Source organism: Methylobacterium sp. 275MFSha3.1, assembly GCF_900108435.1.
In the GTDB taxonomy this organism is placed as follows: domain Bacteria; phylum Pseudomonadota; class Alphaproteobacteria; order Rhizobiales; family Beijerinckiaceae; genus Methylobacterium.
Genome location: NZ_FNWP01000010.1, coordinates 1 through 56343 on the forward strand (window position 1 = coordinate 1; position 56343 = coordinate 56343).

Here is a 56343-nt window from a genome sequence, read left to right on the forward strand (position 1 = left end):
CCCCGCCTCGTAGTGGGCGGGTCCGCAGGTCGCTCAGGGTCGGCCCAGAGGCGGGTCGGCGCGGGGGCATTTCCTCACCCCGCCGGGCACAGTGCCGCCCGGTCTCACGCCCGCGTCCGAGGCACGCCCCGCACCGGTCCGTCGCCCGGGGCGATGGCGGCTGAGAGCCACCGACGCGGGCGCCGCCCCGTCCCCGGACCCGCACGGTCAGCCACCGGGCGGGCCCCCGAAGGACGGCCCGGGATCGCTCCCGGGCCGCCGCGGACAGGTGCGGTCAGGAAGCACAAAATAGGAACATTGTCAAGGCAAACTGAGCCGCGCGCCGCTCTCGACGGCGCTTCTCCGTCATCGCGAGCGGAGCGAAGCGACCCAGGGTCGCGCAATATCGGCAGGCGTCGCGCTGCTGGCTCGCTTCGCTCCGCTCGCAAGGACGTCGGTGCCGAGAAGCCATCGGCCACAATTCCAGGGCCGGGTCTGGAAGACGGCCACGTCCGGCGACATGCTGGCGCGGCGCCTCCCCCGCACGGACAGGGGGCGCCCGGACACCCGGAACAGGGACACCCGCATGGCCGCGCGCCTCGCCCTCCTCGGCCTCGGCGCGATGGGGCACCCCATCGCCTGCAACCTCGCGGCCAAGCGGGGCTCCGACGCCGAGACGCTCGTCGCGATCGACACCGACCCGGCGCGCCTCGCCGGCCTCGCCGCGCCGGGCCTCGTCGCCACCACCGATCCCGGCCAGGCCGCCGGCGCCGACGTGCTGTTCCTGTGCCTGCCGAACGGCGACGCCGTCGAGGCGGCCCTCCTCGGGGACGGCGCCCTGGCGGAGCGCCTCGCCCCGGGGGCGGTCGTGGTCGACCTCAGCACCATCGCGCACGCCAAGGCCCTCACGGTCGGCCGCGCCGTGGCGGCGACCGGGCGCGCCTTCGTCGACGCGCCCGTCTCCGGCGCGCCGGCCGGCGCCGAGGCCGGGACGCTCACCGTGATGTGCGGCGGCGCGGCCGGGGCGGTCGCCCGGGTGCGCCCGCTCCTGGAGCGGATCGGCACGACAATCCTGCACATGGGCCCGGCCGGGTCCGGCCAGCTCACCAAGACGATCAACAACGTGCTCTACGACATCAACATCGCGGCGCTGGCCGAGGTGCTGCCGATGGCCGTCGCCATGGGGCTCGACCCGGATCAGGTCGCCCAGGTGGTCACGACGGGCACGAGCCGGAGCTACGCGGCGCAGTACTTCGTGCCGCGGATCCTCCGGGGCCAGTTCGACGAGGGCTACCCGATGGGGGCGGCCTACAAGGACCTCGTCGCCGCCGCGGCGGTCGCGGCGGAGAACGGCTTCCCGATGCCGGTCACGGCGGCCGCCACCGCCACCTACCAGACCGCCCTGCGCCAGGGCCACGGCGACCGGGACAAGGGCGCCATGGTGCTGCCGTTCGAGGACCTGCTCGGGGTCCGGGTGCGGTCGCGGCCGTAGGGGCCGGCCGTAGCGGCCATCGGGCGGTCGATCCCGACCGGCCCGCCCGCGCCCTGGATCTTACGGCAGCTCGAGCACGTCCCTCAGCGGCACGACCGCCAGGACCTGACCCGACGCGTCGGCGATCTCGAAGGCCTGCCCGGCCAGCACCGCGCCGTCGACCCGCTGGATCTCCAAGAGCGCCCGGGCGGAGCGCTCGGCCTCGGTGCGGGCGGCGTCGAGGTCGGGCAGGTCGGCGCCGTCGAGATCCTCGACCAGCCACTGACCGTCCCGGATGTGCAGGTAGAAGTGCGGCATAACCGCAGAACCGCGCTTACCGCCTCCGGTTGCGTCCCGGCCGCGTTGCGCGGACCGCGTGTGGCCTTTCGGTCACTCCGCGGCCTCGGTCTCCGGCACGGCGGCGTGGCCCGTCCGGGGCGGGAGCACCGGCGCGTCGGCGCGCTGGAGCACCTCCAGGGCGGCGTCGGCCTCCCGCTGGCGGTCCCAGAGCGCCGCGTAGACGCCCCCGGCCTCCAGCAACGCGGCGTGGGTGCCGCGCTCGACGATGCGGCCGTGGTCGAGGACCAGGATCGCGTCGGCGTTGACCACCGTCGACAGCCGGTGGGCGATCACCAGGGTGGTCCGGCCGCGGCTGACCCGGTCGAGCGCCGCCTGGATCTCGGCCTCCGTGAAGGAGTCGAGCGCCGAGGTCGCCTCGTCGAGGACCAGGATCGGCGGCGCCTTGAGGATCGTGCGGGCGATGGCGACCCGCTGCTTCTCGCCGCCCGAGAGCTTCAGGCCGCGCTCGCCCACCGGGGTGTCGTAGCCCTCCGGCAGCCCCGAGACGAAGCGGTCGATCTGGGCGAGGCGGGCCGCCTCCCGCAGCTCCGCGTCGGTGGCGTCGGCCCGGCCGTAGCGGATGTTGTAGCCGATCGTGTCGTTGAACAGCACCGTGTCCTGCGGGACCATGCCGATCGCCGCCCGGAGCGAGGCCTGCGTCACCGCGGCGATGTCCTGCCCGTCGACGCTGATCCGGCCCCCTTGCGGCTCGTAGAACCGGAACAGCAGGCGCGAGAGCGTCGACTTGCCGGCGCCCGAGGGTCCCACCACTGCCACGGTCTGGCCCGCCGGGATCTCGAAGGTGACGCCGCGCAGGATCGGCCGCTCGGGATTGTAGGCGAAGCGCACGTCCTCGAACCGCACCGTGCCGCCCGCGACCGCGAGCGGGGCGGCGCCCGGCCGGTCGGCGATCTCGGGGTTCTGCCCGAGGATGCGGAACATGTCGTCGATGTCGATCAGCGCCTGTTTGATCTCGCGGTAGATCATGCCCATGAAGTTGAGGGGCATCGCGAGCTGCACCAGCATGGTGTTGGCGAGCACGAAGCCGCCGATCGTCGTGCGCCCGGCCAGGATGTCGCGCGCCGCGAGCCACATCACCACGGTCATGCCGAGCGTGAAGATCACCGCCTGCCCGGCATTGAGCACCGCCAGCGACACGTAGGTCTGCGTCGAGGCCTTCTCGTACTTGGCCATCGACTCGTCGTAGCGGCCGGCCTCCCGGGCTTCCGCGCCGAAATACTTCACCGTCTCATAGTTGAGCAGCGAGTCGACCGCCTTGGTGTTGGCGTCGGTGTCGGAGGCGTTCATCCGGCGGCGGATCGCGATCCGCCACTCGGTCGCCTTGTAGGTGAAGGCTAGGTAGGCCGCGACCGTCAGGAACGCGGTCAGCGCGTAGGTCCAGTTGAACTCGTAGGCCAGCACGCCGAGCACCAGCACGAACTCGACGATGGTCGGCACCAGGGTCAGCACCATCAGGCGCGACAGCTCCTCGATGCCGGCGCGGCCGCGCTCCAGCACCCGGGTCAGGCCGCCGGTCTTGCGCTCCAGGTGGAAGCGCAGGGACAGGCGGTGCATGTGCTCGAAGGTCTGGAGCGCCAGCCGCCGCACCGCGTGCATCGCCACCTTGGCGAACAGCCCGTCGCGCACCTGCGTCAGCGCCGACATGGCGATCCGCGAGAGGCCGTAGAGGGCGATCAGCAGCATCGGCGCGGCGAGGAGGCCGGTGGGCACGGCCTCGTCCTTGCCGCCGACCGCCGCGACCAGCGCGTCGGTGATCCATTTGAAGGTGAACGGCGTCACCATGGTCACCAGCTTGGCGGCGAGCAGCAGGCCGAAGGCCAGGAAGACCCGGCGCTGCAGGTCGGGCCGGCCGTGGGGCCAGAGATGCGGCCAGAGCCGCCGGTAGGTGGCGATCAGGCCGGGGCGCTCGGCCGGGATCGGCGTCCCGGCCGCGGGCGCGGTGTTGTCGGTCATGAAGGGTTCTGCGGGGCGGGATGTCCTGGCCCCGCATATAGGCCCGCTGCCGCGCCGGAGCACCCGCGCTGCGTGCAGGCCCCCGCCTCACGCTCGCCAGAACGGCTTCGCGACCTCGGCGCGCAGGTCCCAGGGCTCGAGGCCGGCGTCCCGGGCCTGGTCGGGGTGGAGCGCCGCCAGGGCGCGGCGGGTGCGGATCCGCTGCAGCCACGTGCGGAGCAGGGACGGGCGCGCGGTCGGACGGGTGACGGCGGGCGAGGAGGACAGGGTGACGGCTTGCATCGCAGACGATCCGGTGGCGGGAAGGCAGTCCGGCCGGGATTGCTGGCGGAGCATTGATCCGATACAAAGCTCGGATCAATTGAAACATTGACCTCGGAGCAATTATGCGCCCCGCGGATTACCGCACCGTCGCCGACGCGATCGCGGCCGACATCGCGGCGGGCCGGCTGCGCCCCGGCGCGCGGCTGCCGCCGCAGCGCGACTTCGCCTACGCGCGGGGCATCGCGGTCTCGACGGCGAGCCGGGTCTACGCCGAGCTGGCCCGCCGGGGGCTGGTGACCGGCGAGGTCGGGCGCGGGACCTACGTCCGCAGCGAGCCGGGGCGCGCCGGATTGCTCCGCCCGGAGCCGCCCCCGGCCGCCCTCGACCTGCAGCGGACCCACTCGCGCCTGCCCGAGCAGGAGGTGGTCCTGGCCGAGACCCTGGCGGCGCTCGCCCGCGACGACGGCCAGATCGGCTTCACCCAGTACGGGCCCGCGGGCACGCCCTCGGCGCAGGCGATCGCCGCCGGGTTCCTGGCGCGGGCGGGCTACGCCCCCGATCCCGCCGACATCCTGTTCACCGGCAACGGCCGGCAGGCGCTGGCCGCCGCCCTGGCGGCCCTGGCTGCGCCCGGCGAGCGGATCGGCTGCGAGCCCCTGACCTATCCCGGGGTGAAGGGCATCGCGGCGCGGCTCGGGATCACGCTGATCCCGCTCGCCATGGACGCGGAGGGCGTCTGCCCCGAGGCGCTGCTCCAGGCCCACCGCGCGACCCCGCTGAGCGGCGTCTATCTCCAGCCGACCCTGCACAACCCCCTCGGCGCCACGATGGGGCCGGCGCGCCGGGCCGCCCTGGCGGAGGTGCTGGAGCGGACCGGGCTCACCGCCGTCGAGGACGCGGTCTACAGCTTCCTCGCCGAGGCGCCGCCGCTCGCCGGCCTCGCGCCGGACCGGGTGATCTTCGTGGACAGCCTGTCGAAGCGGGTGATGCCGGCGCTGACCGTCGGCCTGATCGCCGCGCCGCCTGCCCTCACCGACCGGCTCGCCGCCTCCGTCCGCCAGGGCGCCTGGACGGTGCTCGGCCTGTCGCTCGCGGCCGGCATGCACTGGATGGCGGGGGGCTCGGCGGCGGCGCTGGCCGAGGCCAAGCGCCGGGACGCCGCGGCCCGGCAGGCCCTCGCCCGGGCCGCGCTCGCCGACCTGCGGGTCGTGGGCGATCCGCAGGCCTACCACCTCTGGCTGGAACTGCCCGAGACGTGGCGGGCCGAGGCCTACGCGGCCGCAGCCCTGCGCCAGGGCATCGCCCTCCTGCCGGCCTCGTCCTTCGCGGTCCATCCCGGCCACGCGCCGAACGCGGTGCGCCTCGCCCTGGCCTCGCCGTCGCGGGAGGAACTCGACCGGGCGCTGCGCGGCCTGCGCCGGCTGGCTTTCGCGGGCGACGACCAGGTGGTGGAGTAGGCGGCGCCGCTCAGCCGCGCTTGTCGGTGGGCAGCACGAAGATCTGGCCCGGGTAGATCAGGTCCGGATCGCGGATCTGGTTCTGGTTGGCGTCGTAGATCACCGTGTAGCGCTCGCCGCGGCCGTAGGTGCGCTGGCTGATCCGCCAGAGGTTGTCGCCGCGGGTGATCCGGGCGGTGCTGATCTCCGGCACGAACACTGCGCCGACCCGGTCCGGCTCCGCCATGTCGGCCACCTGGGGGTTCGAGACGGCGGCCGGCGGCGAGGCCGCGGCCGGCCGGTCCCGGTCGGCACCGTCGCGCGCGGCCTGATCGGGGCCGGCGCGATCCCGCGCGCCGCTCTGGGCGGGCGACGGTCCGGACTCGGCGGTCTCCCGGGCGGCGACCTGCGTCGGCTCCGGCACCGACAGGGGGACCGCGGCGCGGCTGGCGACCTTGCCGGTGGCCGGATCGACCTGGTCGATTCGCACCTGGTACTGCCCGGGCTTGATCCCGCGCCCGATCGTGAAGGTCGCCCGGCCGTCCGGCCCGATGCCGCCCGGGGCGATCATCGTGTCGTTGAGGTAGAGCTGGATCCGCGCCCCCGGCGTGCCGGTGGCCGTCACGAACAGGCGGCCGTTCCCCTGCACGTCCACGCTGGCGATCCGGGTCGGCCCCGCCCCGGACGCCGCGGCCTCGCGGGTCTCCCCGCTCCCGGCCGGCCGGCCGGCCCGCGCCGCGTCGGCGTCCCGGGTACCCGGCTCGGAAGCCGGACCGGAGGATCTGGCGCCGCCCTTCGCGTCGGCCGTCGCGCCCGGCGCGCCGGGCTGCGACAGCACGACGGTCGCGGCGTCCGGGGCGGTCAGGGCCACGAGCGGCTGGCGGTCCCGGCCGGGGGCCACGTCCACCGCGACGCTCTGCTGCGACTCGGTCGCGCGCCCGTCCGCGCCGGTCATGCGCAGGCGGAGCGTGCTGGCGCCCGTCGGCAGGGCCGGCGGCACGATCGCGAACTGACCGTTGGAATCGGTCTTCGCCCGGGCCACGGGCTTGCCGTCGACCAGCATCTCGATCGCGGCGTCCGGCGCGCCGCGGCCGGCCACCACGGCGTCGCCGTTCGGCTCGACGCGGACGATGTCGAAGCGCGGCGCCTCGGCCGCATCCGGCAGGCGCGCGTCCTGGCCCGGACCGGCCTGCTGCGCCCCGGCTGTGCCGGCCTGCGGCGCCCCGGGGGTGCTGGCGCGGGGGGGCTGCGGGAGCGCCGCCACCGGGCCTTCCCCCGGCGCCGGACTCGCCCGCCCCGGCTTGTCGTCGCGGAAGTCGATCGTCGGGTCGGCGCGGCCGGCCAGGGCACCCGGATCGGCGAGGCTGCGCAGGCTGCCGCTCGGCGCCGACGACGCGGACGGCTCGGGACCACCGCGGCCGGTGAGCCGCCGCAGGGAGTCGCCGCCGAACAGCGCCAGCACGAGTCCTAGTCCGCCGAGAAGGCCGGCCAGCGCCAGGGCGAGACTGCGCCGCACCTGTCTCGACATCGCCACGAAGGCCTCCCCTCATCCTGCCGCCGCCCGGCGGGCGGCCGTCCGCCCGCGCGAAAAGCCGTCGACGGCGCCGCCCATAATACCGTACATGGTCCCCACACCAAGCCGTCCTGCCGCCCAGGCGGGTGAATCCCACGCGAATTCAGCAGTTTGGCACGTGGAGTGCTGGGCGCGGGGCGCGATCTGGACGGCTCGCAACGGACGCGCGAGGAGGACGCCGGATGGCTCCGGTGAGGACAGTCTGTGTCTATTGCGGCTCCGGCTTCGGCCGCGACCCGGCCTTCCGCGAGGCCGCCGAGACCCTCGGGACCGCGGTCGCGCAGGCCGGGATGGGCCTCGTCTACGGCGGCGGCGACGTCGGGCTGATGGGCACGGTCGCGCGGGCGGCGCTCGCCGCCGGCGGCCACGTCACCGGCATCATCCCGGACTTCCTCCAGGCGCGCGAGCACATGCTGGCGGACATCCAGGAGACCGTGGTGGTCTCCGACATGCACACCCGCAAGCGCCTGATGTTCGAGCGCTCGGACGCGTTCGTGACCCTGCCGGGCGGCATCGGCACCCTGGAGGAGCTGGTCGAGCAGCTGACCTGGGCGCAGCTCGGGCGCCACCGGAAGCCGGTGGTGCTGGTCTCGGTGGCGGAGTTCTGGGCGCCGCTGCTGGCCCTGTTCGAGCACATGCGCGGCCACGGCTTCATCCGCGAGGGCCTCGACCTGAGCTACCTCGTCGCGCGCGAGGCGGCCGAGGTGGTGCCGATGCTCCGCGCGGCCGGCCACGAGCCGGACCCCCAGGCCGAGAACATCGTCCAGCAGCGCATGTAGGTGCGCGCGCCGCGCGGCGATGAGGATCACGAGGATGCGTGCGTCGATGCGTGCTTCACTGCTCGCGGCCCTGCCGCTCGCCGGCCTCGCCTCCGCGGCGGCGGCCGGCCCGTCGCCGGTCCTGCAGACCCTGGACTACGCCAACACCCGCTACTCGGCCCTCGACCAGATCGACGCCGGCAATGTCGGGCGCCTGAAGGTCGCCTGGACCTTCTCCACCGGCGTCCTGCGCGGCCACGAGGGTGCGCCGATCGTGGTCGGACACCTGATGTTCGTGCACACGCCGTTCCCCAACGTGGTCTACGCCCTCGACCTCGACCGGGGCGGGAGGATCCTGTGGCGCTACGCACCGCGGCAGGACGCGAGCGTCATCGCCGTGATGTGCTGCGACACGGTCTCCCGGGGGCTCGCCTACGCGGACGGGCGGTTGTTCCTCCAGCAGGCCGACACCACCGTGGTGGCGCTCGACCCCGAGACCGGCCGGGTGCTGTGGTCGGTGAGGAACGGCGACCCGGGCCGGGGCGAGACCAACACCGCCACGGTCCTGCCGGTGCGCGGCAAGCTCATCGTCGGGCTCGCGGGCGGCGAGTACGGGGCGCGCTGCCACGTCACGGCCTACGATCAGGCGACGGGCCGGCGGCTCTGGCGCGCCTACGCCACCGGGCCGGACGCCGACATGCTGGTCGATCCGGAGACGACGACCGAGCTCGGGCGCCCGGTCGGCCGCGATTCCTCGCTCAAGAGCTGGGAGGGCGACCAGTGGCGGACCGGCGGCGCCTGCAGCTGGGGCTGGTTCTCCTACGATCCGGACCTGAACCTCGTCTATTACGGCACCGGTAATCCCTCGACCTGGAACCCGAACCAGCGCCCGGGCGACAACCGATGGGCGCAGGCGATCATCGCCCGCGACGCCGATACGGGCATCGCCCGCTGGGTCTACCAGATGACCCCCCACGACCAGTGGGACTACGACGGCGTCAACGAGATGATCCTCACCGAGCAGGTGATCGACGGCCGCGCCCGGAAGGTGCTGACTCATTTCGACCGCAACGGCTTCGGCTACACGCTGGACCGGGCCACCGGCGCGCTGCTGGTGGCGGAGAAGTTCGACCCCACGGTGAACTGGGCCAGCCGGATCAGCGTGGATCCCGCCGCGCCCGATTATGGAAAGCCGGTGGTCGACAAGCGCTACGCTCCCGGCGAGGCCGACGAGGACGAAGCAACCAAAAATATCTGTCCCGGGGCGCTCGGAGCCAAGAACCAGCAGCCGGCCGCCTACTCGGCCAAGACGCGGCTGTTCTACGTGCCGACCAACCACATGTGCATGGATTACGAGGCGTTCCGGGTCACCTACACGCCCGGCCAGCCCTATGTCGGCGCGACGCTCACCCTGCACCCGCCCGAGGGCTCGGACCGGACCGGGGCGTTCATCGCCTGGGACGGCGCGAAGGGCCGGATCGCCTGGACGATCCCGGAGCCGTTCTCGGTCTGGTCGGGGGCGCTCGCCACGGCGGGCAACGTGGTCTTCTACGGCACGCTCGAAGGCTACCTGAAGGCGGTCGACGCGCGGGACGGGCACGAGCTGTACCGGTTCAAGACCCCGTCCGGGATCGTCGGCAACGTCACCACCTACCTGCACGGCGGCAAGCAGTACGTCGCGGTGCTGTCCGGGGTCGGCGGCTGGGCCGGGATCGGCCTGGCGGCCGGGCTGACCGACCCCGCGGACGGTTCGGGGGCGGTGGGGGGCTACGCGGCCCTGTCGCAGTACACGGCGCCGGGCGGGCAGCTCACGGTGTTCGAACTGCCGCAGTGAGCCGCCCCGGCTGCGTCCGCACGCGCCGCTGGGCGATTCGCACGGCATCTCCCTGACCTTCCGAGGCGCTCCCGCGCCGGGTCTGGCTGGACGCATCCCGGGCCGCCTCTCCTGTCCCGCATGACCCCGCCACCGGCGCCGGTGGCCGGTCTCGGGCGGGCCTATCCAGATGCGGCCGCGCCGCTCACGGCGATCGATGACCGTTCAGAAGTGGTGGCCGGGCAAATTCAGAAGTAAAAATTCTAACTTATCAAGTATATTTATAAAAAATAAGCCGCCTCACAGAGTGTTGCTCAGAGGATACGAATCGAAAATGCGTCCGATTTTGAACGAACTATGACGATCTGCCCTCGATGATCTTGGATATGGGGCGCGCGACCGGCCGGATGGGGCGGTGTCGGGGAGCGCGTCATGACACGAGGATATGGGGTCTCACTCGCCGCGCTGGCGGTCGTGCTGCTCGGTCCGGGCGCCCAGGCGCAGACGGCCGGCAACGGCGTCGACATCCTGTCGGGTTTCCGGCGGATCTGGATCCCCGGACGGACCTACGACACCGGATCGCCCACGGCGCTCGGCGCGCCCCTCCTGCTGCGCAACATCCAGATCGTCGCCGAGCGGGCGCGGGAGCGGACCGGCGCGCAGGAGATCGCCGCCTATTACGACGACCGCCGCAACCAGAGCTACAGCGTCATCGACGGCCTCGGGCCGCTGACCCAGGCCTATCTGGCGGGATCGGGGGCGACCACCACGATCCCGGCCTTCGACGCGACCACGTCGCGCGTGCAGTACGTCGACCAGGGGACCGGTGCCGGCGTGACGACGTCGCCCCTCGGGAAGGTCGTGCAGCTGGTCAACGCGTTCCGGACCAACGCCTCCACCGGCCCGGCCAAGGACGCCTATAGCTATCCGCGCCCCTGGCGGCAGAGCCTGGACGGCCAGGGCCTCGGCCTCGTCGTGCCGCCCTCCCTTGGGCCGGAGAAGAGCCCGACCCCCGCGACGGATGGCGGCTTCCCGAGCGGCCACACCAACGCCGCCTACCTGTCGGCGCTGGCCCTGGCCTACGCGGTCCCGCAACGGTTCCAGGAACTGCTCACCCGCGCGAGCGAGCTCGGCGACAACCGGATCGAGGCGGGCATGCACTCGCCCACCGACGTGATCGGCGGACGCGTGCTGGCGACCTACTTCGCCATCCGGGCGCTCAACGACCCGGCGAATGCGGCCCTGCTGGGCGAGGCCTTCGCGCAGGCGCAGAGCTACCTGAGCCAGGCCTGCGGCGGCCCGCTGGAGCGGTGCGCCCACGCGCCCGTGGATCCGGCCACCGACCGGTTCTCCGATTACGCGCGCAACAAGGCCGCCTACACGGCGCGCCTGACCTACGGCCTGCCGCCGGTCGGGCCCACGGACCGTCCGCCGGTGGTCCCGGCGGGCGCCGAGGCGCTGCTCGCGACCCGCTTCCCCTACCTCACGGCGGCGCAGCGCCGCGACGTGATCGCGACCACGGAGCTGCCCTCCGGCGGCTTCCTCGACAACGGGCTGGGCTACGACCGCATCAACCTGTTCGCCGCCGCCGACGGCTACGGCGCCTTTAACGGCACGGTCACCGTCACGATGGACGCGGCCCGGGGCGGGTTCTCGGCCTACGACGTCTGGCGCAACGACATCGGCGGCGCGGGCGGCCTCGTGAAGCTCGGCAGCGGGACGCTGGTCCTGACCGGCGCCAACACCTACGCGGGCGGCACGACGATCGGCGGCGGGACGCTCGTCGGCCATGCCGGCGCCTTCGGCACGGGCGCCATCGTCGACGACGCGGCGCTCGTCGTGGATCAATCGACCGACGGGACGCTGGCCAACGCCGTCTCGGGCTCCGGGACCCTCACCAAGACCGGGGCGGGCACCCTCACGCTCACCGGGCTCAGCACGCTGACGGGCGCCACCGCGGTGCAGGCCGGTCGGCTCGTCGTGAATGGCGGCCTCGCCCACTCGGTCGTGTCGGTGCTGCCGGGGGCCGAGCTCGGCGGCTCGGGCACGCTGGGCGGGATCGTCGCGCTCGCGGGCGCCACGGTGGCGCCGGGCAATTCCATCGGCACGCTCACGGTCGCCGGCAACGTCGGCTTCGCGCCGGGCTCGACCTACCGGGTCGAGGCCGACGCCGCCGGCCGGGCCGACCGGATCGCCGCCACCGGCACCGCCACCCTGTCGGGCGGCACCGTCCAGGTGCGCGCCGCCTCCGGCGCCTACAACCCGCGCACCACCTACACGATCCTCTCCGCCGCCGGCGGCGTCTCCGGCCGGTTCGCCGGCGTGACCGCGAACCTCGCCTTCCTCACCCCGGGCCTGCGCTACCGGACCGACGCGGTCGACCTGACGCTCACCCGCAACGACGTGCCCTTCGCCGCCAGCGCTACCTCGCGCAACGGCGCGGCCGCCGCCAACGCGATCCAGGCGATCGGCGCCGGCCGGCTCTACGACGCGGCGGTCGCCTTCACGGCCAACGAGGCCGGCAGCGGCTTCCGGGCGCTGGCCGGCGACATCCACGCCGGCACCGTGTCCACCGCCTACGAGACCGCCTTCTTCGTGCGCGAGGCGGTGCTCGACCGCCTGCGCTGGGGCGATCCCGGTGCCGGGCTCGACGCCGGCGCCCTGCCGGCCGCCGACGCGGCCGACCTGCCCGGCCGGGCCCCGGTGGTGGCGACCGTGCCGGTGCGCACCCTCGACCCGCAGGTGTTCGGGCTCTGGGGCCAGGGCTTCGGCGCACTCGGCACGGCCGATGGCGGCGGCAACGCGTTCGACCTCGACCGGCAGATCGCCGGCTTCGCGGCCGGCGCGGACGTGCGGCTCCCCAGCGGGCTGCGCTTCGGCGCGGCCGGGGGCTACACGGAGGCCTTCCTCGACAGCGCCGGCCGGGCGGGCGGCGCGAGCCGGGCGGAGAGCGCGACGCTCAGGAGCGGGTTCGGCGGCCTGTACGGCGGCTACGAGCTCGGCCCGCTGTCGCTGCGGCTCGGCGCGCTCTACGCCGACACGGACGCGCGCACCCGCCGCGCGGTGCTATACGGCCTGTCCGACACGCTGAGCGGGCACGGCGGCGGCTCCACGGTGCAGGGCTTCGGCGAGATCGGCTGGAGGATCGCGCTGGGCACGCCGGCGGCGCGCTTCGTCGAGCCGTTCGCGGGCGGGGCCTATGTCGGCATCCGGCGCGGCGCCTTCGCGGAGGCCGGGGGCGCGGCGGCGCTGGCGAGCTTCGCGCGGGACTACGACCTCGGCGCGGCGACGGTGGGCGTGCGGGCGCAGGCGCGCCTGGACCTGGGCCTCGGCCTGCCGGTGACGCTGCGCGGTCTCGTCGGCTACCGGCGCGCGTTCGGCGACGTCGTGCCGACGGCTCTGCTGGCCTTCGGGGCGGGCGGCCCGGCCTTCCTGAGCGCGGGCGTGCCGATCGCCCGGGACGCGCTGGTGGCGCAGGTGGGCCTGGACCTGGCGGTGGCGCCGGACGCGAGCCTGGGCGTGGCCTACACGGGCCAGACCGGAGCCCGCGCCCAGGACCAGGCCGTGACGGGCCGCTTCACCCTGCGGTTCTAGCGCGCGACGCCTGCGCGCCGACGAAGTCCACGAAGGCGCGCAGCGGCGCCGGCAGGTGCCGCCGGCCGGGATAGTAGAGGAACGGGCCGGAGAAGACCTGCCACCAGGGCTCCAGCACCGGCTCCAGGGCCCGGCTCGCGAGCTGCGGCCGCAGCCAGTCCTCGAACAGGTGGACGATCCCGGTGCCGGCGACCGCCGCCTCGACCGCGAGGTCGCTGGCGGCGACCCGCACGATCAGCGGGCCGGACGGGTCCACCCGGACGATGTCGCCGTCGCGCTCGAACTCCCACGGCGCCGTCAGGGCGCCGCTGGGGAAGCGGCCGAGCAGGCAGACATGGTCGAGGAGGTCCCGCGGATGGTCCGGCCGGCCGCGCTTCTCGAGATAGGCCGGGGATGCCGCGGTGGCGAAGCGCTGCCGCCGCGGGCCGATCGGCACGGCGATCATGTCCTGCTCCAGCCGCTCGTCGTAGCGGATGCCGGCATCGCAGCCCGCCGCCAGCACGTCCACGAACCCGTCCTCGACCACCACTTCCAGGCGGATCTCCGGGTAGGCCGCCAGGAAGGGCGGCACGAGGGCCGGCAGCACCAGCCGGGCAGCGCTCAGCGGCACGTTGAGCCGGAGCGTGCCCGCGGGACGGTCGCGGAACCCGTTCACCACGTCGAGGGCGGATTCCACCTCGGCGAGGGCCGGCCCGAGCCGCTCCAGCAGGCGGGCCCCCGCCTCGGTCGGCGCGACGCTGCGGGTGGTGCGGTTCAGGAGGCGCACCCCCAGGCCCGCCTCCAGCCGGCGCACCGCCTCGCTGAGGCGCGACGCGCTGCCGCCGCCGGCGCGGGCGCCTTCGCGGAAACCGCCGGCCCGCGCCACGGTCACGAAGGCGGCGAGGTCCGTGAGATCCTGGGTCATCGTTCGAGAATCCGCACGGCCCGTGCCGATTGTCACGGCTTATCGGCGCAAAGCGTGGCGTCTACATCCGGAGCGCCAACAGGAGATTTGCCATGACCGATCTCGCGCAGGCCGAGACCTTCCAACTCGGCGACCGCACCGTGAAGCGCCTGGGCTACGGGGCCATGCAGCTCGCCGGGCCGGGCGTGTTCGGGCCGCCCAAGGACCGCGCGGCCGCGGTCGCGGTGCTGCGCGCGGCCGTGGCGGCGGGGGTCGACCACATCGACACGAGCGACTTCTACGGGCCGCACGTCACCAACCAGATCATCCGCGAGGCGCTGCACCCCTACCCGGACGGGCTCGTGATCGTCACCAAGGTCGGCGCCACGCGCGGGGCCGACGCCTCGTGGAACCCGGCCTTCTCGGCCGAGGACCTCGCCCGGGCGGTCCACGACAACCTGCGCAACCTCGGCGTCGACGTGCTCGACGTGGTCAACCTGCGCCTGATGTTCGACGTCCACGGCCCCGCGGAAGGCTCGATCGAGGCGCCGCTCACCGTGCTGGCGGATCTTCAGCGCCAGGGACTGATCCGCCGGATCGGCCTGAGCAACGCGACGCCCCGGCAGGTCGCGGATGGGCGGCGGATCACCGACATCGTCTGCGTGCAGAACCAGTACAATCTCGCCCATCGGGGCGACGACGCCTTCGTCGACGACCTCGCGGCGGCCGGGATCGCCTACGTGCCGTTCTTCCCCCTGGGCGGGTTCAGCCCGCTGCAGTCGGACACCCTGTCGGCGGTGGCGGCCGGGCTGGGCGCGACGCCCATGCAGGTGGCGCTGGCGTGGCTGCTGCGCCGGTCGCCCAACATCCTGCTGATCCCGGGGACGTCGTCCCTCGGCCACCTCCGCGAGAACCTCGCGGCGGCCACGCTCGCGCTCCCGGATGAGGCGATGGCGGCGCTGGATCGGATCGGGGCGGCGTGAACGGTTTCCGTCCGGACGCTTCGGTTGGGAGCTCCCTCACCGTCATCGCGAGCGCAGCGACGTGACCCAGGGCAGCGCGACGACGGTCGGCGTCGCGCCGTCTGGATCGCTTCGCTCCGCTCGCAAGGACGGCGGTGCGGAAAGGAGCGACCCGAGGCCTACTTCGCCGTCATGCCGGCCACCATCGGGCAGCCGCCCTCGCTCATCGGGCGGAAGGCCTGCTCGGCCGGGATCGTCTCCAGCACCTTGTAGAGATCCCACGCGCCCTTCGACTCGGACGGCGCCTTGGCCTCGAACAGGTACATCGGGTGGATCTTGCGCCCGTCCGGCCGGATCGTGCCCTTGCCGAACAGCGGGTCGTCGGTCGGCATCTCCTTCATCTTGGCGACCACGGCGGCGCCGTCCTTGGCCGAGTGCAGGGCCGCCACCGCCTTCAGGTAGTGCAGCGTGCTGGCGTAGACGCCCGCCTGGTACGAGGTCGGCTTCTTGCCGGGCATGCGCTTCTCGAACCGCTCCGCGAAGGCCCGGGTGCCGTCGTTGAGGTCCCAGTAGAACGAGGCGGTGAAGGCGAGGCCCTGCGCCACGTCCAGGCCCAGCGAGTGGATGTCGGTGATGGCGATCAGCAGGGCGGCGAGCGTCTGGCCGCCCTGGCGGATGCCGAACTCGTGCGCCTGCTTGATGGCGTTGGCGGCGTCGAGCCCGGCATCGGCGAGCCCGATCACCTGCGCGCCCGAGGCCTGGGCCTGGAGCAGGAACGAGGAGAAGTCCGGGTTCGGGAACGGCGTGCGCACGCCGCCGACGACCTTGCCGCCGTTCTTCTCCACCACCGCCTTGGTGTCGCGCTCCAGGGCGAGGCCGAAGGCGTAGTCGGCGGTGATGAAGTACCAGGACTTGCCGCCGCGCTTGAGGATGGCCTTGCCGGTGCCGTTGGCCAGCGCCGCGGTGTCGTAGGTCCAGTGCACGGTGTTGGGCGTGCAGGCCGGGCCGGTGAGGTCGGCGGTGCCGCCGCCCGAGTTGATGAACGCCTTGTTCTTCTCCTTGGTGATCTGCGCGATGGCGAGCGCCACCGAGGAGGTCGGCACGTCGAACACCGCGTCGACGCCGTCGCGGTCGTACCATTGCCGGGTGATCGAGGCGCCGACATCGGGCTTGTTCTGGTGGTCGGCGGCGACGACCTCGACCTTCAGCCCGTGTTCCTCCGGCTTGAAGTCCTCGACCGCCATGCGGGCGGCCACCACCGAGCCCTCGCCGGTGGAGTCGAAGTAGACGCCGGAGCGGTCGTTCAGCACGCCGATCTTCACCGGCACGAGGTCGGCCGCGAGCGCCGCGCCGGCGCCGAACGCGCACAAGCTCCCGAGCAGCGCCGCGGCGCGGTGGCGGAGCGTCATGTCTCTCTCCCTGTCGTGTCCACCCGGCGGCGTTGATCGCCGCTCGGAATGTTTCCGAAGGCAGAGTATCCGTGGCGGTCCGCGGCTGAAACGGGTGCGCGTGAGGATGCCGGCGATCCGTCAGGGGCAGCCCTCCCCGCCCGAGACGGCACCGCCGTCTTTGCGAGCGGAGCGAAGCAATCCAGCAGCACCACGCTCGCCGAGGTCGCGCTGCCCTGGGTCGCTTCGCTGAGCGCGCGATGACGGGTGAGCGGCGGCGATCGGCCTCTCAACCGCCCCGTGGCGCCAGACCGAAGATCGCCCGCGCCTGATCGGGCGTGGCCGGCTCGCGGTCGATGTGGGCCAGCAGGCTCACCGCCTTCTCCACCAGGGCGGCGTTGCTCGGCGCGAGCTGCCCGCGGGACAGGTACAGGTTGTCCTCCAGGCCGACCCGGACATTGCCGCCCATGCCGGCGGCGACCGCGAGGATCGGGAACTCCTCCCGGCCGATGCCGAAGGCCGACCAGACCGCGTCCTCCGGCAGTCGGGCGCGCATCGCCACGAGGGCCTCCGGCGTCGCGGGCGCCCCCCAGGGGATGCCGAGGCAGATCTGGAACAGCGGCGGGCGCGCCAGATGCCCCTCGGCGATCAGGTGCCGGGCCAGCTCGATCTGGCCGAGATCGAACACCTCGATCTCGGGCTTCACGCCCGCGTCGCGGATGTGCCCCGCCATCGCCCGCAGGTGGCCGGGGGTGTTGAGGAACAGGTGCTCGCCGAAATTCATCGTGGCGATGTCGAGGGTGCAGATCTCCGGCCGCAGCGCGCCGACATGCCGGGTGCGGGCCTCCGGTCCCACGAAGGTCGTGCCCGGGCCGGCGACCGACGGGTCGGGGTCGCCCGGCACGAACCGGCCCCCCGCCCCCGTGGTCAGGTTGAGGATCACGGCGTCGTTCTTCTCGCGGATCCGCTCCACCACCTCGCGGTAATGGGCGAGCTCCATGCTCGGCGCGGCCGTCTCGGGGTCGCGGACGTGGATGTGGACCACGGCCGCCCCGGCGGCGGCGGCCTCGAGGGCTGACTGCGCGATGGCCTCCGGGCTCACCGGCACGGCCGGGTTCTTCCGCGGCGTGTCGAAGGAGCCCGTGAGGGCGCAGGTGATGACGGTGGTGCTCGCCATGTGTGTGCTCCCCGCGCGTCAGATCGCTCCGCCGTCGACCGTGATGGTCTCGCCCGTGATGTAGGCCGCGCCCGCGCCCAGGAAGAAGATCGTCTCGGCGATGTCCTCCGGGCGGGCCATGCGGCCGAGCATGGTGCGCCCCACGGTCGAGGCCTTGCGCTCCTCCGACCAGGGCTCGGTCCAGGGCGTGGCGACGAGGCCGGGCGCCACCGCGTTGACGCGCACGTCCGGCGCCAGCGCCCGGGCGAGGCTCCGGGTCAGGTTGATCAGTCCGGCCTTGCTCGCCGAGTAGGCGACCGACGAGCCGCGCCGCCCGAGGCCGGCCACCGACGCGGTGTTGACGATGGCGCCGCGGCTCGCCTTGAGGTTCGCGGCCGCGGCCTTCGCGCAGCGGAACGGCCCGAGCAGGTTGGTCGCCAGGATCGTGGCCCAGAAATCCTCGGTCATCGCGTCGAGGTCCTCGAAGGCGATGGGCGTGGTCGTGCCCGACGTGCCGGCATTGTTGACGAGCACGTCGAGGCCACCGAGCCGGTCGATGCCGGCCGCAACCATCGCCTCGGCCTCGCCCGCCCGCGACACGTCGCCGGGCAGCGCGATCACCGAGAATCCGGCTCCGGCGAGTCGGGCGGCCTCTTCGGGGCCGCGGGGATCGTCCGGCAGGTGGTTCAGCGCCACGGTGGCGCCGTTGCGGGCGAAGATCGCGACGGTCGCGAGCCCGATCCCCGACGAGGCTCCGGTGACGAGGACGCGCCGTCCGGACAGGTCCGCTCCGATCATGATCCCTCCATCCGGCCGATCCCGGCCATCGCCGCCTTGAGCGCCAGGAGCTTGCGGTCGCGCTCGCGGAACAGCTCTTCCGGCGGCCGCCCGCCCCAGTCGAAATAGCCCTTGCCGGCCATCACCCCGGTCCGGCCGGCGGCGCAGAGGGCGTCGAGGGTCTCGGAGCGGGTGCGCGGCGGCGGCGGCGCGTAGCTGCCGTTGGCCAGCGCCCGCTGCGTCAGCTCCAGCCCGGTGAAGTCGGCCTTGGCGAGGTGGCCGAGGATCGGGATGCGCAAGGCGAGCCCGTGGACGATCGCGTCGTCGATGTCCCGCGGCGCGGCGACGTCCTCGTCGAGGAGCCGGAACACCTCGGCGCTGATCGCCTGCTGGATGCGGTTGGCGACGTAGCCGGGGATGAAGCGCTTCAGCACGATCGGGACCTGGCCCAGGCCGCGCACGAGGTCGGCCATGGCGGCGACGACTGCCGGGTCCGTGCCGGGCCCCGGCACCACGTCGACGAGGTCGACGATGTAGGGCGGCGTGTACCAGTGCAGGATCAGCGCCCGCGCCTGCCGGGCTTCCGGGATCAGCGGGAAGACGTCGAGGTAGCTGGTGTTGCTGGCGAGGATCGCGTCGGCCGGGCAGAGCCGGTCCAGCTCGGAGAAGAGCGCACGCTTGGCCTCCGGGTTCTCGGTGATCGCCTCGATCACGAGGCCGGCGCCCGAGACCGCCGCGTCGAGCGCCGCCTCGACCCGGACGGCCAGGGCCAGCCGCGCGGCATCCCAGCCCTCCGGGACGGCGCCGGCCTCCCGCAGGGTCGCGAGGGCGGATTCCATCAGGCCGGGGATCCGCGCCCGGGTCTCGGGCCGCGTGTCGGTGATCCGCACGCCGTGGCCGGCGAGCGCCAGCACCAGGGCGATGCCGTGCCCCATCACGCCGCCGCCGACGATCGCGATCTCGCCCATGCCGCACGCTCCTGTCCCTGCCCCGGGCTCCTCTCGCGGGAATCCTCGGGTCGTCCGTCCGGCCTCAGCCGCCGCGCTGGTCCCGGCGCATCATGAAGGCCAGCTTCTCGAACAGGCTGACATCCTGCTCGTTCTTCAGCAGCGCCCCGTGCAGCGGCGGGATCAGCTTGCGGCCGTCCTGCTCGCGCAGGGTCTCGGGGGCGATGTCCTCGGAGACGAGGAGCTTCAGCCAGTCGAGCAGCTCCGAGGTCGAGGGCTTCTTCTTGAGGCCCGGGACCTCGCGCATCGCCAGGAAGGTCCGAAGGGCCTCCTCGACGAGGCGGTGCTTGATGCCCGGATAGTGGACGTCGACGATGCGCTGCAGCGTCTCGGCGTCGGGGAACTTGATGTAGTGGAAGAAGCAGCGGCGCAGGAACGCGTCCGGCAGCTCCTTCTCGTTGTTCGACGTGATGATCACGATCGGCCGGCGCACGGCCTTCACGGTCTCGCCGGTCTCGTAGACGTGGAACTCCATCCGGTCGAGTTCGGTCAGCAGGTCGTTGGGGAACTCGATATCGGCCTTGTCGATCTCGTCGATGAGCAGGACCGGGCGCTCGGGCGCGGTGAACGCCTCCCAGAGCTTGCCGCGCCGGATGTAGTTGGAGATGTCCGAGACCCGGGGGTCGCCGAGCTGGGAGTCGCGCAGGCGCGAGACCGCGTCGTACTCGTAGAGCCCCTGCTGCGCCTTGGTGGTCGACTTGATGTTCCAGACGATCAGCGGCGCGCCCAAGCCCTTGGCGATCTCCTCGGCCAGCACGGTCTTGCCGGTCCCGGGCTCGCCCTTCACGAGGAGCGGCCGCTCCAGGACCACGGTGGCGTTGACCGCCGCGGTGAGGTCGGGGGTCGCGACGTAGGTCTCGGTTCCGGAAAAGCGCATCGCGGTCTCGGAGAGAGGGGCTCGGGCCAAGGGGTAGCGCGCCGCGCCGCCGGGCCGCAAGCGCCGTCCCCGTCCGGCCGTCCCAGTCGGTGCCGGCTGATGCGCCCGCCCGATGGTCCACGCCGTCATCACGAGCGAAGCGAAGTGACCCAGAGCAGCGGGACGTCCGAAGGCGTGGCGCTACCCTGGGTCACTTCGCTTCGCTCGCAAGGACGGTGGCGCCGCGAGCGATCTCAGCCCTTCTCGTGCCAGACGCAGTTCCGGGCGAGGATCTCGAGGTTGACGTCCGACTTCTGCGGCTGCGGCAGGGTCTTGCCGTCCATGGCGAGGTCGATCTTGATCTCGACCTGGCCCTTCGCCTCGTTGGAGCGGCGGGAGAAGTAGCAGTACTGCTGGTAGGGCTGCTCGGCGCTGTCCTTGAAGTTCCAGCCGGTCACGATCTGCCCGTCGAGGTAGGGCACCTGCTTGAACACCGTGAAGGTCGTGTTCACCGCGGCCTTGGAGGCCGGGGCGGCGTCGTTGCCGAGCTGCGCCTTGGTGGGCGTCGGCGTCGCCGGCGCCTTGGGCAGGCCCTCGAGCTTGAGGGTGTTGTCGGTGAGCGTGACCTCGCCCTTGGTCTTCAGGGTCACGTCCGACAGCGCCGCCTGCATGGCGGCGGCGATCTTCTCGGCGGCGGTGTCGAACTGGTTCAGCGTCGCCCAGCCGTAGGCCGCCGCGCCGACGCCGATGCCCGCGAGGCACGCGAAGGCGCCGAAGCCCAGCGCCCGGAACAGGAAGGCCCGGGCCGCGACGTAGCTCGAATCCGCCCGCAGGCGGGAATTCACCTGCTGGGCGAGGGCGATGTTCTCGGGGGTCCCGCTCGCGACGTAGTTCATGCGCCGGCTCCAGCGGCAGGGAGGGTCGGGCCCGGATGGGTCTGGTTCGGCAGCGCCTGCTGGCCCTGGGCCGGCCGGTTCATCGGGATCACCGCGCCCGACGCGTTGGCGGCGCGCGGCAGGATCGGCTCGGGGTGCGAGCGCAGGGCGTCGGCGATCGCGTCGAGCATGTAGGGGGCCGCCTCCGGGTTCACGGCGGCGCCGAGATCGTCCTCGTCCATGAAGGTCCGGCGGGTCGAGACCGCGCAGAGCGCCAGGATCGTCGACGCGAAGGCGGCGCAGACCGCGGGCAGGAACACGAAGATCCGCAGGAAGGCGTGGACCTGGCTCTCGGTCACGTCGATCGGGTCGACGCCGTAGACCATGGCGGTGAAGGAGTGGAGCTGCGACCGGTTGACCGCGTTCCGGTAGCCCTGCTCGGCGTCGGCCACGCGCCGGTCGGCGGCGCCCGGATCGAGGGCGGCGCGCGCCTTGCGGGCCTCCTCCAGGTCCTTGATCATCCCGGCGCGGTCGGCGGACGCCTTGGCGACGCCCTGCGACAGGGCGGCGACGCGGGGATCGGCCACGCATTTCAGGTTCTGGTACTTCCGGCCCTTGCTGTTGGTGCCGAAGACCCGCTCGCAGCGCTGGGCCGGGAGGCCGGCGAGCTGCTGGGCGTTGTCGGCGGAGCGCTTCTCGATCTGGTCGAGCTCGGCCGTGTACTGCGCCACGCGCTCGTCGGCCGCCTTGATCCGGTCGCCGATCGTGGCGCGGTCGGCCTGGGCGTCCTTCAGGGCGGTCTTGGTCCGGGCCGCCTCCATCAGGCGGGGATGGAACATCATCTCGCCGAGCTGCGACACCGACTTGGTGGTCACGCCCGCCGCGAAGATGATGCCCAGCACGGCGAGGCCGCGCACGAAGTAGGAGCGCTGGGTCCGGGCCAGGATGCCGAGCGGCACGCGGCACAGCTCGACCGCGGCGTAGACCAGCGGCGCCAGCAGCATGAAGTAGAAGGCGTGCCAGTCGCCGTCGCTGTAGACGCCCGCGAACAGCCACGCGCCCCAGAGCGAGGCGCCGATCACCATGAACTCGACGAGGTACGCGATCGCCACGTAGCCCCACTTGATGCGGTAGCCCTTCTCGACGTGGCGCTGGTGCCGCCAGCGGTCCGACTCGAGCTTCCACTCGCGCTTCTCGCGCTCGAGGTCGCGGCTGGGGGGCGCTGCCGGACCGGCAAATATCGATTTGATGGAGATCATCGGCCTCGTCGCATCCATCCGGTCCAGTTCCGGGCCGAGCCCGGCCGAGCTTAACCCCCGGTTAACTCAGGCGTGTATGCGCGCATTGTGCCGATTTTGGGCCGCGTTGCACGCCTTCACCGCATGCCTCCTTTGGATGCCGTCCGCATCCCGCGTGCCGGTGACCGAAATGTCTCACCCGCGCCTGTATCCGGCTTGTGTCGGAACGCACATCCGCGGGGTCGATCGCGGCCGGAACCCGGTTGCCCCGGGGGCGCCGCCGACCCATGATCGCGCGGCCGTGAGCGGCGCTCCCCACCCCCGAGAGACGAGGTTCGATCCGCCGCCGATGCCAGAGGTCCACGCCGGCTCCTACAAGGAAGCGATCCTGTTTCTCGTCACAGCGGGCATCGTGGTGCCGCTGTTCCACCGCCTGCGGATCTCGCCGGTGCTCGGCTTCATCGGTGCCGGGGCCCTGCTCGGACCCTTCGGCCTCGGCCGGCTGGCCGACACCTATCCCTCCGTGCACCTCTTCACCATCGGCAACCGGGCCGAGATCTCGCACCTCGCCGAGTTCGGCGTGATCTTCCTGATGTTCATGATCGGGATCGAGCTGTCGTGGGAGCGCCTGCGGGTGCTGCGCCGGCTGGTCTTCGGCCTCGGCTCCCTGCAGGTGGGCTGCTCCGCGCTGATCCTCGGCGCGATCCTCTACGGGCTCAACGTGCCGCTCACCGGCGCGGTGATCGTCGGCATCGGCCTCGCGCTGTCGTCGACCGCGGTGGTCCTGCCGGTCCTCGCCGAGCAGAAGCGGCTGAACGCGCCGACCGGGCGCACGAGCTTCGCGGTGCTGCTGTTCCAGGACCTAGCGGTGGCCCCGGCCCTGTTCGCGATCGCGGTGCTCGGCCGCGACGACGGCGGCGACAAGGGCTGGGCCCTCGCCCTGGCGCTGGGCCAAGCCGCCGTCGCGCTGGCCCTGATCGTGGTGGCGGGCCGCCTCGCCCTGCGCCCGCTGTTCCAACTCGTGGCGCGCACGCGCTCCACCGAGCTGTTCATGGCCGCCTGCCTGCTGGTCATCGTCGGCACGGCGCTGACCGCGGCGGCGAGCGGCCTGTCGATGACGCTCGGCGCCTTCGTGGCCGGCCTGCTGCTGGCCGAGACCGAGTACCGCCGGGCCATCGAGGCGACGATCGACCCGTTCAAGGGCCTGCTGCTCGGCGTGTTCTTCGTCTCGGTGGGCATGAACCTCGACCCGGCGCAGCTGATGGCGACGCCGGGGGCGATCATCGGCCTGTCGCTGGCGCTGGTCCTGATCAAGGCCGCCGTGGTGATGATGGCGGCCCCCGTGCTGAAGATCCCCCGGCCGGTGGCGCTGGAGACGGCGCTCCTCCTCGGCCCGGGCGGCGAGTTCGCCTACGTGCTGATCGGCGGCGCCATGGCCACCGGCCTGGTGCCGGAGGAGGTCGGCGCGGCGGCCCTCGTGGTGACCACGGTCACGATGATCATGATCCCGGCGCTCGCCGCCGTCGGCCGCCGGCTCAAGCTGCGGGCGACCGCCAGCGCCCAGGCCACCGCCAAGGCGGAGCCGGTGCCGGAGCGCGTGGGGAACCGGGTGATCGTCGCGGGGTTCGGCCGCGTCGGCCGGCAGGTCGGCGAGATGCTGGAGCGGCACAAGATCCCGTACATCGCCCTCGATTCCGACGCCGCGCGGGTGGCCGAGCAGCGCCGCGCCGGGGCGCCGGTCTATTTCGGCGACAGCGGCAACACCGAGATGCTGCGCCGCTGCGACATCGCCACGGCCCGGGCGCTGGTCGTCACCCTCGACAATCCCCGCGCCGTCGAGGCGGCGGTGGCGGCGGCCCGCGCCGAGCGGCCGGACCTGACCATCGTGGCCCGGGCCCGCGACGCCCGCCACGCCTCCTCGCTCTACGAGCTCGGCGTCGACGACGCGGTGCCGGAGACGATCGAGGCCTCGCTGCAGCTGTCGGAGGCCGTGCTGGTCGATGTCGGCGTGCCGATGGGGCTGGTGATCGCGTCGATCCACGAGCGGCGGGACGAGTACCGCGCCCTGCTGAAGAAGCGCGAGGGCGAGTCGAAGCCGATCTTCCGGGCCCGCCGGACCGTCGGGAAGGCGCTGGGCAAGGCCCCGGTCAAGCGGGAGCCCGAGCGCCAAGAGGCGGCCGGCCAGGAGGCCTGAGGGGGCGGCCTGAGGGGGCGGCCTGAGGCGGGAGATCCGAGCGGAGGTCCCGGGGGCCCCGCTCAGATCAGGACCGGGTGCGCGTCCTCGTGCTTGGCCCGCCGCGCCGCGCGGCTGCGCGGCGCCGGCTCGAACCCGTCGGCGAAGCTGCACCGGTAGACCAGCTCGTCCGCCGGCCCGAGGCCGGTGACCAGGGGCACCGTCACGGTGTCGCCGGAGAAGCGCCAGCCGCGGGCGCCCTTGTCCCAGTAGAGCCAGACCGTCCCGGGATAGCCCCGCAGGGTGAAGACCGCGGCCTTGCGCGACAGGGCCTGCACCGCCCGCGGGGCGTACATGCCCTTGTCGCGGTAGGCGTCCCGGGTCGCCTCCGGCTGGCGGTCCATGAAGGTGTTGCGCACCAGCTGAATCGTCGCCCCCGGCTTCCCGAGAAACCGCTTGAATTCCGTCAGATTCCGCAGGATGACCGCCATCGCAGGTCTCCTCGCTAGCTCCGTGTCGGCCGCGCTGCCGCGTCCGCACACACTCGATGTCCCGAGTTGAGCGATTCCCATGACCGATTGAGTGACTGGGCGAGGCTTGTCCGGTCACATATCAACAGATTCGACGACTTATGCCCAGGTTATGAGTCCCATCGGGTCGGAGAGACTCGTTTGGGCGCCGGAATCGGCGCTGCCGACGGGGCTGAATCTTGTCGACCATCGGCGAAGACTCGGAAGTCCTTCGGAAAGGTCCTGCCACGCTCGGCGGCGCGCCGACCGATTCGCGCGGGCTTGACCCGGACGCCCGGCTGGCGCGTTCTCCCGGCATGCTGCTGCAGTTCTTCACGGCCCTCCGGGACGCCAAGGTCCCCGTCTCCCTGAAGGAGTACCTGACCCTGCTCGGCGCCCTGGACCGGGGCCTCGCGGAGCATGACGTCGAGGCGTTCTATTTCCTGTCGCGCACCGCGCTGGTGAAGGACGAGGCGCATCTCGACCGGTTCGACCGGGTGTTCGGCACGGTGTTCAAGGGGCTGGAGACCCTGGGCGAGGCGGTCGAGCCCGCCGCGATCCCGGAGGAATGGCTCAGGAAGCTCGCCGAGAAGTACCTGACCGAGGCCGAGAGGGCGGAGCTGAAGGCGCTCGGCTGGGACAAGCTGTTCGAGACCCTGAAGGAGCGCCTCGCCGAGCAGAAGGGGCGCCACCAGGGCGGCTCGAAATGGATCGGGACCGGCGGCACCTCGCCCTTCGGCGCCTACGGCTACAATCCCGAGGGGATCCGCATCGGCCAGGACGGCAACCGCAACTTCCGGGCGGTGAAGGTCTGGGACAAACGCGAGTTCAAGGACCTCGACGACGACCGGGAGATCGGCGCGCGCAACATGCGCCTGGCGCTGCGGCGCCTGCGCCGCTTCGCCCGGACCGGCGCGGCGGAGGAGCTCGACCTCGACGGCACGATCCGCGCGAGCGCCCGCCAGGGCTACATCGACGTGAAGCTGCGGCCGGAGCGGCGCAACGCCGTGAAGGTGCTGCTGTTCCTGGACGTCGGCGGCTCGATGGACTGGCACATCGAGCAGGCGGAGGCGCTGTTCTCGGCGGCGCGCTCGGAGTTCAAGCACTTCGCGCACTACTACTTCCACAACTGCCCCTACGAGGCGGTCTGGACCGAGAACCGGCGGCGCCACGAGGCCAAGACGCCGCTCCTCGACGTGATCCGCACCTACGGCAGCGACTACCGGCTCGTCTTCGTGGGCGACGCCTCGATGAGCCCCTACGAGATCGCGACGCCCGGCGGCTCCGTGGAGCACTGGAACGAGGAGGCGGGCGCCACCTGGATGCAGCGGCTCCTCGACCATTTCCCGAAGGCGGCGTGGCTGAACCCGGTGCCCGAGACGCACTGGGGCTACACCCAGTCGATCGGCATGATGCAGCGGCTGGTCGCCGGCCGGATGTTCCCCCTCACCCTGGAGGGGCTCGACGCGGCGGCGCGGGCGCTGGTGCGATGACAGGTGCCTTTACGGCCTCACAGCGCGACGCGACCGGAGGCGATGCCGTCCTCGCGAGCGCAGCGAAGCGATCCAGCAGCGCCGCATACGCGGACGTCGCGCCACCCTGGGTCGCTTCGCTGCGCTCGCGAGGACGGGCGGGGATCGCGCGACCGAGACGGTTTCCGTCTCAGCCCTGCTGGGACGGTGTCGTCACCACGAGGCCGTCCATCGCCGGCGTGATCTTGATCTGGCAGGAGAGGCGGGAGTTCTCGCGGACGTCGCTGGCGAAATCCAGCATGTCCTGCTCCATGTCCTGCGCCTTGCCGACCGTGTCGATCCAGGCGTCGGCCACGTAGACGTGGCAGGTGGCGCAGGCGCAGGCGCCGCCGCACTCCGCGTCGATGCCCGGGACGTTGTTGCGCATAGCCGTCTCCATCACGGTCGCGCCGACGCTGCCTTCGACGGTCCGTTCCGTCCCGGCGTGGTCGACGTAGGTGATCTTGGGCATGCTGGGGGCTCCGGGCTCGCGTCGAGCGCAATCTGTCCGACGGGCGGCGTGCCTGCTTGGCGGCTGGAAACGCGGAATGCAAGCGCGGCATTAGACACCGGTCCCGGATCGATCGCCGCATTGGGCGACACCGTCAGGCGCGCGCCTCCGCGATCTCCGCCAGCGCCCGCGCGACCGCGGCCGCGAGGTCGTCGACCGGCACCGCCCCGGCGCCGGCGCGCAGGCGCGTCTCCGCGGCGTCCGCGAGCGCCCGCACGTGGATCGCCCCGACGCCCGCGGCCGAGCCCTTCAGGGTGTGGGCGAGGTCGGCGCGCTGCGCCCGCGGCAGGGCCGGGTCGGCGAGGCGCGGCAGGATCGAGCGGCACTGGCCGGCGAACAGCTCCAGGACCTCACGGGCCAGGTCGGCGTCGCCGCCGGTCTGGGCCTCGAGTTCCGCGGGGTCGATGGCCTGCATGTTCGGGCTCCCGGCATCCGGATTCGTCGGGGATTGCGGATCTGATCCACACAATTCACCCCCTGATTCGCCGGGTGGGGATCGCGCCAGACCCCTCCCCTGCGGCAGGATGGTGGAGGCGGCGAGCGACGGGCCCGGTAACCATTCGGTTAACCTTTTCTGGGGCCGGTCGAGGGCTCGGGTATCGGCAGTCGCTGCCCGAGTTTAGTCTTGTAATGGTAAACGGGGCGTTGCGTCTCCGGCTCAAGCCTCTCCAGGCGCCGGTGAACCCGTGTAACGAGGCGTTGTATGGCGACCGAGAAGAAGCTGAAGGACCCGGCCGAGGCCGCGCTCTCTGCGATCGAGCAGGCGCTGAACCTCGACGCCCTGACGCCGAACGGCACCGACGGTCGCGCCGAGCCGCGCCTGCCCGATGTCGGTGACGCCGACCCGCTGCGCGACGGCGGTCTCGACGCCGGCCGGACCATGCCGCCGCGCCTCGACCTCGACCCGCCGCTCGCCTCCGACCTGCCGCCGCCGGGCCTGGACCGCCCCCGCCGCGAGGGCGGCCTCCTGCCCCCCGACCGCTCGCTCGTGGCCAACGACGACCGGCGCAACATCGGCATCCTGCAGCAGACCCTGCGGGTGCGCTCCTCGCCCAAGCCCTACCTGCTCGCCCTCGCGGCCGGCGCGGTCTGGATCGGCGCCCTGGTGCTGATCGCGTGGTCGAAATCCGACGGCGACCTGCGCGCCGTCCTGTCGAGCCTCTCCGCCCTCCAGGCGAGCGTCGGCGCCGCGGCCCTGTTCGGCCCGGTCGTGCTGTTCGTGATCGCCGCCATGCTGGCGGTCCGCGCCCAGGAGATGCGCCTCGTCGCCCGCGCGGTCGGCGAGGTCGCGGTGCGCCTGGCCGAGCCCGAGAGCTTCTCCACCGACGCGGTCCTGACCATGTCGCAGACCGTGCGCCGCGAGGTGGCGGCGGTGGGCGACGGCGTCGAGCGGGCGCTCGCCCGGGCCGGCGAGCTGGAGACCCTGGTGCGCGGCGAGATCGCCACCCTGGAGCGGGCCTATTCCGACAACGAGATCCGGATCCGCTCTCTCGTGGACGAGCTGGTCGCCCAGCGCGAGGCGATCGTCACCAACGCCGAGCGGGTGCGCAGCGCCATCACCGGGTCGCACCAGAGCCTGAGCCAGGACCTGGAGGGCGCCTCCGACCGGATCGTCTCCGCGGTGACCGGCGCGGGCGAGCGCGTGACCGGCGCGCTGGAGACCCGCGGCGCCGCGATCACCGCCTCCCTGGGCGAGGCCGGCGACCGGGTGGTCAACCTGATGACCGCCCGCGGCAGCGACCTGATCGACACGCTGGCGGCCACCAGCCAGGAGGTGCGCGGCAGCTTCCAGGAGGTCGGCGAGACCCTGACCCGCAGCTTCGAGGACCGCGCCGGCACGGCGACCGGCGCCTTCCAGGCTGCCGGGACCGCCCTGGCCGAGCGCCTGTCGGAGAATGCCGGCGCCCTCACCCGGACCCTGGAGGAGACCGGCAGCCGCGTGAGCGACGCGCTGGAGCGCCAGGCCGGCACGGTGCGCGAGACCTTCGAGCGCTCCGTGACGGGGCTCGAATCCGCCTTCCTGTCGCGCGGCTCGGAGCTGACCGAGCGCTTCGGCGCCATGGGCGCCGAGATCACCGCCCGCTTCGCCGAGACCGGTTCGGCCCTGACCCAGGACATCGCCGGCCGCGGCCTCGCGCTGCGCGCCGAGATCGAGAGCGCCGGCCTGTCGGTCGCCGAGACGATCGAGGGCCGCGGGCGCGACGCCCAGGCCGCCCTGGCGCTCGCCGCCAGCGGCGCCGGCGAGACCCTGGCGGCCCGCGCGGGCGCCGTGCGCGACGACCTCGTCGGCACCGCCGAGCGGATCGCCGAGGCCCTGTCGGAGCGCGGGGGCGCCCTCGCCGAGCGGATGGACGGCATCGCGGCGCGCCTCGACGAGACCGTGACGGTCCGGGCCGCGGACCTGGAGCACCGGGTCGCGGCGGCGGCCGAGCAGGCCGGCGGCAGCATCGCGCACCGGACCGAGACGGTCGCGGCCAACCTCGAGGCCGCCTTCGCGGCCCTGGGCCGGGGCTTCGAGACGGGGGCCTCCTCCGCGGTCCAGTCGCTGCGGGGTACCGTCGAGGGCCTGTCGGGCGAGATCGACGGCCGCACGGCCGAGGCGGTCGCGGCGCTCCGGCGCGGGGCCGAGGCGGCCACCGATGCCCTGCGCGGCACGGCCGAGGACGCCACCGGCGCGGTCGAGGCCCGGACCCTCGAGGCCGTGCGGGTGTTCGAGCGCCGGGTCGCGGATTCCGCCGCCGCCCTGTCGGCGCGGACCGAGGAGGCGGCCGCCGCGCTGCGGGCCGCCGCCGATCAGGCGAGCCAGGCCGCCGAGACGCAGACGCGGGACGCCGCCGCCCGGCTCGCCGCGGCGCTGGACACCCTGCGCAACGCCTCCGGCGAGGTCACCGGCGCGGTCGAGGCCGAGACCGCGATCCTCACCGCCCGGTTCCGCGACGCCGCCGACCGGGCCGGCACCGAGCTCGGCGCCCGCGGCACGGACGCCGTCGCGGCGGTCCGCGCCGCCCTGGACGATCTCAACCGCGAGCTCGCCGCCCGGACCGGCGACGCCACCGGCAGCCTCGCCGAGGCCGCCCGCGCGATCTCGGCCGACCTCGCCGCCCGGATCGGCGAGATGGAGGCGGCCTTCGGCGAGCACGGCCGGAGCGTCGCCGAGCTGCTCGCCGGCCACGCCGACGAGACCCAGGCCCGGATCAGCGGCACCGGCCGCGACATCGTGCTCGCCGTGGCGAGCCAGGGCGCCCGCATCGCCGACACCCTCAGCCAGACCGGCGCGAGCTTCGCCGAGACCGCCGACGGCCGGGTCCGGGCGATCGACGAGACGCTCGGCAACCGCCTCGCCGCCCTGCAGGAGACCATCGCCCGCGGCGACATCCTGGCCGACCGGATCAACCGCGACACCGCCGCGCTGGGCGAGACCGTCGGCGCCCGGCTGGAGGAGATGGACCGCCTCCTCACCGGCAAGGGCGAGGCCGTCGCCGAGACGATCGCCACCCGGGCCCGCGAGGCCGGCAGCCTGATCGAGACCCATCTCGGCGGCCTGGAGACGCGATCGGCCGAGCGGGCCGCCGCCGTCGCGGCCGCCGTGGCGGCGCTGGTCGGCCAGATCGACGACCATCTCGGCAGCCGCGCGAACGCCGTGGACGACGCGCTGCGCGCCCGGACCGACGAGATGGCCCGCGTCATGGCCGAGGGCCATCGCGGCCTGATGGAGATGCTGGAGGGCCGCACCTCCGGGCTCGGCCAGGACATCGCCCGCCACACGGGCGAGATCGCCCGGCGGATCGAGGAGAGCGCCGGCCATTTCGACACCGGCGTCATCGGCCGCCTGCAGGCGATCGCCGAGACCCTGGACCAGCGCGCCCGCCTCGTGGACGAGAGCTTCGGCGTGCAGGCCTTCGAGGCGATCCGCCTGATCGAGGCGCGCACCCGGGCGGTGGACGAGGAGCTGGCCGGCCGGACCCGCGACCTCGTGGCGATGATCGCCGACCGGACCGGCGGCCTCGACGGCGCCATGGCCGAGCGCGTCCGCGCCCTCACCGGCACCATCGAGGAGGCCACCCGCGGCCTCGAGGCCGCGCTGGCGAACCGCGCGGATTCGATGATCCGCCTGGTGGACGAGCGCACCGAGAACGCCGACGCGGCGCTGGCGGCCCGCACCGAGGCCGTGCACGCGGCCTTCGCGGAGCGCGCCGACCTCATCGGCCGCCTGATCGACGAGCGCATCGCCGCCATGTCGGGCGAGCTCGACGAGAAGGGCCGCGCCGTGTTCGGGGCGATCGGCGGCCGGATCACCGAGCTCGCCCGCCTGCTCGACCGCGGCGGCACCTCGCTGGCCGAGCTCATCGACCAGCGCGGCGAGAGCGTGCTCGCCAAGCTCCAGCAGACCATCGCGGACGCCGAGCGGATGCTCGATGCCGGCGAGGGCCGCCTGGGCCACACCCTGTCGAGCCGCACGGCCGACATCAGCGGCCTCCTCGACGAGGGCGTCCGCTCGGTCCACACCCTGCTGGACGACCGCACCAACCAGATCCGCGTCCTGCTGGACGACCATGCCGGCACCCTGGCCGCCACCCTGGACGGCCGGATGGGCCCGATCCACGAGGCGCTGGACGGCCGCGGGCAGGCGATGGTCGCCGCCCTGGAGGGCGCGTTCGGCTCCGCCACCGGCGCCCTGGACGACCGCACCCGCCAGCTCGGCAGCCTGTTCGACGAGCGGCTCGGCCACCTCGAGAGCCTGGTCGACGGCCGCGGCACCCGCCTCGCCGACACCCTCACTGCCCGGGCCCAGGCCCTGCGCACCCTGTTCGAGGAGGCCCAGGCCGGCCTGCGCGACCTCGTGGACGGGCGCGGCCAGGAGGTCGCCGACGCCATCGCGGCCCGGACCGAGGGCCTGCGCACGACCCTCGACGCGGCGCCCGCACAGATGGCGGACCTGCTGGATACCCGCCTGTCCGACCTCCAGGGCCTGTTCGAGCGGGCGCAGGGCGAGATCGACCGCCTCGTGGACTCCCGCGGCCGCCAGATCGCCGGCACGATCGAGCACCGCACCCAGGCGCTCCAGACCACGATCGAGGGCGTGAACCCGGCGATCGCCGGCCTCCTCGAGGAGCGCGAGAACCGCCTCGCCGAGACCCTCAAGGAGCGGACCGGCGAGCTGCAGACCCTGTTCGACCGGGTGCAGAACCGCCTCGGCGCCCTGGTCGAGGGCACCGGCCGCGACGTCTCCGAGCGGGTCGACGCGCGCGTCGAGACCCTGCGGGCGACCTTCGAGCAGGCGCGCGCCGCGATCGAGGGCCTGCTGGAGGACCGCGGCCAGGCCCTGGTGGCGGCCGCCGAGGGCCGGACCGGCGCCCTGGTGGAGGTGTTCGACGCCCGCCTGCGCGCCCTCGACGGTGCCGTCGAGGGCCGGACCGGCGCCCTGGTCGAGACCTTCGACGCCCGCCTGCGCGCCCTGGACGGCGCGGTCGAGGGCCGCACCGGCGCCCTCGTGGAGACCTTCGATGCCCGGCTGCGGGAGCTGGACGGCGTGGTCGAGGGCCGCACCGCGGCCCTGGCGCAGGCCGTCGAGGCGCAGAGCGAGGCCCTGGCCCGCGGCGTCGACGCCCGCGCCGACGCCTTCACGCAGCGCATCGACAGCCGCATGCGGCTGTTCGCGACCCTGGTGGCGCAGCGCGCCGACACCCTGGCCACCGCCTTCGACGACCGCCACGAGGCCTTCGCGGGCCTCATGGACGAGCGCACGGCGTCCCTGGTCGCCGCCCTCGACGAGCGGGCCCGCGCCCATGCCGAGCAGGTCGAGGCCCACAACGCGGCCCTGGCCGAGACGCTCAGCCGCCGCGAGGCCGCGCTCGCCGGCCTGATCGACGCCCGCACCGAGGCCCTCGGGGCCGGGTTCGAGCGCCGCGCCACGGCGCTCGGTGCCCTGGTCGACGCCCGCGGCGAGGCCCTGTCCCGCCGCCTCGCCGAGAGCGCCGAGACCCTGGTGCGCGCCATCGAGGAGCGCGGCGGCGCGCTGCTCGCCAGCGTCGAGGGCAGCGGCCGCGCCGTCGGCGACAGCCTGGAGGGCCATGTCGAGCGCCTGCGCGGCGCCATCGACGGGCCGATGATGGACCTGTCGCGGGCCCTGTCGGACCGGGCCGAGGCGATCGAGCGGACGCTCGCCGAGACCGGAATGCCGCTCGCCGAGAGCCTGCGGGAGCGGACCGAGGAGCTGGCCGTGCAGTCGCGGGCCTCGGCCGAGCTGCTGCGCGCCGCCGTCGAGGACGGCGCGGGCCGCACCCTCTCGGAGTTGTTCGAGACCAACGACCGGATGGGCCGCGAGCTCGGCGCGCTGCTGCAGCGGATCGAGGCCGCCAACACGGCGCTGACCGACCTCGTGGCCGGCGCCGACACCAATCTCGGCGCGATCGAGCAGGGTCTCGCCGGCCGGATCGAGCAGGTCCAGGGGGCGCTGGAGCGCATCGCCGCCGAGACCGGCCGAGCCAGCGCCGGCGTCTCGGCCCAGGTCGAGGCCCTGCGCGGCGCCGCCGACGGGGCGCTCAGCGAGGCCTCGCGCCTCGCCGAGACCCTCGACGGCCGCGGCCGCTCCCTCGGCGAGCAGACCGCCGCGCACGTGGCGGCCCTCGACCGGGCCGCGGCCTCCCTGGCGGCCATCGAGGAGCGCCTCGACTCGGCCCTGTCGGGCCGCGAGACCAAGCTGACCGAGGCGCTGGCCGCGTTCGAGGCCCGGGCCGCCGCCCTGGAGCAGAACGGCACCGCCCTGGCCCAGACCATCGAGCAGACCCTGCGCGCCGCCGAGGAGCGCGCCCGCAGCGTCGGCGAGTCCCTGGCCCAGTCGGCCCAGGGCGCCGGGGCCTCGGTGACGAGCGCCTTCGCCGACCTGAAGGACAGCGCCAGCGCCGAGGGCGAGAAGGCCGCCCAGGGCGTCCGGCAGGTCATCGAGGAGGCGGCCCGCGAGATGCGCAGCGGTTTCCAGGAGGCCCAGGCCAGCTTCGGCGACTCCTTCTCGGCCCTGCGCGAGATGGCGGGCTCGATCCGCGGCGAACTCGACGCGACCCGCGCCGAGCTCGCCAAGGGCGTCCTCGAGCTGCCGCGCGAGACGCAGGACGCCACCGGCGAGATGCGCCGGGTGGTGGCGGACCAGATCAAGGCCCTCAACGAGCTGTCGTCCCTGGTCTCCCGCTCCGGCCGCTCGGTCGACGTCGCCCAGCCGCAGGCGCAGCCCCAGCGCCGGGTCGCGGAGAGCGGCGGCCGCGCCGTCGCGGCGGCGCCGTCCGCCGCGGCCCCGGTCGCACCGGCGATGCCGACGGCGGCCCCCGCGGCTCCGGCCCTGCCGGCGCCCGCGGCGGCGCCGCGGCCCGCCACGGCCAAGATCGAGGCGCCGCGGCCCTCCGCGACCGCCCGCCCGGCGCAGGCCGGCGACAAGCGCGGCTGGCTGTCCGACCTGCTGACCCGCGCCTCGCTGGACGACGACGAGGAGCCGGCGGCCGACGCGCCGGCCGCCGCCCCGGCGCCCGCGCCGGCGGCCCGCCGCCCCGCGGTGGCGGCCGCCGAGACCGGGCGGATCGCCCTCGACACGATCTCGACCGACATCGCCAAGATGATCGAGCACCGGACCGCGGTCGACTTGTGGGAGCGGTACCGCCGGGGCGAGCCGAACCTGTTCGACCCGCGGATCTACACGCCGCAGGGTCGGGCCACCTTCGCGGAGATCCAGCGCCGCTACAGGACCGATGCGGAGTTCCGCCGCAGCGTCGACCGCTACGTCAGCGAGTTCGAGCGCCTGCTCGGCGACGTGGTCAAGAACGACAGCGACGCCAAGCGCACCGACGCCTACCTGACTTCGGAGACCGGCAAGGTCTACACCATGCTGGCCCATGCCAGCGGGCGCTTCGACGGGGCTTAGGACCGATCCCACCGGGGCCGCTCGCGGCGCCGGCGGGGGCCTGACCGGGGGCGACGAGACCCGCCCCGCGCTCAGAGCAGGCCGAGGCCGACCAGCTCGCGCCGCAGGGCCTCGGGCATCTCGGCGAGGTCTCCCGAGGCCTCGGCCCCGAGATCGGCCGGCGCGTCGCTGGCCGTGAGATAGCGCCAGCCCTGGAACGGCCGGTAGGGCCGGGGCGCCACCGGGACAAGCCGGGGATCGAAGACCAGCCGGCAGCGCGGGATGCCGTCCGCGTCGGTGAGCGGCTCGATCGCGGTGATCGCCTGCCGGCAGGACAGCGTCCCGCGGATCACCCAGTAGATCGAGCCCTGACCGGTGATCTCCCGGTGGCGCTTGGGCAGGGTGCGGGTGACGTGGAACGGGGCCGCTTGCCGTCCGTCCCGGAGCGCCTCCGCGCGGAAGCGGGCCTGCCGGGCCTCGAGGTCGGCGATGGTGGCGGGGCCGACGCAGAGCTTGATCAGGTGCAGGGCCACGGATGCGCGTGCTCGGGGGTGCCGGGGGCGCCCCTGATAGCAGGGTCCGCGCCGGCGCGCGCCTGTCGAACTGCGCCGGAGCGCCGGCGCCGGGCCGGACCCGTCAGGCGAAGAGCGCGAGCCGCTGCTCCGGCGTCAGCGCGTCGATCTCGGCGAAGCTCAGGGCCGGCTCCTCCGGCGGCATTGCCGGCTCGGGCGCCGCCGCGACGGTCTCGCCCCAGGTGAGGTCGACCATGTCCCGCGCGACGTCCTCCTCGACGTCCGCCTCGAACGCCTCCTCGCTCGCGGTGGCGGGCTCCGGCGCGTCCGCGGCGGACGGATCGGCGACGGGAAGGGAGGCGACCTCCGGAGCCGGCTCCGGCTCCGGGGCGGCCTCGAGATCGACCGCCCAGTCCGCTTCCAGATCGGCCTCCAAGCCGGCCTCCAAGCCGGCCTCCAAGCCGGCCTCCAAGTCGGCTGCGGGTGCGGCCTCCGACCCGTCCCCCGGCGCGGCGAGGTCCGGCTCCGGGGCGAATGCCAGCGCGGCCGCTCCCGCCGGCTCGGACACGGCGTCCGGCTCGGCCTCCGCCACCGGCTCCGGCGCGGCCGGCGCTTCGGCCGCGACCGCTGTCTCCGGCTCGGCCTCCGGCTCGGCCTCCGGCGCCCGGGCCTCCGCCTGGACCGGCAGGAACACCAGATCCTCGTGCAGCGCCGGGCTGCCGGGGCGGGCCACGAGGGCCGCCACCGTGACGGCCGGCACGTCCATGGCGATGTAGCGGTCGATGTCGCTCTGGTTCAGATCGGCCGGCTCGCCGGCCGGCCGCGCGCCCCGGTGGGGCGGCACCCGGACCGCGTCCTCGCCCCAGATGGCGATCATCGCGGAGACCCGGTCCTCCAGGTAGCGCAGGGTGTAGACGATCCGGGCGGTGCGCTGCGCGGTCAGGTCCTGGAAGGAGCAGGCGGTGTAGATCGCGGTCGCGTGGCGGTCGAGGGCGTCGCAGGCCTGCGCGTCGGCCCCGTGCTCGCGCAGGGTCCAGGCCGCCTCCTGGATCGACTCGGCGGCGCTGAGGATGTCGGAGGTGGCCTGCTCGGTCTCGCGCACGATGGCGTCGAGGGCGAGGGACGCCTGCGTCAGCCGGGTCTCGTCGCCGTTCGGGGTGTTGAGCGCCGCGATCTCGCCCTTGGTCCGGCTGATCGCGTCGGCCATGTCGAGGAGATTGCCGCGCAGGTGCCCGAAGGCCTCCTGCCCGCGGTCGGCGGTGACGCTCCGCTCCAGCCGCGCGATCGCCCCGAGCAGCACCTCGGTCTCGGCGCCCCGGTTGCGCCGGGCGTACTCGGCGAGGAACCAGCGGCCGCGCTCGCTGGCGCTGATCGTCGCCTCGATCGCCTCGTACTCGGCCGAAGCGTGCGCGCTCGGGTTGACGGAACCGAACATGGGCCTCTCTGGACGCTGAATGCGGGCGCGGCGGCGGCCCCGATGCGCGCCAATCGCGGCGAATTTGACAGAGGGCCTTTAACGGGCGCTTACGGACGCCTTCCCGGTCCCGCCTCCCTGCTCAACCCGCTCGTCGAGACCCGCCTTGCCCCGCCCGTCCGGCCCGGCGCGCCTGTCGCTGCTCTACGCCGTGGTGTTCACCGAGATCGGCATCGCGATGCCGTTCATGCCCCTGTGGCTCGACGCCCTGGGGCTCGATGCCCGGGTGATCGGTCTCCTCCTCGCCCTGCCGATCGCCACGCGGATCGCCGCCACGGCGCCGCTGATGAGCCTCCTCGACCGCGGCCTCGGGCCCCGGCGGCTGATCCTGCTCGGCAGCCTCGCCCTGAGCCTGACCTACGCGCTGATGCCCGCCGCGGCCGGGATCGGGTGGCCGCTGCTGGCCGGGCTGATCGTGCTCAACGCGGTCGCCGGCGCGCCGCTCGTGCCCTGCATCGACTACCTGACGCTCGCGGCCGTGCGCCAAGACGCCCGCCTGACCTACGCGCGGATCCGGATGGCGGGCTCCATCGCGTTCCTGCTGGCGAACCTCGCGGGCGGGCTGCTGCTGACGGCGCTCGGCGGCCGGCTCGCCGTGCCGCTGCTCCTGACCGGCCTCGCCCTCGGCGCGGGTCTGGTGGCGTGGCACAGCCGCACGGTGGCGGCCCTGCCGCCGTCGGCGGCGGGCGACGGCCGGACGCGGCTGCCGCGGCGGCTCTGGCTGTGCATCGGCGCGGCGGCCGCGATCCAGGCGAGCCACGGGGCGATCTACGGGTTCGGCAGCATCTACTGGACCGGCCAGGGCATCCCGCCGACCTGGGTCGGCGCGCTCTGGGCGATCGGCGTCCTGGCCGAGATCGCCCTGTTCGCCGGCCTCCCCGCCCTGCCCGCCGCCTGGCGCGGCCCGGTGCGGCTCCTCGGCGCCGGAGCCGTCGCGGCGATCCTGCGGGCGATCGGCATGTACCTCCTCGGCGACCATCTCGCCGCGCTGGTGCCCCTCCAGTGCCTCCACGGCCTGACCTTCGGGGCGACCCAGCTCGGCGCCATGGCGGCGGTCTCGGCCTACGCCCCCGACGGCGCGCGGGGCCGGGCGCAGGGCACGCTCAGCGCGGTCAATGCCGGGATCTCGGTGGTCGCGACCTTGGGGAGCGGCGTCGCCTACCGGGCCGGCGGCCCCCTCGCCTTCCTGCTGATGGCGCCGCTCGCCGCCGCGGGCCTGGGCCTCGCCCTGGCGTCCCGCCGCGCGCGGGGGGTGAGGTTGGAGACGGATCGTCAACCGTAATGTCGTCATAACCGCCGGGCAGGGTGGTGCCTCGATCGAGGAGTATGGGTGTTGCTGAGCGAGGGCACTGTTCCCGGCGCCTTGGCCGGCGCCGCGCTGCGGGACCGGTCGGCCGACGGCCGCCTGGCGCTCGACGGCCGCTGGACCGCCGACCAGGCCCCGACCGTCGAGGCCGCGGCCGCGCGCATCGCGGCGGCCGGCCGCGCCGGGCCGGTGGCGGTCGACCTGTCGGGGATCGAGCGCCTCGACACGCTCGGCGCCTGGGTCCTGGAGCGGACCCGCGCCGAGATCGAGCAGGCGGGCAGCGCCCTCACCTATCTCGGCGCCCGCCCGGAGCACCGCACCCTGCTGGGCGAGGTCCGGCTGCGCGAGCCGGACGCGCCGCCGCCGCGGCGGCACGGCCCGGTCGTCGGCCTGCTCGACGCCACCGGGCGCCGGACCGTGCAGGGCGGCCGCGAGTTCGTCACCGCCCTCGCGTTCCTGGGCGAGCTGATCGCCGCCTGCGGGCGCGTCGCCCTGCGGCCCGGCACGTTCCGCGGCAACGCCCTGATCAACCAGATCCAGCAGGTGGCGCTCAACGGCACGCCGATCATCGTGCTGATCTCGTTCCTCGTGGGCGGCATCGTCGCCCAGCAGGGCATCTTCCAGCTCCAGCGCTTCGGCGCCCAGACCTTCGTGGTCAACCTGATCGGCCTCCTGATCCTGCGCGAGATGGGCGTGCTGCTCACCTCGATCATGGTCGCCGGCCGCTCCGGCTCGGCGATCACCGCCGAGATCGGCTCCATGCGCATGCGCGAGGAGGTCGACGCGCTCCGGGTCATGGGCCTCGACCCCGTCGAGATCCTGATCGTGCCCCGGGTGCTCGCGCTGATGATCGGCCTGCCGATGCTGACGCTGATCGGCGACCTCGCGGCGCTCGCGGGCGGCGGCCTCACCGCGATGCTCTACGGCGGCCTGACCCTCGACCAGTTCCTCGTCCGGCTCCAGGCGGCGGTGGGCGTCCACCACGTCATGGTCGGCCTGATCAAGGCGCCGTTCATGGCGCTGACGATCGGGGTGATCGCCACGATCGAGGGCTTCGCGGTCGAGGGCTCCGCGGAATCGCTCGGCCGTCACGTCACCGCGTCGGTGGTGAAGTCCATCTTCATGGTCATCGTCCTCGACGGCCTGTTCGCGGTGTTCTTCGCCGCGATCGATTTCTGAGGCCGCCGCGATGGATGCCCCGATGACCGCCTCGCCGCATGGCCCCGCCCCGATCATCCGCGTGCGCGACCTCGTGGTCGGCTTCCGCGACCGCAACATCCTGAAGGGCCTGAGCCTCGACATCCGCGCCGGCGAGATCCTGGGCTTCGTCGGGCCCTCGGGCCAGGGCAAGTCGGTGCTCACCCGGACGATCCTGGGCCTCAACCCGAAGCGGGCCGGGACCATCGAGGTGTTCGGCCGCGACGTCGACGAACTCACCTACGCGGAAAGGCGCCGGATGGAGCAGCGCTGGGGCGTGCTGTTCCAGCAGGGCGCCCTGTTCTCGGCGCTCACCGTCAAGCAGAACATCCAGGTGCCGATGCGCGAGCACCTGAACCTGTCCGAGCGCCTGCTCGACGAGTTCGCCCGGCTCAAGATCGAGATGGTCGGCCTGAAGCCCGACGCCGCCGACAAGCTGCCCTCGGAACTGTCGGGCGGCATGATCAAGCGCGCGGCGCTCGCCCGCTCCCTGGCGCTCGATCCCGAGATCCTGTTCCTCGACGAGCCGACCTCGGGCCTCGACCCGATCGGCGCGGGCGAGTTCGACGACCTCGTCTCGACCCTCAAGGAGACGCTGGGGCTGACCGTGTTCATGGTCACCCACGATCTCGACAGCCTCTACACCGCCTGCGACCGCATCGCGGCGCTCGGCGACGGCCAGATCATCGCCGCCGGCACGATCGACGAGATGCTGGCGAGCGACCATCCCTGGCTGCGCTCGTACTTCCACGGCAAGCGCGCCCGGACCATCGCGACGGGGGGCGCCTCGGCCCATGCCTGATCCCGTGCCTGACCCGATGCCCGATCGCCGCCGTCCCACCCAGATCCCGCCCTGCTCCCCTCCGGGAGCCGGGGCTCCAGGCCCGGCCGGATCTCCGCCGGCCAGAACCGCAGGTTGAGCGCATGGAAACCCGCGCGAACTACGCCCTGATCGGGGCCTTCACGATCGCCGTCATCCTGGCGGGCTTCGGCACCGTGCTGTGGCTCTCCGGCGGCTCCTCGCGGCAGGTCAGCCAGCTCGTCCGCATCGTCTTCTCCGGCTCGGTCGGGGGCTTGTCGCGCGGCTCGAGCGTGAACTTCAACGGCATCAAGGTCGGCGAGGTCACCGACATCCGCCTCGCCCCGCAGGATCCCCGCCGGGTGCTCGCCACGATCAAGGTCGATCCCGCGACCCCGCTCCGGGCCGACACCCGCGCCCGCCTCGACTCGGCGATGCTCACCGGCGTCTCGGTGATCTCCCTGTCGGGCGGCAACGCCGACGCGCCGGTGCTGACCCCGATGGCCAACGGCGAGCCGCCGACGATCTTCGCCGATTCCTCCGACATGCAGGACATGATGGCGCTGGCGCGCCAGGTGGCGCAGCGGGCCGACGACATGCTGGCCCGCCTCGACCGGCTGGTCTCCGCCAACGAGGGGGCGATCAACCGGTCGCTGACCAACGTCGAGACCTTCTCGAAGACGCTGGCCGATGCCGGCCCGAACATCTCGGCGCTGGTCAAGGCCGTGGACGGGGCCAAGCTCGGCCGGGTGATCGACAACGCCGACCGCTTCTCGGCCGCCCTGTCCAAGGCCAGCCCCGACATCGAGGCCGGCCTGCACGACGCCCGGCTGCTCGCCGGCAAGCTCAGCGCCTCGGCCGACAAGATCGACGCGGTGCTGAACGGCGCCCAGAGCTTCCTGGGCTCGGCCTCCGGCCAGGAGGGCTCCAGCACCTTCACGGAGATCCGCGCGGCGGCGATCTCGGTGCGCGACGCCGGCAAGGCGTTCCGGACCATGTCGGAGAACCTCGACAAGCGCACCGCCAGCATCTCGGCCAATTTCGGCCGGCTGAGCGGCACCGGCCGCCGGGAGGTCGAGGCCCTGTCGGGCGACGGGCAGCGGACGCTGAGCACCCTCAACCGCACCGTGCGCAGCCTGGAGCGCGACCCGAGCCAGGTGATCTTCGGCGGCAAGCCTTCGTTGCCTGAATACAACGGTGGCCGGTGAAATGCCGCGTCGCCGGGCGGATGTGTCCCGGCGCACGGCACGGATGCCGCAGCGGATTAGTTTTAACCGCATAGCTTATACAGCTCCGCCGTTCGCCGGCGGGGTCCTTCAGGTCATGCGTATGGTCCGCTCGTCCCACATCGCCGCCGCCGCGCTGCTCGCCGCCCTCCTGGGCGGCTGCGGCGGCGCGGCGCCCCTCACCTTCGACCTCGCGGCGCTGCCGGCCGCGGGGCGGCCGATCGCGGCCGGCCGCTCGATCGCGGTCTCGGAGCCGGTGAGCATCCAGCCCTTCGAGGCCGACCGGATCATCGTCCGCGAGAACGGCGGCGCCCTGTCGTTCCTGGGCGGCGGCCAGTGGGCCGACCGGCTGCCGCGCCTGATCCAGACGCGGCTCATCCAGAGCCTGGAGAATTCCGGGCGGCTCCGCTCGGTGAGCCGGCCCGGCGACAAGGTCGTGGCCGACTACCAGCTGATCAGCGAGATCCGCGCCTTCGACGTGCAGTCCGGGACCGGCGAGGCGGTGGTCGACCTGTCGCTGAAGCTCGTGGCCGACGGCACCGGCAGGGTTGCGGCGGCGCGGATCTTCACGGCCCGCGTGCCGGTGTCCAAGATCGATGCCGGCAGCGGCGCCCGCGCCCTCGATCAGGCGCTGAGCATCGTGCTGGCCGACGTGGTGCGCTGGGTGAACAGCGGGCGCTGACGGCCCCACGGCCGGGCCGCGCCGACGCCCCCGCCGGGGCGGGGCGCTCGCGACGGAACGTCCTCCGAATGCCAGCCGTGCGGATCCGCTCCACGGCCCGACAGGCGCCACGGGTGATGGGACGGGCCCGACGGTCCATCGTGGGCGCGCGGGATTTCCTGCCGATCAATCCGTGTCCCGCGGCGGCGTGCGTGGACGGGGCGCGGTTGCGGTTCGCAGCAATCGCGGTCATACGGCTGCCGCGATGCAGACTCTGTTCTCAACTGAAGGTGTATTGGAGAAGGACAGGTTTCGCCTTTGGCGAGATGTCTGCGAAGATCGCCTGGTTCCGATGGCGCAGACTTGTCTCAACGACGAGCCCTTTCACGCGACGATCGAGGGGGCCAGTATCGGCGGTCTGGTCTTCACGAAATTCGCGCTGCGCAACCTGCGGGCGGCCACGACGCCGCGCACGCTTCGCCATGAAAACCACAAGACCGACCACCTGTTCATGAGCATCGTGCTCTCGGGACAGGTCCGCGCGGATCAGTACGATCGGTCGAGCACGGATCGGGTCGGCGACTTCTCGATCCGGGATACGAATACACCCTGGACGATCGAGCACAGCGGCTACAGCGAGGTGCTGGCCATCGGGATCCCGCGGGAGCGGCTGGAGGGGGCTCTGGGCTCCGCACGCCTGTTCGCCGGCGTGACTGTCGGCGGCGATCTGCCGACCGCGACCCTGACCCGGTCGTTCCTGGGCAACCTGCTCAGCCTGGGCGACCAGCTGACGCCCCAGGTGGCCGAGAGCATGGTCTCCACGGGGCTCGACCTCATCGTCGCCAGCCTCGCGGAGCGGCTCGCGCGGGAGGCGCAGCGGCCCGTCCAGGACAGCGTCGTGGTGCAGCGCGCCCGGGCCTATCTCGAGGCCCATCTCCACGATCCGACCCTGGACCCGCCCCGGCTCGCGGCCGCGGCCGGCGTGTCCCTGCGCCGGCTGCAGGCCTTGTTCCGCGCGCAGGACCGGCACATCTCCGACTGGATCTGGCACCGCAGGCTCGAGGCGGCCGCCAAGCGCTTGGCCGATCCGGGCTGCCTCCACATGCCGCTGGGGACCTTGGCGTATGGCTGCGGCTTCCTCAGCCAGTCCCACTTCTCCCGCCGCTTCAAGGAGCGCTACGGCCTGAGCCCCCGCGACTACCGCGTGCGCGCCCTCGCGCGGGGCGCCGAGGGTGGGCCGGAGGGCCGACCGGGCCGCCTCACTCCATCACGGCGGCCTTCATGATCACCACCATGGTGGCCCGGGCCGGACCGTCCGTGCAGCGCACGAGGTGGGGCCGGTCGCAGCGGTAGCGCAGGGTCTCGCCGGCCCGCGCCCGCTGCACGACGCCGCCGATCTCGACCTCGAACGCCCCCTCGGTGACCGAGAGCGACTCCACCGAGCCGCGCTGGTGCGGGTCCGAGTCGAGGACGCCGCCCGGGTCGGCCGTGACCTCGTACCATTGCAGCCACTCGATCGTCTTGAGCCAGCCGATGATCGCCAGCCGCACCTTCCCGTCCTCGGAGACGAGGATCGGCGTGTCGGCCCGGGAGGTCTTCTCGATGAACGGTTCCTCGTCGCCGGCCGCCAACACCCGCTCGATCGACACGTCGAGGGCCTGGGACAGGCGCCAGATCGTCGCCAGCGTCGGGTTGGTCTCGTTGCGCTCGATCTGGCTGATGATCGACTTGGCCACGCCGGACTGCTCGGCGAGTTCCGAGAGCGACAGGTTGTAGGCCTTGCGCAGCCGCTGGATGGTCTTGCCGAGCTGGCCGGAGAGCACCTGCGCGCCGGTCAGCAGGTCGCGCCCGCGCGCCCGGTCGGGCCGTTCCGCCTGATCCTGCATCGTCCCCGATCCGCCTGCACCGTTCCATTATCCGAACGATCGTACGCTTCTTCAAACGCAATCGACGCCCGGTTGCAAGGCGGCGGGCGGCGTGCGCGGCGGCGTGCGCACCGGAAAGCGGCGGCCGGATCGGCCTCTAAGTCCAGACGGCGTGGAAGTGGTGGACCGGCCCGTGCCCCGTCCCGACCGCGAGGCTGTCCGCCGCCGCGAGGGCGGCCGTGAGGTAGGCCTTGGCCTCCGCCACCGCCTCCGGCAGGGCCAGGCCCTGGGCGAGGCCCGCCGCCACCGCCGCCGAGAGGGTGCAGCCGGTGCCGTGGGTGTTGCGCGTCGCGATCCGCGGCGCCGACAGGGTCCGCAGGGTGCCGTCCGCCGTGACGAGGTGGTCGATGCTCTCGCGCCCCGCGCCGTGGCCGCCCTTGATCAGCACCGCCCGGGCGCCGAGGGCGACCAGCCGCCGCGCCTGGGCCACGATCGCCGCCGCGTCCGCGGCGACGGGCTCGCCGAGGAGCACCGCCGCCTCCGGCAGGTTGGGGGTGATCAGGTCGGCCCGCGGGAGCAGCCGCTCGCGGAGCGTCGCCACGGCGTCGTCGGTGATCAGCCGGTCGCCGCTGGTGGCGACCATCACCGGGTCGAGGACGACCGGGATCGACCCGGCGTGCCGGGCGAGGCCCTCGGCGACCGCCGCGATCACCGCGGTCTGCGACAGCATGCCGATCTTCACGGCCCTCACGGCGAGGTCGGAGAACACGCTGTCGATCTGCCGGGCGACGAACTCCGCCGGCACGTCGTGGATGCCCTGGACCCCCGCCGTGTTCTGCGCGGTCAGCGCCGTGATCACGCTGGCGCCGTAGACGCCCAGCGCCGAGAAGGTCTTGAGGTCCGCCTGGATGCCGGCGCCGCCGCCGGAATCCGAGCCCGCGATCGTGACCGCGATGGGCGCGGGGCCGCTCATCGGGCGCCGGCCCGCTCCGCCAGGGCGCCGTCGATCCGCGCGCGCAGGTCGCGGGCGCGCTGGCGCACCGACTCCGCGCCGAACAGCGCGGTGATCACCGCGACGCCGTCCGCCCCCGCGGCGACCACCGCGGCGGCGTTGTCGAGCCCGATCCCCGCGATGGCGCCGAGCGGCAGGCCGGCTCCGCGGGCGAGGCGGGCGCGGAAGGCGATGCTGGCGAAGCCGTCGAGGCCCACCGGCGAGTCGGGATTGTCCTTGCTGGTGGTGGCGAACACGCCGCCGATGCAGGCGTAGTCGACGGGCAGCCGGTACAATTCGTCGGCCTGGGCGGGCTTCTTCAGGGTGAGGCCGATGATCGCGCCCTCCCCCAGCAGCCGGCGGGCGTCGGCCGGGTGGAGGTCGCCCTGGCCGAGATGCACCCCGTCGGCTCCGGCCGCGAGGGCGAGGTCGACGCGGTCGTTGACGAGGACCGGGACGCGGCCGCCCACCGCCGCCAGGATCGCCCGGATCCGCGCCAGGGCGGCGCGGGCATCGGCGATGTCCTTCTCGCGGTACTGGAGCAGGGTGCAGCCCCCCGTCACCGCCTCGGCGCCGAGCTCCGCCAGCCGCGCCCCGTCGGCGCCGCAGACGCCGACATCGAGGAGCCCGTAGAGCCGCAGGTCGACGGCCCGGCTGCCGGTCGGGGTCGAGGGGGAATCTGCGGGGGAAGTCGCGCTCGCTGGCATCGCTGTCGTCGCTCGGTCCGCCTCGGCCGGTCCGGTGCCGGCCTACCCGGACCCCTGTTTGGGCAGGGCTCGCGGCGTTGGCAAGCGGCGGGTGGACAGCGGTGCGTCGACGGGCCCCCCCGCTCCGTCATACGGCGGCGTTGACGCGCGGCGATCCTGTCCCCCTATAGGTGGGATCCGCTACGGCGCATCCCGGGGGACGGACGGTCGAGGAACGATGACGGGTGCCGCGGCGCAGACGGACGCGCGCGGGGGGCAGGCCCCGCCGGAGCGCTCCTCCGTAGGCCTCGTCGCGGTGATCGTCGCCGCGACCAAGGGGGAGCCGCGCGCCCTGACCATCCGGGTCCCCGACCAGGCGCCCGGCCGCGGCGACGGCCTGCCGGCCGGCCCCCTCGTCCCCGAGCACGCCACGCTGGAGCGGGGCCTGCGCGCCTGGGTGGAGCGGCAGACGCACCAGCGCCTCGGCTACGTGGAGCAGCTCTACACCTTCGGCGACCGCGACCGCTCCGGCACGGCGACCCTGTCGGGGGTGCACTCCCTCTCGGTGGCCTATCTGGCGCTCGTCCGCGAGGAACGGCCGGCGGGGCTCGCCGAGGCCGCGTGGCAGAACTGGTACCGCTACCTGCCCTACGAGGATTTCCGGCAGGGGCGCCCGCGCCAGCTCGACGCCATCGAGGCGCGGCTCGCCGAATGGGCGTCCGAGCCCGCGGACTGTGCCACCCGGACCCGCCGCCTCGACCGCCTCGGCCTGACCTTCGGCATGAACGGCGGCACGTGGAACGAGGAGCGCGTCCTAGAGCGCTACGAGCTGCTGTTCGAGGCCGGGCTGATCCCGGAGGCGCGGGGCAATCCCGGCCCGGCCCTGCCGAACGACCCGACCGGCGTCCCCATGGCGTTCGACCACCGGCGGGTGCTCGCGACCGCGATCGGCCGGCTCCGGGGCAAGATCAAGTACCGCCCGGTGGTGTTCGAGCTGATGCCACCGGAATTCACCCTGCTGCAGCTGCAGAAGACCGTGGAGGCCCTGTCGGGGACGCAGCTGCACAAGCAGAACTTCCGGCGCCTCGTGGCCCAGCAGGGGCTGGTGGAGGAGACCGAGAGCGTGACCAGCGGCGCCGCCGGCCGGCCGGCGCGGTTGGTGCGCTTCCGCCGGGAGGTGCTGCTGGAGCGCCCGGCCCCGGGCCTGCGGCTGCCGTCGCGGCGGGCGGGGTGACGGCGGCGGTCAGTCTCGCCGCGGCAGGGTGCCGAGCCCGCTCGCGTCGAGCGCGTCCACCGTCACGGCGGCGGCCCGGCCGTCGCTGCCGATGGCGAAGCGGACGGCGGAGGGGCGGTCGGGCGCCTCGGCGTCCGGGAAGCTGAGGAAGAGGTCGCGGTCGAAGTGCCGGAGGCTGTAGCGGCGCGCCCCCGCGGGGCCGACCGTCAGCGTCAGGGCGCCGTCCGCCTCCACCACGACGGCCTCGCCGACATAGGCGTTGGCGTAGCGCCCGGCATAGGCCGAGAGCGCCAGGGGCGCGGCGGGCGGCGCCGGCGGCGTGCCGTAGGCCGCATTGTCGGCGGCGATACCGGGCGCGAACAGGTTCTCGTAGGCGGCGCCCCAGGCCGTCACCCAGTCCCGGTCGACGCGGCCGTCGAAGACGAGGTCGGCGAAGCTGTCGGCCAGCCCCTCCGGCACGCCGGACGGGAAGGCGTTGGTCAGGACGAGGATCCCGAGACCGGCCTCCGGATGGATCGAGACGAGCGTCTGCGCGCCGACGCTGAAGGCGCCGGCGTGGCCCCAGACGAGGCCGTGGCGGCCGTACTCGACGTTCCAGCCGAGGCCGTAGAAGGACGCGCCGCCGGTCACGGGGTTGCGGCCGCGGGCCATGAGCGGGACGTGCGTCTGCGCCAGGGCCGGGGCCGCGACGCGCTGCGCGCCCTCGAAGCGGCCCTTGCCGATCACGAGCCGCAGCCATCGGGAGAGGTCGCGGACATCGCTGCTGACGCCGCCGGCCGGTGCCTGCGCGTCGGGATCGCGCTCGATCTTGGCGGTCCAGACGCCGCCGGCCCGGACGTGGAGCGCCGCGCGGTCGGCCCGGCTGAGGAAATCCGCGTGGGTCGTGCCGGTAGCGGTCATCCCGAGCGGCCGGAACAGCCGGTCCCGGGCCACCGCCTCCCAGGGCTGGGCGGTCGGCTTCGCGGCGGCGACCGCGCCCTCGGTGAAGCCGAAGTTGCTGTAGGCGTAGCCGGCGCGGAAGCTGGAGGCGGGCGGCGCGAGGCGCAGCCGGTGCAGGATCGCGTCGCGGCCGAAGCCGATCGCCTCCAGATCGTCGCCGGCGGTCCCCGGCAGGCCGCTGCGATGGTTGAGGAAGTCGCGCACCGTGACCTGCGCGGTCGGGTAGGGCTCGTGCAGCTGGAAGGCGGGATCGAGATCCGCGACGCGCGAATCCCAGTCGACCACCCCGTCGCCGACCAGGGCGGCCACGATCGTCGCGGTGACGGGCTTGGACAGGGAGGCGATCTGGAAGACCGTGTCGGGGCCGACCGGCTCGGGCTTCCCGGCCTGCCTGAGGCCGTATCCCTTCAGGAGGAGCGTCTCGTCGCCGAGGACGACCGCGACCGCGAGGCCCGGCACCGCGCCCCCGTCGACGGCCCGCCGCGCCAGCGCCTCCAGCGCCGGCAGCTGCGCCTCGACCTGCGCCCGCGTCAGCGTCCCGGCGGATCCGGCTCCGGGCCCGGCCGCGATCAGGCCGAGGGCGAGGCACGCGCCGACGAGGCGCCGGCGCGATCGGGCCCGCTGCATGAGTCGTCGATCCCGCCTGAGAGAGCTCGGACCTCGAGAGTGGCATCGTCGGGCCGGCGAAATCAATCGCGCCGCCCCGGGCCGCGCCGCGAATGCGCGGGCCGGCCCGACGGACACGGACGAAGACTGTTCGGGAACCGGGCCGGGCTAGCGGAACGGGTCGGCGCCGGGTGCCGGCTTCACGCCGCGGAGCATCCGGTACAGCGTCCATTCCTCGACGATCTTCCGCCCCGGAAGGGCGCAGAGCCCGATCGTGCCGCCATCGGGCAGCTTCGCGAGGATCGTCTGCCCGCCCATCGTCGCGCAGAAGGCCGAGGCCGGATTCTCCAGCGCGCGGGCCGGCGCCGATCCGGCAAGGGCGGCGCAGACCGCGAGCGCGCGGACAGGCCACGCGGCGGGCGCCCTCCACGGTCCGATCATGCGCGTCATGGGCCGCCCTGCCTTACCCGTAGGTGTGGTCGTCGGCCGGGAACCGGCCGGCCCGGACCTCGTCCGCGTAGGCTTTCACGGCGTCCTCGATGTGGGTCCGCAGGCTCCCGAACTGGCGCACGAATTTCGGCGTGCGCTCGGACAGGCCGAGCATGTCCTCCAGCACCAGGATCTGGCCGTCGCAGACCGCCGAGGCGCCGATGCCGATCGTGGCGGCGGTGACCTGGGGGGAGGTCGCGATCGCCCGCGCCACCGGCTCGACGATGCCCTCGAGCACGATCGCGAAGGCGCCGGCCTCCGAGATGGCGCGGGCATCCTCCAGGAGGCGGCGCTCGTCGTCGGGGGCCCGGCCCTGGACCTTGAAGCCGCCCATCGTGTTCACCGCCTGCGGGGTGAGGCCGATATGGCCCATCACCGGCACGCCGCGCTGGACGAGGAACGCCACCGTCTCGGCGAAATGGGCGCCGCCCTCCATCTTGATCGCGCCGGCGCCGGTCTCCTTGAGAACCCGGGAGGCGCTGAGGAAGGCCTGCTCCCGGCTCGCCTCGTAGGAGCCGAACGGCATGTCGACCACGACCAGCGCCTTCTGCGTGCCGCGGATCACCGCCTGGGCCTGGAGGATCATCATCTCCAGGGTCACGGGGATCGTCGATTCCATCCCGTGCATCACCATGCCGAGGGAATCGCCCACGAGGATGAAGTCGCAATAGGGATCGACGATGCCGGCCGTGTGGGCGTGGTAGGCGGTGAGCGCGATGATCTTGCGCCCCTCGGCCTTGCGCTTGCCGATATCGACCGCCCGGAGCCGTCGGGACTGCACGACCTGCGACATGGTTCAGACCTCATTCCGGCCACTCGGGACGCGGCGCGGGCCCCCTCTCCCGCCCGGGAGAGGGCGCGCCCCGCCACGCGAGCCTCGTTCCGCGGCGTCTCTTACAATGCCCGGCGATGCGGGTCAGCGCCCCGCCTGCGGCTCGGCGCCCGCCTTCCAGTCCGGATCGACCGTCAGGTTCGCGGTCTCGTGCATCTCCTGCCACCCCTCGACGCCCTCGGGGAACCAGCGCACGCCGGTATAGCCCTTCAGCACCAGCCGCTTGGCGGCGTTCCAGCTGCCCCAGCACTCGACGTGGCAGAACACCACGACGGGCTTCGCCTTGTCGCCCCCGGTCAGCGCCGCGACGCGGGCGTAGAAGAGCGCCTCGCGCGCCGGCGCCAGGGGCTCGGCGCCGGCCTCCGGCATCCAGACGGCGCCGGGGATCGACGGATGCACCGGCAGCCAGAGGCGGCCCTCCGGGAAGTTCGACGGCTTGCGGTCCGGCGCCGCCACGTCGAGCAGCACCGGCTTGTCGGGGCCGGCGATCAGGGCGGCGACGGCGTCGGCGTCGACCACCGCTGCGCCCTTGAGGGTCGGCGGCGTGTAGCCCTTCGGAGGGCCGGCGTAGAGCCCCTCCGGCTCGGGCACGTTCACCGGCGAATCGGCCGGCGCCGCGGCGAGGCAGAGGAGCGCGGCGCAGGCCGCCGCGGCCCGGCCGGTCAGGAGGAGGCGCCGCATGGTCAGTTCGTCGGGCTCGGCGCGGTGAAGCTGTGCTGCCACTGGCCGCCCTGGTTGTCGGAGGCCGCCACCTGGATCGGCTTGCCGTCCGGCTTGAACGCGAAGTTGATCACCGGGTTCGAGGCGATCGAGATGTCGCCCGTCATGGTGAAGACCTTCCGGTCGCCCGCCGAGACGGTGAGCTTGTCGATGTAGCGCGCCGGCGTGTAGTCGCGGGTCACCTGGTTCATCTGCATGCCAGAGAAGTTCGGGTGGCGGATCATCAGCGTCGCCTCCACGGGCTTGCCGGCCGCCGTCTCGGCGAACTTCATGCGCATGTCGCCCATGCCCTTCATGGCCTCCTCGTCGCTCATCCCCATCGGGGCCGAGCAGCCGCCGGAGGCCTTCACGAACTGCTTGGCCTCGTAGAGCTTGCCGTCCATGGTCTCCACCACGGCGTGCATGTCGGTGTAGTTGTTGACCCGCACGCGCAGCTTCAGCTCGGCCGGGTCGGCGGCCGGCCCGAACTCGAACTTGGCCGCGTAGGGCGCCGGGTTGTCGTCGATGATCAGCGAGACCGCCTTGATCTGCCCGTCCTTGGGCATGGTCAGGGTGATCGGAACCAGGGCGGCGTCGAGCGCCCGGGCGGGCGCCTCGATCTTCACGAGGCTGTCGGTCGGGGCAATCTGGCGGTCGCCGAAGATCGACTTGGCGATCTCCTGCCAGCGGGCCGCCCGCTCCTGATCGGTGTCGGAGGCGCCGGCCGCCCGCGCGGCGCCGGCGAGCGGTCCCGACAGCGCCGTCGTCGCCAGGACGAGGCCGAGGGCGAGGCTGGAGAAGGTCTGTCCGATGAAGGTCTGTCCGATCCTGTGCGTCATGGCGTGCCTCCCGATTGGCTTGGATATGGGGATCCTGAAAACCTATTCCCACTCGAGTTCCTGGTAGGCCACGGTGACGTTGCGGCCGTTGTAGGTGTCGAACAGGGCCCACTTGTCGCGCTGGTCCGCCGCGACGCTGGTCACGGCCTTCTCGATGGGCACGTCCTTGGCGATCGCCGCCCGGGTGCCGTCGCGCAGGGCGGTCAGGTAGCCGGAGAGGTCGGCGAGCGCCGGGGCGAGGTCGACCGCGACGGGGCCGTGGCCCGGGACGGCCCGGGCGGGACCCATGGCCTTCAGCCGCTCGATCTCGGCGAGCCAGCCCTTGAGGCTGCCGTCGAGGGAGGGGATCCGGTTCACGAACAGCAGGTCGGCGGGGAACAGCAGGCCGCTGCCGGAATCGATCATCGACAGGTCCGAGGTGGTGTGCGCCGGACCGTGCGCCGTGAAGGTCAGGCGGCGGTCGCCGAGGTCGATCTCGGCCGTGTCGGCGACGGTCATGGTCGGGTAGACCACCGGCCCGGTCCGGTCCTCGCCGAGCAGGTCGATCAGCCGCTTGCGGTAGAACTCGCCCCGGGCCGCCAGGGCCTCGGTGAGCTTGGCGTGGCCGATGAAGACCGGCTTGTCCTGGACGAAGGCCCCTGCCCCGAAGACGTGGTCCGGGTGGACGTGGGTCAGCACCACGTGGGTGATCGGCTTGTCCGTGCGCTTGGCGATCTCGGCGCGCAGCCACTGGCCGTCGGCGAGGCTGCCGCCGGACTCGGTCACCACCACGCCGGTCCTGCCGACGAGGAAGCCGATATTGGCGATGGCGTCGGCGTTGTCGGGGGTGGCGTCGGCGATCCGGCCCTTGCGCACGTACAGGCCGGGCCCGACCTCCTCCATCGTGAAGCTCTCGGCGGCGCGGCCCAGCGTCGGCAGGCAGCACAGGCAGAGCCCCGCGAAGAGGGCGTGCCGCCGCGTCGGCCCGGCGGCCTGCCTCCGCGGATGGACGGCGCGTGCCGTCATGCCGAAACCTCCCGATCTTGCCCGTTCTTGATTGTCTACCATTAAGTAGGTAGATTGATCGTCCGTCAAGGGGCCGCCGGGAGCCGGTCCCCGCCGCGGCCGCACGTTCGCGTGACTTCGTGCGATGATGGAGGCGAGTTTGGAGCGACGTTCGCCGCGATGAGGGATACCCGCGCCGAGTTGCTGATGCAGGCCGAGACCCTGGTGCGGGGCCGCGGCTTCGCCGGCTTCAGCTACGCCGACCTCGCGGCGGCGGTGGGCATCCGCAAGGCGAGCATCCACCACCACTTCCCCACTAAGGTCGATCTCGGCGCCGCCCTGGTGGCGGCCTACGCGGCGCGCTACGCCGCGGCCCTGGAGGCGATCCGCCGGGACGTGCCGGATGGGCCGGGCCGGGTCGAGGCCTACGGGCGGCTCTATCTCGGCGGCGTCGAGCAGGGGCTCGGCTGCCTCTGCGCGGCGCTGGCCATCGAGGGCGAGGCCCTGCCCGAGCGCCTGCGCCGGGACGTCGCGGCCTTCTTCGCGGACCATCTCGCGTGGCTGGAGGGCATCCTGCGCGCGGGCCAGGCGGATGGCAGCGTGCGCGGCGGCGCGGATCCGGCGGCGCTCGCCCGCTACGTCGTCGCCACCCTGGAGGGGGCGCTCCTGATGGAGCGCCTGTTCGCGAGCCCCGACGCCTTCCGGGGAACGCTGGCGGTGCTGGTCGACGGCCTCAGGCCGCAGTGAACCGGGCGTAGCCGTCCGCCCGCAGCCGGCAGGCCGGGCAGGTGCCGCAGCCGTAGCCCCAGGGATGCCGCTGCCCGCGCTCGCCGAGGTAGCAGGTGTGGCTCTCCTCGACGATCAGGTCGACCAGCGCCCGCCCGCCGAGGCTCTCGGCCAGCTCCCAGGTCTGCGCCTTGTCGAGCCACATCAGCGGCGTGTGCAGCACGAAGCGCCGCTCCATGCCGAGATTGAGCGCCACCTGCAGGGCCTTGATGGTGTCGTCGCGGCAATCCGGGTAGCCGGAATAGTCGGTCTCGCACATGCCGCCGACCACGTGCCGGAGCCCCCGCCGGTAGGCGAGCGCCGCCGCGAAGGTCAGGAACACGAGGTTGCGGCCGGGCACGAAGGTGTTGGGCAGGCCCGACGCCTCGTAGCCGATCGCGGCCTCCCGGGTCAGCGCCGTCTCGGAGACCTGCCCGAGGGCGTCGAGGGCGAGCGTGTGGTCCTCGCCGAGGCGGCCCGCCCAGGCTGGATCGAGGGCGGTCGTGCCCGCCCGCAGGGCCGCGCGGCGGTCGAGCTCGACCCGGTGGCGCTGGCCGTAGTCGAAGCCGAGGGTCTCGACGTGGTCGAACCGGTCCAGCGCCCAGGCGAGGCACGTGGCCGAATCCTGGCCCCCGGAGAACAGCACCAGCGCGGCGCGGTCCCCCTGGATCGCGGCGTCACTCGCCATCGTACTCGGCCCAGGACATCGGGGTCTCGGCGACCCGCACGAGCGCGAGGCCCGGCAGGTCCGGCCGGAGGCGCTGCCAGATCCAGGCCGCGATGTTCTCGGCGGTCGGGTTCTCCAGCCCCTCGATCTCGTTGAGGCAGTGGTGGTCGAGCCGGGCGAGCAGCGGCCCGAAGATCGACTCGATGTCGTAGAAGTCGATCACCCAGCCGGTGTGGGGATCGACCGGGCCGGCGACCGTCAGCTCGACCCGGTAGGAATGCCCGTGCATCCGGTGGCAGCGGTGGGTCTCGGGCACGTTCGGCAGCCGGTGGGCCGCCTCGAAGGTGAAGGCTTGGGTGATCTTCATGGACGGTTCGCGGGTGTGGCCGATCTCGCCCCCGCCATAGCGCCGACGGGCGGTCCCGCGCAAAGGCGGGCTGCCCTGCGTTCGGCGGCGCGCCCGGGGATCAGGCCCCGGCGCCGGCCTCCGACCACTGTGCGTACCACGCCTTGAACAGGCGCAGCTGCGTCTCCGCGTAGTGGCGCTGACCGGCGCTGAGCGCGTCGGTGGCGTTGAAGTGCAGCGCGTATTCCGGGTTCCCCTCCAGCACCATCAGGTGCTTGTAGTAGAGGACGAGGTCGGTCCCCTCGTCGAAGCTCGACAGGATCGCCAGCGCGGCGTCGAGTTCCTCGGCCCGGCGCCGGGCTCGCACGTCGCCCGCGGCGGCCTTCTCGCACAGGGCGACGAGGTGGAGCACCTCCCGCGGCAGGACGTTGCCGATGCCCGTGATGGCGCCCCGGGCGCCGCAATTGACGTAGCCGTGCACCACCTGGGTATCCACCCCGACCATCAGGGTGATGTCGGGCGACTGGCCGGTGATGTGCTCGGCCGCGTAGGTGAGCGAGGCCGCGCCGCCGAACTCCTTGAAGCCGACGAGGTGCGGGTGGCGGGCGCGCAGGCGGAAGAACAGGTCCGCCCGGGTCTCGAACCCGTAATAGGGGCTGTTGTAGATCACCGACGGCAGGTCGACGGCCGCCTCCAGGATGCCGCCGAAATGCGCCTCCTGGGCCGCTGCCGAGCTGCCGCGTGACAGGACCCGCGGGATGATCATCAGGCCGTGGGCGCCGGCCGCCTTGGCGTGGGCCGCGAGCGCCGCGGCCCGCTTCGGGTTCTGGGCGCCGGTCCCGACGATCACCGGGACGCCGGCGGCGAGCAGCCGCTCGACGCCCGCCATCCGCTCCTCGTCGGTGAGCAGCGGCCAGTCGCCCATCGAGCCGCAGTAGACGACCGCCGACATGCCGGCATCGACGAGCTCCCGCCCCTTGCGCGCGAGGGCGTCGAGGTCGGGCGTCCGGTCCGGCCGGCAGGGCGTCATCAGGGCCGGGATCGTGCCGGAGAAGATGTGTCGATCGAAGGCCATCGCCGGCTCGCCTGCTGGGAGGTGGGATCGTCCCGGCCGGCCCCGCGGGCCTCGCGGGGCGGCACGCCTCTCCATGGCAGCGCCGCGCGAGTCTGGCAAGGATTTTATACAATTCCTGTCGCGCGGGTCGGGGCCGGCGCGGCGCCGAGGAACGCCATCAGCGCGGCGGCGACGTGGTCGATATGGTCGGTCAGGAGGGCACAGGCGGCCGAGACGTGGCCGTTCCGGCACAGCCGGACGATCTCGCGGTGCTCGCGGTCGGCCCGCTCCAGCTCGGCGCTGTCGGTGGAGAGCTGGAGGCGGGTGTAGCGGTCGCACTCGGCCAGCAGCGAGCCGACCAGACCGAGGGCGCGGGGGCGCTCCGCCCGGCCGTAGAGGAGGAGGTGCAGCTCCGTGTTGAGGGCGCCCCAGCGCGCCGTCGCGCCCGCCCGCAGGGCCGCGGCGTACTCCTCCAGCAGGGCGTCGGCCCGGGCGTAATCGTCGTCGGTCAGGCGGGGCGCCGAGAGGGCCAGGAGGCGCGGCTCGAGGGCGGCCCGGAGCTCGAGGGCCTCGGCCGCGTCCGCCGGCGAGAGCGGCGCCACCATGGCCCCGCGATGGGGCAGGATCCGCACGAGGCCCTCGGCCTCCAGCTGGAACAGGGCCTCGCGCACCGGGATCCGGCTGGCGCCGAACTCCGCCGCGAGGCCGTCCTGCCGGAGCTGCGACCCGGCCGGATAGCGCCCGTCGAGGATGCGCCGCCGGATCTCGGTCCCGATCGAGCCCGCGATGGTCCGGTTCTTCATCGTCTCGCTCCCGGTCGAGCCCGGATGCCCCGCAGGACACTTGACGGCGGAGCTCCGGTGTTGAAATTGTATAAAATCAATCGGGCAACGGGCTCGATCACGACAAGGGTGCCCGCGATGACGCTCTCCCGCCGCCAGATCCTGGCCGGTACCGCAGGCGCGGCCGCCGGCCTCGGCCTCCCGCACCTGGTCCGGGCCCAGCCCGGCGGCGGCAGCGTGCTGCGCTTCATCCCGTCGACGCCCCTGCCGTCCCTCGATCCGATCGTCGCCACGAGCTACGTCATCCGCAATCACGGCTATCTCGTCTACGACACGCTGTTCGCCACCGACGAGAATTTCCGCATCCAGCCGCAGATGGTGAGCGAGTGGCAGACCGCGCCCGACGGCCTGCGCTGGACCTTCCATCTCCGCGACGGCCTCACGTTCCACGACGG

48 protein-coding genes (1 of these 48 only partly in view) are annotated in these 56343 nt (G+C 73.5%); 18 read left to right on the forward strand and 30 right to left on the reverse strand.

The features are described from left to right. Positions 1-565: 565 nt before the first annotated feature. Positions 566-1471: an NAD(P)-dependent oxidoreductase gene (locus BLW78_RS13410; protein WP_091680193.1), complete on the forward strand. Its 906-nt coding sequence runs from the start codon at positions 566-568 to the stop codon at positions 1469-1471. A gap of 60 nt (positions 1472-1531) precedes the next feature. Here the strand turns inward: BLW78_RS13410 and BLW78_RS13415 are convergent, their stop codons facing one another. From BLW78_RS13415 to BLW78_RS13425, 3 genes are all read right to left on the reverse strand, one after another. Further along, entirely contained in the window at positions 1532-1768 is a 237-nt protein-coding gene (locus tag BLW78_RS13415) for a DUF6894 family protein (protein WP_091680195.1), read from the reverse strand. A gap of 72 nt (positions 1769-1840) precedes the next feature. After that, positions 1841-3763 (reverse strand): ABCB family ABC transporter ATP-binding protein/permease, encoded by a 1923-nt coding sequence (locus BLW78_RS13420; protein ID WP_091680197.1) that lies wholly within the window; start codon positions 3761-3763, stop codon positions 1841-1843. A gap of 87 nt (positions 3764-3850) precedes the next feature. After that, on the reverse strand, positions 3851-4045 hold the full coding sequence (locus BLW78_RS13425; RefSeq protein WP_020092364.1) for a DUF1127 domain-containing protein: 195 nt from the start codon (positions 4043-4045) through the stop codon (positions 3851-3853). 104 nt (positions 4046-4149) lie between these two features. Between BLW78_RS13425 and BLW78_RS13430 the strand changes: the two genes are divergently transcribed. Next, on the forward strand, positions 4150-5484 hold the full coding sequence (locus tag BLW78_RS13430) for an aminotransferase-like domain-containing protein (RefSeq protein ID WP_091680198.1): 1335 nt from the start codon (positions 4150-4152) through the stop codon (positions 5482-5484). A 10-nt stretch (positions 5485-5494) separates the two neighbouring features. Here the strand turns inward: BLW78_RS13430 and BLW78_RS13435 are convergent, their stop codons facing one another. Beyond that, positions 5495-6991, reverse strand: coding sequence for a LysM peptidoglycan-binding domain-containing protein (locus BLW78_RS13435; RefSeq protein WP_091680200.1), 1497 nt, complete (start codon positions 6989-6991; stop codon positions 5495-5497). Between the two features lie 227 nt (positions 6992-7218). Here BLW78_RS13435 and BLW78_RS13440 point away from each other — a divergent pair, with 227 nt between their 5' ends. The 3 genes from BLW78_RS13440 (at position 7219) to BLW78_RS13450 (ending at position 13201) form a co-directional block, all read left to right on the forward strand. Continuing rightward, positions 7219-7815, forward strand: a complete 597-nt coding sequence (locus BLW78_RS13440) for an LOG family protein (RefSeq protein WP_091680202.1) — start codon at positions 7219-7221, stop codon at positions 7813-7815. A gap of 34 nt (positions 7816-7849) precedes the next feature. Beyond that, on the forward strand, positions 7850-9628 hold the full coding sequence (locus BLW78_RS13445; RefSeq protein WP_091680204.1) for a methanol/ethanol family PQQ-dependent dehydrogenase: 1779 nt from the start codon (positions 7850-7852) through the stop codon (positions 9626-9628). A gap of 411 nt (positions 9629-10039) precedes the next feature. Next, the gene (locus BLW78_RS13450; RefSeq protein WP_091680206.1) at positions 10040-13201 is read left to right on the forward strand and encodes an autotransporter domain-containing protein; all 3162 of its coding nucleotides are present in this window, start codon (positions 10040-10042) and stop codon (positions 13199-13201) included. Here the strand turns inward: BLW78_RS13450 and BLW78_RS13455 are convergent. After that, positions 13185-14105, reverse strand: coding sequence for a LysR family transcriptional regulator (locus BLW78_RS13455; RefSeq protein WP_091680208.1), 921 nt, complete (start codon positions 14103-14105; stop codon positions 13185-13187). The genes BLW78_RS13450 and BLW78_RS13455 overlap by 17 nt on opposite strands. Before the next feature lie 92 nt (positions 14106-14197). Between BLW78_RS13455 and BLW78_RS13460 the strand changes: the two genes are divergently transcribed. Continuing rightward, positions 14198-15067, forward strand: coding sequence for an aldo/keto reductase family oxidoreductase (locus BLW78_RS13460; RefSeq protein ID WP_091680210.1), 870 nt, complete (start codon positions 14198-14200; stop codon positions 15065-15067). Between the two features lie 158 nt (positions 15068-15225). Here the strand turns inward: BLW78_RS13460 and BLW78_RS13465 are convergent, their stop codons facing one another. The 7 genes from BLW78_RS13465 to BLW78_RS13495 form a co-directional block, all read right to left on the reverse strand. Beyond that, on the reverse strand, positions 15226-16455 hold the full coding sequence (locus BLW78_RS13465) for an ABC transporter substrate-binding protein (protein ID WP_091680211.1): 1230 nt from the start codon (positions 16453-16455) through the stop codon (positions 15226-15228). Positions 16456-16723: 268 nt separating this feature from the next. Then, positions 16724-17611: a beta-keto acid cleavage family enzyme gene (locus tag BLW78_RS13470; protein ID WP_091680213.1), complete on the reverse strand. Its 888-nt coding sequence runs from the start codon at positions 17609-17611 to the stop codon at positions 16724-16726. 18 nt (positions 17612-17629) lie between these two features. Then, on the reverse strand, positions 17630-18388 hold the full coding sequence (locus tag BLW78_RS13475) for an SDR family NAD(P)-dependent oxidoreductase (RefSeq protein ID WP_091680214.1): 759 nt from the start codon (positions 18386-18388) through the stop codon (positions 17630-17632). Next, positions 18385-19335 carry a 3-hydroxyacyl-CoA dehydrogenase family protein gene (locus BLW78_RS13480; RefSeq protein WP_091680216.1) on the reverse strand — a complete coding sequence of 317 codons (951 nt, stop codon included), beginning with the start codon at positions 19333-19335 and terminating at the stop codon, positions 18385-18387. Before BLW78_RS13480 ends, BLW78_RS13475 begins: the two co-directional genes overlap by 4 nt. 64 nt (positions 19336-19399) lie before the next feature. Beyond that, the gene (locus tag BLW78_RS13485) at positions 19400-20251 is read right to left on the reverse strand and encodes an AAA family ATPase (RefSeq protein WP_091680217.1); all 852 of its coding nucleotides are present in this window, start codon (positions 20249-20251) and stop codon (positions 19400-19402) included. A 233-nt stretch (positions 20252-20484) separates the two neighbouring features. Beyond that, positions 20485-21126: a hypothetical protein gene (locus BLW78_RS13490; RefSeq protein ID WP_020092351.1), complete on the reverse strand. Its 642-nt coding sequence runs from the start codon at positions 21124-21126 to the stop codon at positions 20485-20487. Next, positions 21123-22382 (reverse strand): hypothetical protein, encoded by a 1260-nt coding sequence (locus BLW78_RS13495; RefSeq protein WP_020092350.1) that lies wholly within the window; start codon positions 22380-22382, stop codon positions 21123-21125. The genes BLW78_RS13490 and BLW78_RS13495 overlap by 4 nt, the downstream gene beginning before the upstream one ends. Before the next feature lie 310 nt (positions 22383-22692). Here BLW78_RS13495 and BLW78_RS13500 point away from each other — a divergent pair, with 310 nt between their 5' ends. Beyond that, entirely contained in the window at positions 22693-24537 is a 1845-nt protein-coding gene (locus BLW78_RS13500; protein WP_091680219.1) for a cation:proton antiporter domain-containing protein, read from the forward strand. 62 nt (positions 24538-24599) lie between these two features. On the opposite strand, the gene BLW78_RS13505 is transcribed toward BLW78_RS13500, so the two are convergent. Next, positions 24600-25007, reverse strand: a complete 408-nt coding sequence (locus tag BLW78_RS13505) for a hypothetical protein (RefSeq protein ID WP_020092348.1) — start codon at positions 25005-25007, stop codon at positions 24600-24602. A gap of 335 nt (positions 25008-25342) precedes the next feature. Here BLW78_RS13505 and BLW78_RS13510 point away from each other — a divergent pair, with 335 nt between their 5' ends. After that, a complete protein-coding gene (locus tag BLW78_RS13510) occupies positions 25343-26518 on the forward strand; it encodes a vWA domain-containing protein (protein ID WP_091680221.1) in 1176 nt (391 codons plus the stop codon). A gap of 169 nt (positions 26519-26687) precedes the next feature. Here BLW78_RS13510 and BLW78_RS13515 read toward each other — a convergent pair whose 3' ends face one another. Further along, a complete protein-coding gene (locus BLW78_RS13515; RefSeq protein ID WP_020092346.1) occupies positions 26688-27008 on the reverse strand; it encodes a 2Fe-2S iron-sulfur cluster-binding protein in 321 nt (106 codons plus the stop codon). Between the two features lie 133 nt (positions 27009-27141). Continuing rightward, positions 27142-27462: an Hpt domain-containing protein gene (locus BLW78_RS13520; RefSeq protein WP_091680223.1), complete on the reverse strand. Its 321-nt coding sequence runs from the start codon at positions 27460-27462 to the stop codon at positions 27142-27144. Positions 27463-27750: 288 nt separating this feature from the next. Here BLW78_RS13520 and BLW78_RS13525 point away from each other — a divergent pair, with 288 nt between their 5' ends. Next, positions 27751-34956, forward strand: coding sequence for an apolipoprotein A-IV repeat region-like domain-containing protein (locus BLW78_RS13525; protein ID WP_091680224.1), 7206 nt, complete (start codon positions 27751-27753; stop codon positions 34954-34956). A 71-nt stretch (positions 34957-35027) separates the two neighbouring features. Here BLW78_RS13525 and BLW78_RS13530 read toward each other — a convergent pair whose 3' ends face one another. Both BLW78_RS13530 and BLW78_RS13535 read right to left on the reverse strand, forming a co-directional pair. Continuing rightward, positions 35028-35468, reverse strand: coding sequence for a DUF1489 family protein (locus BLW78_RS13530; RefSeq protein WP_020092343.1), 441 nt, complete (start codon positions 35466-35468; stop codon positions 35028-35030). Positions 35469-35571: 103 nt separating this feature from the next. Further along, positions 35572-36882, reverse strand: coding sequence for a hypothetical protein (locus BLW78_RS13535; protein ID WP_091680226.1), 1311 nt, complete (start codon positions 36880-36882; stop codon positions 35572-35574). Positions 36883-37027: 145 nt separating this feature from the next. Between BLW78_RS13535 and BLW78_RS13540 the strand changes: the two genes are divergently transcribed. From BLW78_RS13540 to BLW78_RS13565, 6 genes are all read left to right on the forward strand, one after another. Further along, entirely contained in the window at positions 37028-38203 is a 1176-nt protein-coding gene (locus BLW78_RS13540; RefSeq protein ID WP_091680227.1) for an MFS transporter, read from the forward strand. Between the two features lie 48 nt (positions 38204-38251). After that, the gene (locus tag BLW78_RS13545; RefSeq protein ID WP_056532696.1) at positions 38252-39406 is read left to right on the forward strand and encodes an ABC transporter permease; all 1155 of its coding nucleotides are present in this window, start codon (positions 38252-38254) and stop codon (positions 39404-39406) included. A 10-nt stretch (positions 39407-39416) separates the two neighbouring features. Next, the gene (locus BLW78_RS13550) at positions 39417-40226 is read left to right on the forward strand and encodes an ABC transporter ATP-binding protein (protein WP_170855151.1); all 810 of its coding nucleotides are present in this window, start codon (positions 39417-39419) and stop codon (positions 40224-40226) included. Positions 40227-40348: 122 nt separating this feature from the next. After that, positions 40349-41431: an MlaD family protein gene (locus BLW78_RS13555; RefSeq protein ID WP_020092338.1), complete on the forward strand. Its 1083-nt coding sequence runs from the start codon at positions 40349-40351 to the stop codon at positions 41429-41431. 121 nt (positions 41432-41552) lie between these two features. Continuing rightward, entirely contained in the window at positions 41553-42131 is a 579-nt protein-coding gene (locus BLW78_RS13560) for an ABC-type transport auxiliary lipoprotein family protein (protein WP_020092337.1), read from the forward strand. A 244-nt stretch (positions 42132-42375) separates the two neighbouring features. After that, complete coding sequence (locus tag BLW78_RS13565) at positions 42376-43395, forward strand: helix-turn-helix domain-containing protein (protein ID WP_091680229.1); 1020 nt, start codon at positions 42376-42378, stop codon at positions 43393-43395. On the opposite strand, the gene BLW78_RS13570 is transcribed toward BLW78_RS13565, so the two are convergent. The 3 genes from BLW78_RS13570 to thiE form a co-directional block, all read right to left on the reverse strand. Then, positions 43370-43996, reverse strand: a complete 627-nt coding sequence (locus BLW78_RS13570; protein WP_020092335.1) for a helix-turn-helix domain-containing protein — start codon at positions 43994-43996, stop codon at positions 43370-43372. The two genes, BLW78_RS13565 and BLW78_RS13570, sit on opposite strands and share 26 nt — an antisense overlap. 136 nt (positions 43997-44132) lie before the next feature. Then, on the reverse strand, positions 44133-44948 hold the full coding sequence (gene thiD, locus BLW78_RS13575; protein ID WP_091680230.1) for a bifunctional hydroxymethylpyrimidine kinase/phosphomethylpyrimidine kinase: 816 nt from the start codon (positions 44946-44948) through the stop codon (positions 44133-44135). Continuing rightward, the gene (gene thiE, locus BLW78_RS13580; protein WP_091680232.1) at positions 44945-45673 is read right to left on the reverse strand and encodes a thiamine phosphate synthase; all 729 of its coding nucleotides are present in this window, start codon (positions 45671-45673) and stop codon (positions 44945-44947) included. Before thiE ends, thiD begins: the two co-directional genes overlap by 4 nt. A gap of 217 nt (positions 45674-45890) precedes the next feature. Here thiE and BLW78_RS13585 point away from each other — a divergent pair, with 217 nt between their 5' ends. After that, complete coding sequence (locus tag BLW78_RS13585; RefSeq protein ID WP_020092332.1) at positions 45891-46886, forward strand: NUDIX hydrolase; 996 nt, start codon at positions 45891-45893, stop codon at positions 46884-46886. A 9-nt stretch (positions 46887-46895) separates the two neighbouring features. On the opposite strand, the gene BLW78_RS13590 is transcribed toward BLW78_RS13585, so the two are convergent. The 6 genes from BLW78_RS13590 to BLW78_RS13615 all read right to left on the reverse strand — a co-directional run bounded on the left by BLW78_RS13590 (position 46896) and on the right by BLW78_RS13615 (position 52295). Next, positions 46896-48452: a serine hydrolase gene (locus tag BLW78_RS13590; RefSeq protein ID WP_091680234.1), complete on the reverse strand. Its 1557-nt coding sequence runs from the start codon at positions 48450-48452 to the stop codon at positions 46896-46898. Positions 48453-48599: 147 nt separating this feature from the next. Further along, complete coding sequence (locus BLW78_RS13595) at positions 48600-48881, reverse strand: DUF333 domain-containing protein (RefSeq protein WP_091680235.1); 282 nt, start codon at positions 48879-48881, stop codon at positions 48600-48602. A 13-nt stretch (positions 48882-48894) separates the two neighbouring features. Continuing rightward, positions 48895-49713, reverse strand: a complete 819-nt coding sequence (gene panB, locus BLW78_RS13600) for a 3-methyl-2-oxobutanoate hydroxymethyltransferase (protein ID WP_020092329.1) — start codon at positions 49711-49713, stop codon at positions 48895-48897. Between the two features lie 123 nt (positions 49714-49836). Beyond that, positions 49837-50433 carry a rhodanese-like domain-containing protein gene (locus tag BLW78_RS13605; protein ID WP_056532682.1) on the reverse strand — a complete coding sequence of 199 codons (597 nt, stop codon included), beginning with the start codon at positions 50431-50433 and terminating at the stop codon, positions 49837-49839. 2 nt (positions 50434-50435) lie between these two features. Further along, positions 50436-51290: a quinoprotein dehydrogenase-associated SoxYZ-like carrier gene (locus BLW78_RS13610; RefSeq protein ID WP_091680237.1), complete on the reverse strand. Its 855-nt coding sequence runs from the start codon at positions 51288-51290 to the stop codon at positions 50436-50438. A 42-nt stretch (positions 51291-51332) separates the two neighbouring features. Then, complete coding sequence (locus BLW78_RS13615) at positions 51333-52295, reverse strand: quinoprotein relay system zinc metallohydrolase 2 (RefSeq protein WP_091680239.1); 963 nt, start codon at positions 52293-52295, stop codon at positions 51333-51335. Between the two features lie 159 nt (positions 52296-52454). Between BLW78_RS13615 and BLW78_RS13620 the strand changes: the two genes are divergently transcribed. Further along, positions 52455-53021, forward strand: coding sequence for a TetR/AcrR family transcriptional regulator (locus tag BLW78_RS13620; protein WP_042673639.1), 567 nt, complete (start codon positions 52455-52457; stop codon positions 53019-53021). Here BLW78_RS13620 and queC read toward each other — a convergent pair. The 4 genes from queC to BLW78_RS13640 form a co-directional block, all read right to left on the reverse strand. Beyond that, positions 53008-53727, reverse strand: a complete 720-nt coding sequence (gene queC / locus BLW78_RS13625; protein WP_091680241.1) for a 7-cyano-7-deazaguanine synthase QueC — start codon at positions 53725-53727, stop codon at positions 53008-53010. The genes BLW78_RS13620 and queC overlap by 14 nt on opposite strands. After that, positions 53717-54073 carry a 6-carboxytetrahydropterin synthase QueD gene (gene queD, locus BLW78_RS13630; protein ID WP_020092323.1) on the reverse strand — a complete coding sequence of 119 codons (357 nt, stop codon included), beginning with the start codon at positions 54071-54073 and terminating at the stop codon, positions 53717-53719. Before queD ends, queC begins: the two co-directional genes overlap by 11 nt. A 100-nt stretch (positions 54074-54173) precedes the next feature. Beyond that, positions 54174-55127, reverse strand: a complete 954-nt coding sequence (locus tag BLW78_RS13635) for a dihydrodipicolinate synthase family protein (protein ID WP_091680242.1) — start codon at positions 55125-55127, stop codon at positions 54174-54176. A gap of 104 nt (positions 55128-55231) precedes the next feature. Next, positions 55232-55909, reverse strand: coding sequence for a GntR family transcriptional regulator (locus BLW78_RS13640; RefSeq protein ID WP_091680244.1), 678 nt, complete (start codon positions 55907-55909; stop codon positions 55232-55234). 117 nt (positions 55910-56026) lie between these two features. Here BLW78_RS13640 and BLW78_RS13645 point away from each other — a divergent pair, with 117 nt between their 5' ends. Continuing rightward, a protein-coding gene (locus BLW78_RS13645) for an ABC transporter substrate-binding protein (RefSeq protein WP_020092320.1) crosses the window boundary here: on the forward strand, positions 56027-56343 show its beginning. It continues 1276 nt past the right edge of the window; the window shows 317 of its 1593 coding nt (coding positions 1-317); the start codon lies at positions 56027-56029; its stop codon lies off the right edge, out of view.

Excerpts from the sequence above, each read along its gene's own strand:
- BLW78_RS13565 (WP_091680229.1), top strand. The coding sequence starts at position 42,376 with ATGCAGACTCTGTTCTCAACTGAAGGTGTATTGGAGAAGGACAGGTTT.
- BLW78_RS13465 (WP_091680211.1), bottom strand. The coding sequence starts at position 16,455 with ATGACGCTCCGCCACCGCGCCGCGGCGCTGCTCGGGAGCTTGTGCGCG.
- BLW78_RS13520 (WP_091680223.1), bottom strand. The coding sequence starts at position 27,462 with ATGCAGGCCATCGACCCCGCGGAACTCGAGGCCCAGACCGGCGGCGAC.
- BLW78_RS13410 (WP_091680193.1), top strand. The coding sequence starts at position 566 with ATGGCCGCGCGCCTCGCCCTCCTCGGCCTCGGCGCGATGGGGCACCCC.
- BLW78_RS13590 (WP_091680234.1), bottom strand. The coding sequence starts at position 48,452 with ATGCAGCGGGCCCGATCGCGCCGGCGCCTCGTCGGCGCGTGCCTCGCC.
- BLW78_RS13595 (WP_091680235.1), bottom strand. The coding sequence starts at position 48,881 with ATGACGCGCATGATCGGACCGTGGAGGGCGCCCGCCGCGTGGCCTGTC.
- BLW78_RS13550 (WP_170855151.1), top strand. The coding sequence starts at position 39,417 with ATGGATGCCCCGATGACCGCCTCGCCGCATGGCCCCGCCCCGATCATC.
- BLW78_RS13495 (WP_020092350.1), bottom strand. The coding sequence starts at position 22,382 with ATGGATGCGACGAGGCCGATGATCTCCATCAAATCGATATTTGCCGGT.
- BLW78_RS13505 (WP_020092348.1), bottom strand. The coding sequence starts at position 25,007 with ATGGCGGTCATCCTGCGGAATCTGACGGAATTCAAGCGGTTTCTCGGG.
- BLW78_RS13430 (WP_091680198.1), top strand. The coding sequence starts at position 4,150 with ATGCGCCCCGCGGATTACCGCACCGTCGCCGACGCGATCGCGGCCGAC.
- BLW78_RS13435 (WP_091680200.1), bottom strand. The coding sequence starts at position 6,991 with ATGTCGAGACAGGTGCGGCGCAGTCTCGCCCTGGCGCTGGCCGGCCTT.
- BLW78_RS13455 (WP_091680208.1), bottom strand. The coding sequence starts at position 14,105 with ATGACCCAGGATCTCACGGACCTCGCCGCCTTCGTGACCGTGGCGCGG.
- BLW78_RS13570 (WP_020092335.1), bottom strand. The coding sequence starts at position 43,996 with ATGCAGGATCAGGCGGAACGGCCCGACCGGGCGCGCGGGCGCGACCTG.
- queD (WP_020092323.1), bottom strand. The coding sequence starts at position 54,073 with ATGAAGATCACCCAAGCCTTCACCTTCGAGGCGGCCCACCGGCTGCCG.
- thiE (WP_091680232.1), bottom strand. The coding sequence starts at position 45,673 with ATGCCAGCGAGCGCGACTTCCCCCGCAGATTCCCCCTCGACCCCGACC.
- BLW78_RS13470 (WP_091680213.1), bottom strand. The coding sequence starts at position 17,611 with ATGGCGAGCACCACCGTCATCACCTGCGCCCTCACGGGCTCCTTCGAC.
- BLW78_RS13440 (WP_091680202.1), top strand. The coding sequence starts at position 7,219 with ATGGCTCCGGTGAGGACAGTCTGTGTCTATTGCGGCTCCGGCTTCGGC.
- BLW78_RS13450 (WP_091680206.1), top strand. The coding sequence starts at position 10,040 with ATGACACGAGGATATGGGGTCTCACTCGCCGCGCTGGCGGTCGTGCTG.
- BLW78_RS13605 (WP_056532682.1), bottom strand. The coding sequence starts at position 50,433 with ATGCGGCGCCTCCTCCTGACCGGCCGGGCCGCGGCGGCCTGCGCCGCG.
- BLW78_RS13525 (WP_091680224.1), top strand. The coding sequence starts at position 27,751 with ATGGCGACCGAGAAGAAGCTGAAGGACCCGGCCGAGGCCGCGCTCTCT.
- BLW78_RS13500 (WP_091680219.1), top strand. The coding sequence starts at position 22,693 with ATGCCAGAGGTCCACGCCGGCTCCTACAAGGAAGCGATCCTGTTTCTC.
- BLW78_RS13415 (WP_091680195.1), bottom strand. The coding sequence starts at position 1,768 with ATGCCGCACTTCTACCTGCACATCCGGGACGGTCAGTGGCTGGTCGAG.
- queC (WP_091680241.1), bottom strand. The coding sequence starts at position 53,727 with ATGGCGAGTGACGCCGCGATCCAGGGGGACCGCGCCGCGCTGGTGCTG.
- BLW78_RS13480 (WP_091680216.1), bottom strand. The coding sequence starts at position 19,335 with ATGGGCGAGATCGCGATCGTCGGCGGCGGCGTGATGGGGCACGGCATC.
- BLW78_RS13420 (WP_091680197.1), bottom strand. The coding sequence starts at position 3,763 with ATGACCGACAACACCGCGCCCGCGGCCGGGACGCCGATCCCGGCCGAG.
- BLW78_RS13485 (WP_091680217.1), bottom strand. The coding sequence starts at position 20,251 with ATGCGCTTTTCCGGAACCGAGACCTACGTCGCGACCCCCGACCTCACC.
- BLW78_RS13535 (WP_091680226.1), bottom strand. The coding sequence starts at position 36,882 with ATGTTCGGTTCCGTCAACCCGAGCGCGCACGCTTCGGCCGAGTACGAG.
- BLW78_RS13490 (WP_020092351.1), bottom strand. The coding sequence starts at position 21,126 with ATGAACTACGTCGCGAGCGGGACCCCCGAGAACATCGCCCTCGCCCAG.
- BLW78_RS13445 (WP_091680204.1), top strand. The coding sequence starts at position 7,850 with ATGCGTGCGTCGATGCGTGCTTCACTGCTCGCGGCCCTGCCGCTCGCC.
- BLW78_RS13620 (WP_042673639.1), top strand. The coding sequence starts at position 52,455 with ATGAGGGATACCCGCGCCGAGTTGCTGATGCAGGCCGAGACCCTGGTG.
- BLW78_RS13515 (WP_020092346.1), bottom strand. The coding sequence starts at position 27,008 with ATGCCCAAGATCACCTACGTCGACCACGCCGGGACGGAACGGACCGTC.
- BLW78_RS13510 (WP_091680221.1), top strand. The coding sequence starts at position 25,343 with ATGCTGCTGCAGTTCTTCACGGCCCTCCGGGACGCCAAGGTCCCCGTC.
- BLW78_RS13460 (WP_091680210.1), top strand. The coding sequence starts at position 14,198 with ATGACCGATCTCGCGCAGGCCGAGACCTTCCAACTCGGCGACCGCACC.
- BLW78_RS13635 (WP_091680242.1), bottom strand. The coding sequence starts at position 55,127 with ATGGCCTTCGATCGACACATCTTCTCCGGCACGATCCCGGCCCTGATG.
- BLW78_RS13615 (WP_091680239.1), bottom strand. The coding sequence starts at position 52,295 with ATGACGGCACGCGCCGTCCATCCGCGGAGGCAGGCCGCCGGGCCGACG.
- BLW78_RS13560 (WP_020092337.1), top strand. The coding sequence starts at position 41,553 with ATGGTCCGCTCGTCCCACATCGCCGCCGCCGCGCTGCTCGCCGCCCTC.
- BLW78_RS13585 (WP_020092332.1), top strand. The coding sequence starts at position 45,891 with ATGACGGGTGCCGCGGCGCAGACGGACGCGCGCGGGGGGCAGGCCCCG.
- panB (WP_020092329.1), bottom strand. The coding sequence starts at position 49,713 with ATGTCGCAGGTCGTGCAGTCCCGACGGCTCCGGGCGGTCGATATCGGC.
- BLW78_RS13555 (WP_020092338.1), top strand. The coding sequence starts at position 40,349 with ATGGAAACCCGCGCGAACTACGCCCTGATCGGGGCCTTCACGATCGCC.
- BLW78_RS13640 (WP_091680244.1), bottom strand. The coding sequence starts at position 55,909 with ATGAAGAACCGGACCATCGCGGGCTCGATCGGGACCGAGATCCGGCGG.
- BLW78_RS13610 (WP_091680237.1), bottom strand. The coding sequence starts at position 51,290 with ATGACGCACAGGATCGGACAGACCTTCATCGGACAGACCTTCTCCAGC.
- BLW78_RS13475 (WP_091680214.1), bottom strand. The coding sequence starts at position 18,388 with ATGATCGGAGCGGACCTGTCCGGACGGCGCGTCCTCGTCACCGGAGCC.
- thiD (WP_091680230.1), bottom strand. The coding sequence starts at position 44,948 with ATGAGCGGCCCCGCGCCCATCGCGGTCACGATCGCGGGCTCGGATTCC.
- BLW78_RS13425 (WP_020092364.1), bottom strand. The coding sequence starts at position 4,045 with ATGCAAGCCGTCACCCTGTCCTCCTCGCCCGCCGTCACCCGTCCGACC.